Origin of the sequence: Thioclava sp. DLFJ4-1 (genome assembly GCF_002020145.1) — a bacterium.
In the GTDB taxonomy this organism is placed as follows: domain Bacteria; phylum Pseudomonadota; class Alphaproteobacteria; order Rhodobacterales; family Rhodobacteraceae; genus Thioclava; species Thioclava sediminum.
This window is the reverse complement of the sequence record NZ_MPZT01000001.1, coordinates 449,108-504,297: the sequence shown is the minus strand read 5'-3', so window position 1 is coordinate 504,297 and position 55,190 is coordinate 449,108. Positions and strand designations below refer to the sequence as shown.

Here is a 55,190-nt window from a genome sequence, read left to right as displayed (position 1 = left end):
CGCGCGCAGCGGCGCGAGCCAGATATCGAGAAGGCCTTCCAGCAGCGCCGCGTGGATCGCCTCTTTCGAGGGGAAGTAATAGAGAACGTTCGGCTTGCTCAACCCAGCTTCCGCCGCGATCTGGTCGAGCGTCGCGCCGCGGAACCCATGCGCGGAGAACACGTCCAGCGCCGCCTCGAGAATCTTGCCGCGATTGACCTTTTGTATCCGGGTCAGCGGGCGCTTGCCGTCGTCGTCGCTGGTGAAGTCGCGCGGGTCGAGGTCGTCTGCCAAATATTCGTCTCCCAGTTCGTGTTTTATGTTAACCGAAGCGTTGCTGCGGGATCAATCGCTACGGGGCAGCAGAGTGCGCTTTTAGAGCGCATTGAAGGCCGCTTGACTGGTTCCTAAGCTGTGCTAGCGTGAGTCTGACCGTTCGGTCAAACTAGACAATCCGGCCGCGTCTCGACCCGGCCGCCCGACCGGAGTTTTTCCATGGCGCTCGACCGCAAGTCCCCCAACGATCTCAACGCTTTCTGGATGCCTTTCACGGCGAACCGCCAGTTCAAGAAGAACCCGCGCATGTTCGTGGGCGCGAAGGATATGCATTACACCACCTCGGATGGGCGTCAGGTGCTCGACGGCACGGCCGGTCTGTGGTGCTGCAACGCGGGCCATTGCCGCCCGAAGATCACCGAGGCGATCCAGAAACAGGCCGCCGAGCTTGATTACGCGCCCGCCTTCCAGATGGGCCACCCGATCGCGTTCGAGCTGGCCAACCGTATCCTCGACATCGCGCCCGACGAGATGGCACATGTCTTCTACACCAATTCCGGCTCGGAATCGGTCGAGACCGCGCTGAAGCTCGCCATCGGCTATCACCGTGCGCGCGGCGACGGCGCTCGCACCCGTTTGATCGGTCGCGAGCGCGGCTATCATGGCGTGAACTTCGGCGGTATTTCGGTGGGCGGTATCGTCACCAACCGCAAGACCTTCGGTCCGCTCGTGCCGGGCGTCGATCACCTGCCGCACACCCATCTGCCCGAGGAGAACCGCTGGTCGAAAGGCTGCCCCGAGCATGGCGCGCATCTGGCCGACGACCTCGAGCGCATCATCGCGCTGCATGGCGCCGAGACCATCGCCGCCGTCATCGTGGAGCCGGTCGCGGGGTCGACCGGCGTGCTGTTGCCGCCGAAAGGCTACCTGCAGAAGCTGCGCGACATCACCAAGAAGCACGGCATCCTGCTGATCTTCGACGAGGTGATCACCGGTTTCGGGCGCACGGGCGCGGCCTTCGCCGCCGAGAAATACGGTGTCGTGCCGGATATGATGACCACCGCGAAGGGCCTCACCAACGGGGTGATCCCGATGGGCGCAGTGCTGGCGACGGCTGAGGTTCACGACGCCTTCATGAACGGCCCCGAGCACATGATCGAGCTGTTCCACGGCTACACCTATTCGGGCAACCCGATCGCCGCCGCCGCCGGGATCGCGACGATCGAGACCTATCGCGAAGAGGGCCTGTTCGAGCGGGCCGCCGAGCTTGCCCCCTATTGGGAAGAGGCACTGCATTCGCTCAAGGGCGTGCGCAACGTGATCGACATCCGCAACGAGGGTCTGATCGGTGCGGTCGAGCTGGAGCCGATCGCGGGCGAACCCACGAAGCGGGCCTTCTCGGCCTTCCTGAAGGCCTACGACAAAGGCATCCTGATCCGGACCACCGGCGACATCATCGCGATGAGCCCGCCGCTGATCATCTCGAAAGAGCAGATCGACGAGCTGGTCGGTACGCTCAAAGAGGTGCTCGAAGAGGTCGAGTGAACGGGCCTCGGGCTGAGATGACAAGACGGTCGCGCAGGGATTGCGCGGCCGTTTTTTGCTGAGTGGTGCTTGAGGGCGCGGGGCGACCAGCCCCGGGCCGCGCCCGACCTCCCCCCGGGAGGGCGAATTGGCGATGTCGTCGCGGGCATATCTGTCTTGCGGGCTTGCGAGATTAAGTGCCTGGCCACAGGTGACGCGACGCGCCCACCCGAGGTCGGGCGCCGCACTTGCCGCTCCTCCTCAATACGGGTTCTTCGCCCCGCGATCCTCGGACAGCGATTGCTGCGAGCGCTCCACGATCATCTCGATCGCATCGGCCAGATGCTCCTCACCGATCGCCTTGTCGCCGCGCGCGACCCGGATGCGATGCGCTTCGATCATCACCTCGGCATGGGACGATCCGCGCGGCGGCTCGAACTTGTAGGTCGCCAGTTCGATCAGCAGCCCCAGTGGATCCTTGAAATAGATCGAATCCATGAAACCGCGATCCTTCACGCCGGAATGCGCGATCCCGCGCGCATCGAGCCGCGCCACGACCTGCCGATGCGTCGCCATCGAGACGTTGAAGGCGAGGTGATGCACGCAGCCCGGATCCGTGGGCGTGCGGTCATGGACGGGCTTGCGGCTCTCATTCGTGAAAACGGTGATCAGCCGCCCGTCGCCCGGGTCGAAATAGAGATGCCCCTCATCGGCATTGTCCAGATTGGGTTGGTCGAAGATGAACGGCATCCCGAGCAGCCCTTCCCAGAAATCGATCGAGCTCTGCCGGTCCGCCCCGGTCAGCGTGATGTGATGGACGCCCTGCACCTGCATCTTGCGCATGTCTTTCTCCCTATCTCTCTTGCGACCAAGTTAACCCATGCTGGGCGCAGGTCTAGAAACAGGATCTGTGCGGTGCCGCGCGAAACCCCGCCGAGCACCGTTTCGCCAAATTGCGCGACCTTGTGGCGGCGGGGGCGGGGACTATGTTGCGCAGGAATGCCCGGAGACTCGCAATGCTGCGCCTGACCTTTGTCCTTGCCCTGATCTGCCCGCTGCCTGCCATGGCAGAGCTGGTGCCCTGCGAGACCTCCATTCGGGGCAAGACCTATTCCTACGTCTATGACGCGGAGAACGCGGCGCTGAAGGAAAGCCGCTCGCTGCGCGAGAAGCTGTTTGGCGAGAAAGGGGAGGTGACCTGCCCGGCGCTGGTCACCCTGCGCGCCCTGACGCCCGAGATGGACGACGAAAGCCGCGCCCCGTTCTGTCTGCAATGGGACAAGGAGGCCGAGACCTATCTCGGCTACGACCGGGGCGAGCGCGACGCCTACGGGCTCTGCCGCAAACCGTCGAAGAGCATCTGCGAACGTATCAAGGGCACCGCGAAGGCCGCTGGCGATCTACGCGACGAGGCCGAAAGCGCCGTGGGCGATGCGGCGAGCAAGGTTCTGGGCAAGAAAATCGGCGGCATGATCGTTTCCGATCAGGCCGGAAACCTGCAAAAGAAGCTGCGCGATGCGGGGCTTGGCGTGCTGGCGGGGGCCTCGACGCCTGCGCTCGCGGCCACGGCGGTGGTCGTGGGCGGCGCGATTTACGTGTGTTCGGATACCGGCGCGGAGGCGGTAGGTCTGGAGGCCGATCCGGTCGAGCCGACCTCGGACGGTAAGGAGCTTCTGGGCGCGAAACTGCCCGAGACGCATCTGCCCGCGGGCGTGGCCGGGGCACCTATGCGCCCGGTCGAGACCGAGACGCTTCCCGAAGAGTCGGAGGCGTCGGAAGAACCTTCGCAAGCCCCGGCGGCGGATGCAAAATCGGATGTCGCCCCCGTCGGCGCGCCAAATATCACCGCCGACCCGGCGGCGAATTGAGCAATCAGGTCACTCCGATCCCGCGCAGCACGATGCTTTTCACGCAGGTCTTCGCCTCTTCCCACTGGGCGTCACTCAGCGGCGCCCCGCCGTTCAGCGTCTCGATCTGATGCGAGAAATCGGCGTAGTGCTGGGTGGTCGCCCAGAGCATGTAGAGCAGGTGATGCGGGTCGACCTCGGCCATTTTGCCTTCCGCGATCCAGCGCCGGATGATCACAGCGCGGCCCTCGGTCCAGTCGCGCAGTGTCGTCTCTAGGTAATCCTGAATCACCGGCGCGCCATGCATCACCTCTGACGCCCAGACCTTCGAGCCGTTCGGGTGATTGCGCGAAATCTCCATTTTGGCGTCGATATAGGCACCTATGCCCTCGGCCGGTCCGCTGGCCTCGTCGAACACATCCGCCGCTTCCAGCCAGATGTTGAAGATACGCTCCACGACCCGGCGATAGAGCGACTCTTTCGTCTCGAAATAGTAATGGAGATTGGCTTTCGGGAGCCCGGCCACATCCGCGATCAGCTGCATCGTGGCCCCGCCGAATCCGGCCTCGGCGAAGACCCTCTCGGCGGCTTTCAGGATCGATTCCTCGGTGGCGCGCCGCGCCTCGGCACGGCTTCCCCGGCTGGCTTGCCCATTTTTTGTGCGCTTGCCACTCTCATTATCTTTCATTCAAAATACGTCCTGATTTTTGTTGACCGAATGGTCAGACCGTGGCCCACTCAACCTGACCATACGGTCAGAAAAAGATTCGTCGCAAGAGGGGATAACCCCCACGCAGCCGACAGGGAGTTATGAAATGTCAGCACCCGGAGAAAACCTCCGCATCAATCCCGATCGCCTTTGGGACAGTCTCATGGAGATGGCCAAGATCGGTCCCGGCGTCGCCGGGGGCAATAATCGCCAGACCCTCACCGATGCGGATGCCGAAGGCCGCGCGCTGTTCCAGAAATGGTGCGAAGATGCCGGCATGACGATGGGCGTCGACACGATGGGCAACATGTTCGCGACCCGCGCGGGCGAAGACCCCGATGCGCTGCCGGTCTATATGGGCAGCCACCTCGACACGCAGCCCACGGGCGGCAAATACGACGGTGTCCTCGGTGTGCTCGGCGCGCTGGAGGCGGTGCGCTCGATGAACGATCTCGGCATCAAGACCAAGCACCCGATCGTCGTGACCAATTGGACCAACGAAGAGGGCACGCGCTTCGCCCCGGCGATGCTGGCCTCGGGCGTGTTCGCGGGTATCCACACGCAGGACTGGGCCTACGATCGCGAAGATGCGGAAGGCAAGAAATTCGGCGACGAGCTGAAGCGTGTCGGCTGGGTCGGCGACGAAGAGGTCGGTGCGCGCAAGATGCACGCGATGTTCGAGCTGCATATCGAGCAGGGCCCGATCCTCGAAGCCGAAGGCAAGGATATCGGCGTCGTCACCCACGGGCAGGGCCTCAGCTGGACCCAAGTGACGATCACCGGCAAGGATGCGCATACCGGCTCCACCCCGATGCCGATGCGCAAGAATGCGGGCCTCGGCATGGCGCGCGTGCTGGAACTGGTCGACGAGATCGCGTGGTCGCACAAGCCCCATGCGGTGGGCGCGGCTGGCCATATCGACATCTACCCGAATTCGCGTAACGTGATCCCCGGCAAAGCCGTGTTCACCGTCGATTTCCGCTCGCCCGATCTGAGCGTGATCGAGGATATGGAAAAGCGACTGCGCGAGGGAGCGAAAAAGATCTGCGACGAGATGGGGCTTGAGGTGGAATTCGAGAAGACCGGCGGGTTCGACCCAGTCACCTTCGATCCGACCTGCGTGAGCGCCGTGCGCAGCGCCGCCGAGCGTCTGGGCTATTCGCATCGCGACATCATCTCGGGCGCGGGCCACGATGCCTGCTGGATCAACGCGGTCGCCCCGACGGCGATGGTGATGTGCCCCTGCGTTGACGGGCTGAGCCATAACGAGGCCGAGGATATCTCCAAGGACTGGGCAGGCGCGGGCGCCGATGTGCTGTTCCACGCCGTGCTGGAATCCGCGGAAATCGTAAGCTGAGACGGGCGGAAGAGGGGGCGCTGCCCCCTCGGCGCGATGCGCCTCACCCCCGGGATATTTGAACCAAATCGAAGGCGGAAGACCTTCGTGGGAGGTAAACAATGACCAAAGTCATCAAGAACGGAACCATCGTCACCGCCGATCTGACCTACAAGGCGGATGTGCTGATCGACAGCGGCAAGATCATCGAGATCGGCCCGAACCTGAAAGGCGACGAAGAGATTGACGCGACCGGCTGCTACGTGATGCCGGGCGGGATCGATCCGCATACCCATCTCGAGATGCCCTTCATGGGCACCTATTCCAGCGACGATTTCGAATCCGGCACCCGTGCCGCGCTGGCCGGCGGCACTACGATGGTCGTCGATTTCGCGCTGCCCGCGCCGGGCGAGGGCCTGCTGGAAGCGCTCAAGCGCTGGGACAACAAATCGACCCGCGCGCATTGCGACTACTCCTTCCACATGGCGATCACGTGGTGGAGCGAGCAGGTCTTCAACGAGATGAAGCAAGTGACCGAGCGCGGCATCAACACCTTCAAGCACTTCATGGCCTATAAGGGCGCGCTGATGGTGAACGATGACGAGCTCTATTCGAGCTTCAAGCGTTGCGCCGAGCTGGGGGCGGTCCCGCTGGTCCATGCCGAGAATGGCGATGTCGTGGCAGAGCTGTCCGCGAAGCTGCTGGCCGATGGCAATAACGGCCCCGAAGGTCACGCTTATTCGCGCCCGCCGCAGGTCGAGGGCGAGGCCACCAACCGCGCGATTATGATCGCCGATATGGCAGGCGTGCCGCTCTACGTCGTGCACACCTCCTGCGAAGAGAGCCACGAAGCGATCCGCCGCGCCAAGATGCAGGGCAAGCGCGTCTGGGGCGAGCCGCTGATCCAGCACCTGACGCTCGACGAGAGCGAGTATTTCGACAAGGATTGGGATCACGCCGCACGCCGCGTGATGTCGCCGCCCTTCCGCAACAAACAACATCAGGACAGCCTCTGGGCCGGTCTGGCTTCGGGCTCTCTCTCGGTCGTCGCGACCGATCACTGCGCCTTCTCGACCGAGCAGAAGCGCTATGGCGTGGGCGATTTCACCAAGATCCCGAACGGCACCGGCGGTCTGGAAGACCGGATGCCGATGCTCTGGACCTATGGGGTCGAGACCGGCCGGATCACGATGAACGAATTTGTGGCGGTGACCTCGACCAACATCGCAAAGATCCTTAACGTCTATCCGAAGAAGGGCGCGGTTCTGGTCGGCGCGGATGCCGATCTCGTGGTCTGGGATCCGGAAGCGACCAAGACGATCTCGGCCAAGACCCAGCAATCTGCCATCGACTACAATGTCTTCGAGGGCAAAGAGGTCAAGGGTCTGCCGCGCTATACGCTCAGCCGCGGTGTCGTCGCCTGGGCCGATGGCAAGATCCAGACGCCCGAGGGCCACGGCGAATTCGTCGCCCGCGATCCGGGCATGCCGGTGACCAAGGCTCTGTCCACCTGGAAAGAGCTCACCGCGCCGCGTCCGGTCGAACGCAGCGGTATCCCGGCGACCGGGGTATAAGGCGCAATGGCGGCCCCGGTCAGTTCCGGCGTTTTGGAGGCTGCGGTCTATGTCGAGGATCTCGACGCGACCGAAGCCTTCTACGGCGGGCTGCTGGGGCTCGAGCGGCTAACCCGTCGCGACGGGCGGCATGTCTTTTTCCGCTGTGGCGACAGCGTGATCCTGACCTTCATCGCTCAGGCCACGCAGCAGCCACCCGATCCGGAGGCGGCGCTGCCGGTTCCACCGCATGGCGCGGTCGGACCGGGGCATGTATGCCTCGCGGCGGACGCGGAACAACTCAACGAATGGGAACGACATTTGAGGGACAACAACGTGGAGATTGAGGCCGACTTCTATTGGCCGAACGGGGCGCGGTCGATCTACCTGCGCGACCCGGCGGGCAACAGCGTCGAGATTGCGGATAAAACCCTGTGGAGGCGCGGATGACGGCAGCACCGGTAATTCAGGCCCGCGGGCTCGAGCTGACCTTCGAGACCAATGATGGGCCGGTTCATGCGCTGAAAGATATCGACCTCGATATCGAGAAGGGCGAATTCGTGAGCTTCATCGGCCCCTCGGGCTGCGGCAAGACGACCTTCCTGCGCTGCATCGCGGCACTGGAGACGCCCACGGGCGGCTCGCTGACCGTGAACGGCATCTCGCCGGAAGAAGCCCGCAAGGCGCGAAGCTACGGCTATGTGTTTCAGGCGGCAGGTCTTTACCCTTGGCGCACGATTGCGGGAAATGTGAAACTTCCGCTGGAAATCATGGGTTATTCCAAGGCGCAGCAGCAAGAGCGTGTTGAAAAAGTGCTCTCGCTGGTCGACCTCGAAGGCTTCGGGAAGAAGTTCCCCTGGCAGCTTTCGGGCGGTATGCAGCAGCGCGCCTCGATCGCGCGGGCGCTGGCTTTCGACGCCGAGATCCTGCTGATGGACGAACCCTTCGGCGCGCTCGACGAGATCGTGCGCGACAAACTCAACGAAGAGCTTCTCAAGCTCTGGTCGGCCACCAACAAGACGATCGGCTTCGTGACCCACTCGATCCCGGAAGCGGTCTACCTGTCGACCAAGATCGTGGTGATGTCGCCCCGTCCGGGCCGCATCCACGAGGTCATCGAGAGCACGTTGCCGAAAGGGCCGCGTCCGCTCGACATCCGCGACAGCGAGGAATTCCTGCAGATCGCGCACCGGGTGCGCGAGGGGCTTCGGGCGGGGCATGCCTATGATGAATGACGCGATGACCCCTACCGCGAGCGGGGGGCTGTCCGCCCCCCTCTGGCTGCGCCATTCACCCCCCGAGGATATTTCGGCCAAGCCGAAGGGGAGGGCGGTCTCATGAAGATGATCGCACCCGTTCTGACGGTTCTGGCCGCGATCCTGCTGCTTTGGTACGCAGCCACCGTCTGGATGAACTCGCAATGGACCTACGATCAGGCCGCACGCGCCGGTGAAGAGGTCACGTTCTCCGAGCTTGTCACCGACACGCTGACCCAGAAACGCCCCGTTCTGCCCGCCCCGCATCAGGTGGCTGTCGGGCTTTGGGAGGGCGTGGCCGGGCAAAAGATCACCTCCAAGCGCAGCCTCGTCTTCCACGGCTGGATCACGCTGTCGGCGACGCTTGCGGGCTTCGCGCTGGGCACCGGTCTGGGCATTCTGCTGGCGGTGGGGATCACCCATAGCCGGGCGATGGATCTGAGCGTGATGCCCTGGGCGATCGCGAGCCAGACGATCCCGATTCTCGCGATTGCGCCGATGGTGATCGTGGTTCTCGCGAGCCTCGGGATCACCGGGCTGCTGCCCAAGGCGATCATCGCAGCTTACCTGAGCTTCTTCCCCGTGCTCGTCGGCATGGTGAAGGGGCTGCGCGCGCCCGATCACATGCAGCTCGATCTGCTGAAGACCTATAATGCGAGCCAGGGCGCGACCTTCTGGAAGCTGCGGCTGCCGTCGTCGATGCCGTATCTCTTCGCCTCGCTGAAAGTGGGGGTGGCGGCGAGCCTCGTCGGTACCATTGTGGCCGAACTGCCGGCGGGCGCGACCCGCGGGCTTGGCGCGCGGCTTCTGTCGGGCAGCTATTACGGGCAGACGGTGCAGATCTGGTCCGCTCTGTTCGCAGCGGCGGCGCTCGCGGCGATCCTCGTGGTGGTGGTCGGCATCATCGAACAAATCACCCTCAAGCGGATGGGGATGGTGCAATGAGCTGGCTTATTTTCGCAATCGTCTTCTGGCTGGCGGCCTGGGCCCTCAATACCTGGCTCGCGCGCCATCACGGCTCGGAGCGTTGGGCGCGTTTCCTGATCCCGGCCTTGTTCGGCATCACCCTCCTGCTTCTGTGGGAAGGTCTGGTGCGCGGGCTGAATATCAGCCCGGTGATCCTGCCGGCGCCAAGCCAGATCGCGGCGAGCCTGATGGCCTCGACCGATGTGCTGCGCGAGGATTTCGTGCAGACGATCCTGAAAGGCGCGCTGTCGGGCTATATCATCGGCTGTGGCGCGGCGGTGGTGGTGGCGATCCTGATCGACCGCTCGCCCTTCCTGCAACGCGGCCTGCTGCCGATCGGGAATTTCGTCGCGGCCCTTCCGATCGTCGGCATCGCGCCGATCCTCGTGATGTGGTTCGGCTTCGACTGGCAGTCGAAAGCGGCGGTCGTCGTGGTCATGGTCTTCTTCCCCGTCCTCGTGAACATGGTGGCGGGTCTGGCGGCCACGAATGCGCTTCAGCGCGACCTGATGGCGACCTATTCCGCAAGCTATTGGCAGGGGCTTTTCAAGATGCGCCTGCCAGCGGCGATGCCGTTTCTCTTCAATGGGTTGAAGATCGCGACGACACTGGCTTTGATCGGTGCGATCGTTGCCGAATTTTTCGGCAGCCCGACGAAAGGAATGGGCTTTCGCATCTCGACCGCGGTGGGGCAGCTTGATCTGCCGCTCGTGTGGTCGGAAATTACCGTTGCGGCCCTCGCGGGCTCGGGCTTCTATGGGCTTGTCGCCCTGATCGAGAAGCTGGTGACTTTCTGGCACCCGTCGCAACGGGCCCGGACGTAAGGGCAAGGAAGAGCCTGAGAAAAACCTAAAATCCCGGGCGTAAAGATCCGGGGCCAACAGTGGAGTGAAAGATGAAGAAACTGATCGCAGGGGTGGCCGCAAGCCTCACCATGGCGGGGGCCGCTTGGGCCAACGAGGACGTGACGCTGCAGTTGAAATGGGTCACGCAGGCCCAGTTCGCGGGCTATTATGTCGCGCTCGACAAAGGCTTCTACGAGGATGCGGGCCTCGACGTGACCATCAAGCCGGGCGGCCCCGATATCGGCCCCGAGCAGGTGATCGCAGGCGGTGGCGCCGATGTCATCGTCGACTGGATGCCGGCGGCGCTGGCAGCCCGCGAGAAGGGGCTGCCGCTCGTGAACATCGCCCAGCCCTTCAAGAAGTCGGGCATGATGCTGACCTGCCTCAAGGAAAGCGGCATCAAGACCCCCGAGGACTTCCCCGGCCATACGCTGGGCGTGTGGTTCTTCGGCAATGAATACCCGTTCCTGAGCTGGATGAACCATCTCGGCATCTCGACCGAAGGCGGCGACGATGGTGTGACCGTGCTCAAGCAGGGCTTCAACGTCGATCCGCTGCTGCAAAAGCAGGCGGCCTGTATCTCGACCATGACCTATAACGAGTATCTGCAGGTGCTCGAAGCGGGCATTCAGCCCGAGCAGCTGGTGACCTTCAAGTATGAAGACGAAGGCGTCGCGACGCTCGAGGACGGTCTTTACGTGCTCGAAGAGAACCTCAAGGACCCGGCCTTCGTTGACAAGATGGCGAAGTTCGTGAAAGCCTCGATGGAAGGCTGGAAATACGCCGAGGAGCATCCCGACGAGGCCGCACAGATCATTCTCGACAATGACGAGACCGGTGCGCAGACGATGGAGCACCAAGTCGGCATGATGAAAGAAGTCTCCAAGCTGACCGCTGGCTCGAACGGCACGCTCGACCCCGCCGATTACGAGCGCACGGTCGACGTTCTGATGTCGGGCGGTTCGGACCCGGTCATCACCAAGAAGCCGGAAGGCGCCTGGACCCATGATGTGACCGACAAGGCTGGCCTCGAATAAGAGAGACACTCTCGCGAAACACGAAGCCCTCCGGTGCGCCGGGGGGCTTTTTCATATTCGGGGTTTCTTAAGGGGAATCGGCTTTGCTGAGCGGCAGGAGGCACTCGCATGGCCGATCGATCAATGACCGCGCAGCGTGCGCGCGCCCGCGCACGGGCTCGCAGGCGTCAGCAGCGCACGCACCCGGCCCTGACCGCGTTCTACGCGGTCCTCGCGATCGGGGTCGCGGGCGGGTTATTCTTCCTCGCATGGAAAAGCCAGTTCGCGGCTCCCCCGAGCTATCTCTTCGACACCCCCACCCAGCCGATCGAGGCGGCCTATTGTCTCGCGGTCGTGCGCGTGCTCTCGGGCGGCGGAAGCGGGGGATATATCGGGCAGGCGCAGGATTTCTGGCTGAAGCGCCTGCTGACATTCAGCGGCGATGTTGCGGGCAATATCGCGAAGGGCGAAGATGCGCTCGGGCACCATCTGATCGGCAGACCTGTGCCCGATCGCCAATGGCTCGTGGATGCGATGGATAAGTGCTCCAACCGCGCGGTGAATTACGGGGCGCATTTCGGGGCCTTCGATTAGCGGCGAACCGCGGCGGCCTGTTGGAGTGTGCCTGCAACGAGCCCTTAGCGGGAGGGCGCGTCAGTTGACGAAGCTTCGCCAGAGGGTGTGCCGAGGAATGCAGACTCCGCTAGCGACAGATCGGCCCGCGTGCGGGGCAGGGCATGCGGCATCTCGGCCTGAATCCACGCCACCAGCTCCTCGCGAATATGGCAGCGCAGATCGAAGGTGCGCGGACCGTTGCGCGCGGAGGCGAGGATGCGCACCTCCATCACCCGCTCGCGGAAATCGGTCACCTGCAGGGCAAAGACCTTACCGTCCCAGAGCGGATCGGCGCGGGTGATCTCTTCGGCCTTCGCGCGGATCGCGGCGACGTCGGCGGTGTGGTCGAGATAGATCATGACGGTGCCGATCAGATCGGCGCTTTCGCGGGTCCAGTTCTGGAAAGGCTGCTCGATGAAATAGCTCAAGGGCACAACCAGCCGCCGCCAATCCCAGATGCGGATGACAACGTAAGTGGATGTGATCTCTTCGACATTGCCCCATTCGCCCTCGACGATCAGCGCATCGTCGATCCGGATCGGCTGGGTCAGGGCAAGCTGGATGCCTGCGAACAGGTTCTTGAGCACCGGCTGCAGCGCGAGGCCCACGACGATACCCGCGGCCCCGCCTGCGGCCAGAAGCGACACGCCATATTGGCGCACCGCGGGAAAGGTCATCAGGGCGGCTGCGACCGCGATGATCACGATCATCACTTTCGCCACACGCATCAGGATGCGGGTCTGGGTGACGTGCTTGCGCGCCAGCAGATTGTCTTCCGCGTCGAGCTTGAAGCGCCGCAGATGGATCGTCGTCCAGATGTAAAGCGCGGTATAGGCGATCCAGGCGAGGCAGAGGATCAGCGCGACGAGCAGAATGTGGGTGATCGCTGTGGTCGCGGCCGGGCTTGTCGGGGCGAGCCCGTTTGCAAAGCCAAGTGCGGCGATCAGAAGGATCAACCGCATCGGTTGCGCCCCGCGGGCGACCAGCGACCGCCAGAACAGATCGCGATCGGCTACGGCGCGGTTGAGTGCCGTGAACAACACCCGAAACAGCAGCAGCGCGATCAGCGCCGCCATCACATAGGCGATCAGCGCCACCGCCCAGTCTGGCAGGAATTTCTGCGCCGTATCGATGGCGCTGGCCAGTTCGGTCTCGATCGTCTCGGGCTCCATCCGGGTCTCCGCGAATTGCCGCGCGCCATGCTGCGCTGCCGCATTGATGATGGCGCATCGAGCGGAGCTGTCAAATCGGGCCGGGAATTGACGTCGATCATAGAGCGAACAGGCCGGCAATGTAGAATGACATATGGGGAAATCGTCCCATGCCGAGAATTGGAGAGAGCCATGAAAAACCGCTTTTTCGCAACCGCCGCACAGCTTGCCGCGCTCGTCGCGTTGGTCGCGTTTGCAGGCTGTACGCAGCTTGAACGCGATATCGGGGAATGCGAGCCGGGTGTCGGGGGCATATCGGGCATGGCCACGGTCGCGCCCTCTGGAACGGGATCCTGCTGAGGTTCTGTAAACCGCTGTAAAACTATTTTCTTCTTCTGCACTTGTTTGTAAAAACGGGTGCAGGAGGAGTTTACATGGCCCGTTCCCCGCTGACCGGCACCCGCATCCGCGAGCGGCGCAATGCGCTTGGCTTGAAGCAGGCTGAACTGGCGCGGGCCTCCGGGATTTCGGCGGCCTATCTCAACCTGATCGAGCATAATCGCCGCCGGGTCAACGATGCGTTGATCGAGCGGATCGCAGGCGCGATGGGCGTCGATCCGGTCACGCTGGGCGAAGGGGCGGAAGGGGCGTTGTTCGCCGGGCTGCGCGAAGCGGTCGCGTCGCTGGAACTGGCGGAGACAGGCAGCGGCAATGGCGCAGGCGGTACCAGCCAGGCCGCGCCCGATCTCGAGCGGATCGAAGAGTTCGTCGGTCGCTTTCCCGCATGGGCCGCGCTTCTGGTGAACCGTCAGGCGCGGCTGGCCGAGTTGGAGCGCGTGGTCGAAACCTATGCCGAGCGCATGGCGCAGGACCCGTTCCTGCTGACTTCGCTGCATGAGGTGCTCTCGGCGGTGACCTCGCTGCGTTCGACAGCCGCGATCCTTGTCGAGACCGAGGATATCGAGCCGGAATGGCGCGCGCGGTTTCTCAACACGATCCAGGAGGAAAGCCTGCGCCTGTCGGGAACGGCGGAGGCGCTGGTCGGCTATCTCGACGAGATGGAAACCGCCGAGACCGGCCTGTCCTCGCCGCAAGAACAGCTCGAGGCGTGGCTCGAGGCGCGCGGTTGGCATGTCCCGGAACTGGAGGAGGCGGGCAACGATCCGGAAGCACTGATCGCGGGCGCGCCGGAATTGGCGTCCTCGGCGGCCCGGGAACTGGCGCGGAGCCATTTGCAGCGGCAGGCGGAGGATGCGCGCGCCTTGCCGCTGGACCCGGTGCTGGCGGCTCTGGCCGAGCTCGGCCCCGATCCGGGTGCGCTGGCGGCACGCTTTGCCGTGCCGCTCGCGCAGGTGTTGCGGCGGCTCGCGGCGTTGCCAGAGGGCGCGCCGGGCTTGGGGCAGCCGGGATTGGTGATCTGCGACGGCTCGGGCACGCTGACCTTCCGCCGCGCAGCCCCCGGGTTTCTGCTGCCGCGCTTCGCCGCGGCCTGTCCGCTCTGGCCGCTTTATGAGGCGCTTGCACGACCGATGCAGCCGATCCGGGCGTTGGTCGATATGGCGGGGCGGTTGCCGCAACGCTTCCTGACCTATGCCGTCTCCGAGCCGCGCCCGACGGGGTTCGACGGCCCGGTGCTGATGCGCGCCACCATGCTGATCCTGCCAGGGCCCGCGCAGAGCGCTGATGCGCCGGCGCGCCCGATCGGTGCGTCGTGCCGTATCTGTCCGCGTGGCGAGTGTCCGGGGCGGCGCGAGCCCTCGATCGTCGCGGATGCGTCGGCGGGGAGGGCGTGAGGGTTTGACAGGGCGCGACACGGTGGCGATAGTCGGGTGAGGGGGATGGCTATGGCGCAAAGACAGGTGCTGTTGATCGAGGACGAGCCGCATATCGCGGAAGCGATCCGGTTCATTCTGACGCGTGCGGGCTGGACGGTGTCGGTGCTCGAAGACGGCGCGCGCGCAATGGCGCGCATCATCGGCGATCCGCCCGATGCAATCATCCTCGATCTGATGCTGCCGGGGCGCTCCGGTCTCGAAATCCTTGCCGATATGCGCGCGGATGCCGCGCTGCGCGATTTGCCCGTTCTGATGCTCAGCGCACGGGGGCAGGGGCGCGACCGCGATGCGGCGACCCGCGCCGGTGCGACGGCCTTCCTCGCTAAGCCATTTGCCAATGGCGATGTGCTCGACCAGCTCGAAGCGATCACCGGCGGGGGTGCAGCGCGCCGGGAGCCCGCCTGATGCCGCAGACGGGCCAGCCGCTCTTTCTTGCCCGCCGTTCCTATCGCCGCCGCCGCCTGATGGATGCGGCGCGGCTTTTGCCGATTGTCGGGCTGGTGCTGATCATGATGCCGGGTCTGTGGCACCCGGCGCAGACCCCTGTGCCCGACACCGGGCGTGGCGGGCTCTACCTTTTCGCGGTCTGGATCGTGCTGATCGTCGCGGCTTTCGCCATTTCCCGCGGGCTTGGCCCGGTGCTCAACGCAGAGGACGTGCCCGAAGGCAATGGCGAGGCCGAGGGCCCAACCGCCGCCGCAACCGCCAGCCGCGCGTCGGACGCGCCGCCGCCGGAGGGCTGAGATGCCCTTCAATAATCTCGTCGCGGTCTGCCTGACCTATGTGATCGTGCTCTTCTCGGTGGCGTTCGTGGCCGAACGCCGCGCGCAGCGCCGCCGCCTGCGCTTTCTGCGCTCGCCGGTGATCTACACGCTCTCGCTGTCGATCTACTGCACCGCCTGGACCTTTTACGGTGCGGTTGGCTACGCGGCGCGCTCGGGCTTGGAATTCTTGACGATCTACCTTGGCCCGACGCTGATCTTCGTCGGCTGGTGGTGGGTGCTGCGCAAGCTGGTGCGGATCGGGCGCACCCATCGCGTGACCTCGATCGCGGACCTGATTTCCAGCCGCTACGGCAAGTCGAACACGCTGGGCGTCATCGTCACGCTGATGTCGGTCGCCGCCGCCACGCCCTACATCGCGCTGCAACTGCAATCGGTGACGCTGAGCTTCGGCGTCTTCGCGGCTGGCACGCCCGAGGGCTGGGCGCTGCCCGATCAAGGGGCGACGGCGCTGTGGATCGCGGGCGGGCTTGCGATTTTCACCATCCTCTTCGGCACCCGAAACCTCGATGCGAACGAGCGTCACCACGGTGTCGTCACCGCGATTGCGTTGGAGGCGGTGGTGAAACTGGTCGCGCTGGTCGCGGTGGGCGTCTTCGTCGTCTGGGGACTGGGCGGCGGGCCGATCGACATGCTCTCGCGGATCGACGCTTCGAAGATCGCGGAATGGGATCTCCATCCGGGACGCTTCGCGGGGCTGACTTTCGTCTCCGCGGCCGCGATCCTGACCTTGCCGCGGATGTTTCAGGTGCTCGTTGTGGAGAATGTCGACGAGCGGCACCTCGCGACCGCAAGCTGGGCTTTCCCGGCCTACCTGATGCTGATGAGCCTCTTCGTCGTGCCGATCGCGGTGATGGGGCTCGAGCGGATGCCCGAGGGTGCGAACCCCGATCTGTTCGTGCTCACGTTGCCGCTGTCCGAGGGGCAGGGGAAGCTGGCGCTGCTGGCCTTCCTCGGCGGGTTTTCTTCGGCCACGTCTATGGTGATCGTCGCCGCCATTGCGCTGGCGACGATGGTCTCGAACCATATCGTGACGCCCCTGTGGCTTGCGCTGCGTCGGGAGGGGCCGCGCGCCCAGGGCGATGTGCGCGGGCTGGTTCTGGCCTCGCGCCGGGTCTCGATCATCGCGGTGCTGGCGATGGGCTATGCCTATTACCGGATGTCGGGCGGCTCCGAGGCGCTGGCGGCAATCGGGCTGATCGCATTCGTAGGCGCGGCGCAGGTGCTGCCCGCGCTGATCGGCGGCATCTTCTGGCGCGGTGCGACCCATGTGGGGGCGGCGGCGGGGCTGGTGATCGGCTTCGCACTTTGGGCCTATACGCTCTTTCTGCCCTCGGTGGGCGACGCCGGGCTGATACCGCAGATCGTTCTGGATCACGGGCTGTTCGGGTTCGAATGGCTGCGCCCGCATGCGCTGTTCGGGATCGCGGGGCTCGACCCGCTGCTGCACGCCCTGTTCTGGTCGCTGCTGTTCAACACGCTCGCCTTTCTGGTCTTCTCGATGCTGTCCTTCCCCGGCCCGATGGAGCGGCTGCAGGGCGTGGCCTTCGTCAATATCTACGATCAAAGCCCCGCCGCGCGCTCCTGGGTGCAAGGCGGAGCCGAGGCAGAAGACCTGCTGTCGATGTCGCAGCGGATTCTGGGCGCCGAGCCTGCACAACATTTCTTTCAGGCACAGGCGGCGGGGCAGGGCAAGGCCGGGTTCCTGCCCGACACCACACCCGATTTCCTCGCCCGGCTGGAGCGGAAACTGGCGGGCTCGGTCGGGGCGTCGACGGCGCATGCGATGATCGCGCAACTGACCGGGGGCACCTCCGTGTCGATGCAGGACCTGATCGCCGTGGCGGGCGAGACGGCGGAGGCCAAGGAATACACCGCGCGGCTCGAGGCGAAATCCGAGGAGCTCGCGCGGGTGGCGCGGGCGCTGCGCGAGGCCAATGACAAGCTGCAGGATCTGTCAGTGCAGAAGGACAGCTTCCTCAGCCAGATCAGCCACGAGCTGCGCACGCCGATGACTTCGATCCGGGCATTTTCCGAGATTCTGATGGAGCCCGATCTGCCGGATTCGATGCGCGCGCAATACGCCGAGATCATCCATGAGGAAGCGCGCCGCCTGACCCGGCTGCTCGACGATCTGCTCGACCTCTCTGTGCTGGAGAACCGCCGCGCACAGCTCAATGTCTCGGTCGCCAATCTTCACGATCTGATCAATCGCGCGGTGCAATCGGCCTCCTCGACCCAGCCCGAGCGCGCCTTCCGCATCGAGCGCGATTTCCCGACCGAGCACATGCCGATCTTCACCGATGCCGACCGGCTGGTTCAGGTCATGATCAACCTGATCTCGAACGCGCGGAAGTATTGCGATGCCGAGAAGGCGGTGCTGCGGATCGAGGTGAAGCGCCGCGGCAAGCGGGTGCAGATCGACTTCATCGACAATGGCGCGGGCATTCCGAAGAAGAGCCAGAAGCTGATCTTCGAGAAATTCGCCCGCCTGACCGATCAAAGCCGCGCCGGCAGCGCGGGTCTCGGCCTCGCGATCTGCCGCGAGATCATGACCAATCTGGGCGGCACGATCGATTACGTCCCCGGGCAGGGCGGGGCCGCGTTCCGCATCAGTCTGCCGCTGAGGCGCAGCGATCAGCGCGCGCCCTCCGATCAGCCCTCCGAGAGCGCAGCCCTTTCTCGCTAAGCCGCGAAACACTTGTTGTTTTCAACGTTTTGTAAACCTCGATCTGCCAAAGCTGAGCCATGAGACCCCGAAGGCGGGTGGATGGAGGCCATGGTTCACGAGCGCGAGACATCGGTGCTGCGGCGCAAGACCGAGGCGGCGAAGGCGGGTGCGGGCGCGGCCCCGATCACGCCTGCGCGCGCGATCACGCTCGCGCTGTCCAAGGTCGCGCAGGATATGCTCGAACTGCCGCTGCAGGTCGCCTCGATCGAGGAGGCGACACGGTCGCTCGCCGATCTGCCCGAGATGCTCGAAGATCTGTCGCTGCTTGCGGTGATCGAAGGGCCGGGGGAGGCGCTTGGCGTCCTCGCATTGCCGCCTGCCACCCTGGCCACGCTGATCGAGATGCAGACGATGGGGCGGTTCGGCAAGACCATGCCCGCCCCGCGCAAACCCACCCGGATCGATGCCGCTATCGCCGCCGATTTCGTCGATGCGGTGCTGGCCGAGATCGAGGAGGGTTTGATCAGCGACCCGGCGATTTCGTGGGCTGGGGGCTTCCGCTTCGCCTCGCATCTCGACGATCCCCGGCCGCTTGGCCTGCTGCTGGAAGATGTCAGCTACCGCGTCTGGACGGCGCAGCTTGGCTTCGGCACCGGGGGCGAACGCAGCGGCGGATTCCTCTGGGCGGTTCCGCGCGAAGGTCGGGGCGCCGCGATGCGCCGCGTGGCCCCGGCGGCGGGCGAAAATCCGGAGGGCGGTGCGGGGCCCAAGGCGGAAAGCTTCATCCCCGAAGACCCCGCGCGCGACTGGTCCGACACGTTCGAACGCTCCATTCTGGCGGCCTCCGCGCAGCTCGAAGCGGTCCTGCACCGCGTCACGCTGCCGCTGTCTACTGTGCTGACACTGCGCCCCGGCACAGAGATCCCGATCCCGGAAGACGCGTTGGAGAAGATCACGCTCGAGGCGCAGGGACGGCGCAAGCTCTCGCTCGCCCGTCTCGGCCAGAGCCACGGGCTACGTGCGCTGCGCCTGCGCGAGGAAGGCGAGGCGGCGAATGGCGTTGGCCGGGGGGCGGATGCTTTCGATGCCGGGGCGTCGCCCTATGCGCAGGCCCCGACGGTCGACGCGGTGCCGGGCCTGTCCAGCCTCGGCGACCCGCTCGATCCGGCCTATGACCCGGAGGAGGGCGTCGATGTCGTCCACGCGCGCGAGCCGCGCGGGTTGGACGGGCTTGAACCCGATATGGATTTTGGCGAGCCACTCGATCTTGATGCGCTCTCCTCGACGGAAGACGACGACGCGCTGCCACCGCTCAAGATCCAATCGGGCATGTGAACGCGCCCCCGCCCTAGGGGACGCGAATGCGGGCTGCGGCGGCGGCTTATGCGCCGCGCGTCGCCGAGGTCGCGGGCGTCTCTTTGGTCCCGTTCTCGCAGGGCGGCACTTCCAGCGTGCTGCGATCCAACAGGCTCAGCCACGCTTTCGCCCGCGGTGCGAGCGCCATCCCGACCCCCATCGCGATCAGGAACAGCCAGCCCTCCCAGCCATTGAAGGACAGCGAGCCCATCGCGGGGCCGGGGCACAGGCCCGCAAGGCCCCAACCCGCGCCGAACAGGAGCGAGCCGAGCACGAGATTGCGATCCACGAGCCGCGGAAACGGCCCCGGCATCGGCGAGCCCAGCATCGAGGTTTCGCGGCGCTTCGCGAAGATCCAGACGAAGAACATCACGCTCACCGCGCCGCCCATCACGAAGGCCAGCGTCGGGTCCCAATCGCCGAACACGTCGAGCCAGCCCTGCACCTTTTTCGTGTCGACCATGCCCGCCACGAGAAGCCCCGCGCCGAACAGCCCTCCCGAGAGGAATGCGAAGAAATTGCGCATCAGATCACTCCCAGAAAATGCCGGAAGATCACGAGGACCAGCGCACCGCCGAGCAGGTAGAAGGCGGTGGCGACGATCCCGCGCAGCGAAAATCGCGAGATGCCGCAGACGCCGTGGCCCGAGGTGCAGCCATTCGCGATCCGCGTGCCCAGGCCCACCATCAGGCCTGCGGCTACGATCACCCAGACGGAACTGGTCATATGGGTGTCGACTGTTGTGTAAAGCGGCACGAGAAGCGGTGGCACCGCGATCAGCCCGCCGAGGAAGGCCACGCGCTCGGACACAGTCTCGCGGCCCGAGCCGTCGACCAAGCCGCCGATAATGCCGCTTGCGCCCATGATCCGGCCGTTGACCAGCAGAAACAGGCCAGCGCCCGCGCCAATCATCAGGCCTCCGACGAGGCCCCAAATCCAATCTTGATGCATGAGCTCTCCCTGTGCTCAATTGCGGATCGAACGGGCTCTCCCGGACCCGTCAGAGTTGTAATGCTAGACCTCACGCCCGTGACGGTGCAAGCAATTTGATATCTGCATATGTGCGTGAGTGCGACCGGTTGATTTGCGTCAAGGCGGATAAATGCTTGCCTGTTTAGGTGGTTGTATCGATCAAGGAGGACAGGATGAAGTCGATTGAAACGCGCAAGAGCGAACTCGAAACCCGCCGGGCGCAACTCTCGGAACGGATGGCGCAGGTCGAATCCGAGCTTGAGAGCCACGAAGAAAAAGATTGGGACGACGCCGCGATCGAGCATGAGAGCGACGAGGTTCTCGAAGACCTCGGCCAGTCGGCGCAGTCCGAGATCCGCGCGATCGACGCCGCCCTGGCCCGGATCGAGGCGGGCGAATACGGCTATTGCGTCACCTGCGGCGAGCGCATCGACGAGGCACGGCTCGATCTGCTGCCCGCAACACCGTTTTGCCGGGCGCATGCACCGGGCGCGAAGGCGACCCGCCAGTAACCTCTGGCCTACCGTTTCAAAGGGGCAAGGGCAGTCAATTGCCCCTGCGCGCCTCCCCCGGGGATGCGCGATTTCCCTTTTGTTTTGAACCTGCTTCGCTTTAAACTTCGCGCGGCGGTGGATCGCACGGAATGCCCCGCCACAAGTGGGGGACGATGGCGAACCGGGTGAAATTTCGCACACAGGACGGGCTGGCTTGGCTGACGCTCGCAGCGCTTGACGATCAGGGCGCGCGGGCCGGTATCACGGCCCAGATGCGCCGCGCGATCGGCGGCGTGCTCGACCGGGTCGAAGGCGACAAGAGCCTGCGCGGTCTGGTCCTGCAGGGCGGGGCTTCGGGCTGGCCCTGCGCACCCGATCCGCTGGAAGATTTCGACGCGATCACGCCGCGCCCGGCGAAGGGCGAAGAGGTGCCGAGCCTGTCGGAGCTTTGCCGACGACTCGGGGCGCTCGACCTGCCGGTGCTTGCGCGGCTCTCCGGGCGGATCGCGGGCGGCTCGATGGCGCTGGCGCAGGCCGCCGATCTGCGCATCGCCGATCCTGATACCTGTTTTGCGGCACCGGAATTCGCGCTTGGCGGCTTCGTCGGTGCAGGCGGCCTCGTGCGGCTCGCGCGGCGGATCGGCGGTGCGCGGGCGCTTGCGATCGTGGCCGCCGGTGAGGAGGTCGAGGCCGAGCCCGCCCGGGCGCAGGGCCAATGCGATCTTGTGCTGGGCGCGACCGATCGCAGCCAGATTGCCGCCGCTCTCGATATGCTGATCGCCGAGGGTGTACCGCGCACCGATACCGCGCTCGACGATCCCGCAACCTATCTCAACGATCTCGCGCCGCTGCGGGTACAGCTGGGAAAGGGCGCGCTTGCGCCGGTCGGCGCGCGCCTGTTCGAAGTGGTCGAAGGCGCGCTGTTGCTGCCGCTCGACGAGGCGCTCGATGTCGAGGCGGTCGCCTTGCAGGAATTGCTCGAGGCGCCGCTGTCACAGGCGTTGCGCCACGCCGCACGGGCCACGCGCCGCGCCGCGCATCTGCCCGGCGAGGGCACGCCTACCGCGCCCGCGCCGCTGCGCATCGGCCTTTGGGATCAGCCCGCCGCGATGGCCGGAGGCTTGCTTGCCGCCGGGCACGAAGTCGTGTTCGGCGCAAGCGACCCCGCCGCGATCGAGACGGCTTTTGCCGATATCGCGCGCAAGCAGGAGATCGCGGTGCAGTCCGGCGCTCTGTCACCCGACATTCGCGAGGCCGATTGGGCGCGGCTTGGCGCGGCGATGACCCGCGAGGGGCTGTCGGGCTCGGATGCGCTGATCGCCTCGGGCAAAGGAAATTTCCCGCCCGCGCCGCTGAGCGCGCGCAACGCCGATGATCTGGCTGACGGCGCGGAGGACTTCGGGCTGCGCTGCACCGGCGATCTGTGTGAGCTCGTGCCGCCCGAGGGCGCGCTGCCTGCCGATCTCTACGCGATGGCTGGGCTGCTCCGGCAGGGTGGGGCGCAGGTATTGCGCAGTGGCCCGGGCGCGGGCGGCATCGCCGATCATCTGCGCGTCGCCTATATCGCCGCAGCAGAGCGTGCGGTGCTGGCCGGGGCCTCGGTCGCGCAGGTCGATGCGGCGGTACGCGAGGCAGGCGGCACACGCCCGCCGCTGGAACTAGCCGACCGGTTGGGCATCGACGCCGTGCTGGAGGATTTCGTGCGGCTGCATCGCCCGTTCGGCCCGCTTCTGAGCCTGCTCGCGCTCGATGCCGCGGCGACTGGCGCGCGGCGACAGGGCTTTTACGATTGGTCCGAGGGCACGCCGCGCCCGGTGCCCGATCAGGCCGAGGCGCTGGCGGCTTTGCGCGACGAGGCCGGGATCGTGCCGCGCCGTCTTTCCAATGCGCGCATCCGCGCCCGGATTCTGGCCGAGCTTGCCAATTGCGGGGCGGGGCTCTTGCAGCACGCGCAGGCGCATCGGGCGGGCGATATCGACGTCGCGGCGCGCCACGTGCTGGGTTTTGCACCGCAGATGGGCGGCGTGATGTTCGCCGCCGACCGCGCGGGCCTTCTTGGGACGCGCAAGCTGCTGCGCGAGCTGGCCGAAGAGGGCGCGCCCGAGCCGGTCACGCTATGGGATGTGCTGATCCGCAACGGCAAATGCTTCGCCGATCTCGACGACGCGTGAGGGGACGTGCTTGAAGGGGCAGGGCCGCCTCAGCCGAGGAAGATGCCCAGCACCACCATCATCAGCCCGATCACCGACACGAACAGCGCGCCCATATTGATCGCGATGATTTTTTGCAGCCGAGCGCGCAGCTCTTCATCGGGCAGGCCGGCGCGTTTGGCGCTGGCCACTTTGACGATGCAATACAGGATGCCGAACAGCCCGATCACCGAGACGACGGCCCCTGCCCAGATCAGATTTTCCATTGCGGCCTCCGAAAGTTGCGCGCGCCTGCCTAGCCCGTCGCGGGGGGTATGGCAAGAAAAACGCGGGCACCCGCGATCTTGCGGGAAGAAGCGGGAGGGGCGGGCGTCCTCCCATAACCCGCCGATCCGCGCGCGCCGCCTCTTGATGCGCGCAGACGCTCGGGCTAGTCAGAGCGCCGACCCCCGTTCGCAAGCAGGAGAGGCCCATGCCCAACGATGCCGCCTACAATGTCACCGCCGATGAGCTGCGCCAGTTTGTCGAGCAGTTCGAGAGCCTCGAAGCCGAGAAGAAAGACATCGCCGAGCAGCAGAAGGACATCATGTCCGAGGCCAAGGCCCGCGGCTATGACACCAAGGTGTTGAAGAAGATCGTCGCCCTGCGCAAACGCGACAAGGATGACGTGGCCGAGGAAGAAGCGATTCTCGACCTCTACAAATCCGCGCTGGGGATGGGCTGAGCGCTATTGCGCGCCGGACGGTGATCCGGCGCGAACCGCGCCCTTCGCTTAGGGTGCGATGAATTCCACACCGGGCATCCGCGCGATCGCGGCGACGTCGGCATCGTATTGCGCGGTGATCTCGTCGACCAGCTCATCGGTCCAGCCCGGCAGCGGTGCCTCGATCTCGAGCGCCTCGGGCTTGGCGTATTTGTCGAGGAAGGCCGCCACGATCTTGCGCCGGTGCAGCACCGATTTCGGCGGGTTCGCGGCGAAATAGCTGCGCAGCCGTTCGATCCCCTCCTCGGGCATGATCTGACGCAGCACCATCATGTCGCCCTTGAGCGTCTGATCCTCCGGCAATCCGCCGACCGAGCGCAGCACCTCGGGCCAGATCAGCGGCAAATCCTCGTTGCACCAGATCACGAAACGCCGCCCGCCCGCGGCTTCCACCATCTGACGGATCAGCGGTTCCCAGCGCAGCTCGCGCGGGTCGTGCCCTTCCATGATCTGCTCGTAGCTGCGTTTGGGCAGCCGGGCGACCAACTGCGGGATCAGGCTCGCGGGGTTGATCAGTGCGAGATGAAACTCGGTCTCTGCATCGGGAAAGAGGTTCGCGAGCGGCGCGAGCTTGCCCGGTGCCATCGCGTAGAAGCCGCGCTTGGTGATCACCCGCTCGGGGATGCACAGGAAAAACGCGTGGCTGAACACCAGCCGATCCAGCACCGGCGCCTCGGTGCTCGCCTCGATGATCGCGTCCTGCACATCCTGCGGCGCAGGCCCGCCTTTCAGCGAGACCAAAGCATCGCGCAGCACCATCCGATAGCTGCGGGGGGCGGGCACGGCGATGCGGTGAGACTCGAGGAGCCGGTCATTGCTCGACAGCGCGCCCACGATGCGATCTTCATCGGTCGAATGCGCTCCGAGATGGAAAACGACTTTCATTCTGCGCGCCTCAATATCGTCTGCCGGGTCAAGCCCTTATTGTTGCCGCTCACTCTAGCCGCTCCCTTCTGGACAGGCAAATGTGTTTCGGGGTAGGAGGGGCGAGACAATTCCGACAAAACTGATCGGGAAAGCCCGTGCCCAAATCCGCTCAATCCCTCTCGGTCCCTCCTGCGCCGGCCTTGCGCGGGCGCTTGCGTGCGGCGAGTGGGCTGTGGTCGCTCGGGGCCGTGGTGATCGCGGTACTGGTACTGGCGCCGATCCTGGCTGTCGGCTGGATGGCGCTCGATCCGCGCGACAATATCTGGCCGCATCTGATCGCGACGGTGCTGCCGCGCTACCTGATCAATACGGCAGTGCTGACGGGCGGCGTGGGGCTTCTGGCCTCGGCCATCGGGGCGGGGGCTGCGTGGCTCGTGGTGATGTATCGCTTCCCGGGGCATCGCATATTGCAATGGCTACTGCTTCTGCCGCTCGCGATCCCGGCCTATGTCGGCGCCTACGCCCTCACCGATTTCCTCGACTATTCCGGCCCGGTGCAGACCGCGATGCGCGGTGCCTTCGGCTGGGCCTCGGCGCGTGACTACTGGTTCCCCGAGATCCGCTCGCGCGAGGCGGCGGTGGTCGTGCTCTCGGCCGCGCTTTACCCCTATATCTACCTGATCACCCGCGCGGCCCTGCGCGAGCAATCCGGCGCCAGCTACGAGGTCGCCCGCGCCCTCGGCACCGGGCCTTGGGGGATGGTCTGGCGCGTGGGCCTGCCGCTCGCGCGTCCCGCCATCGCCGCGGGCGCCGCGATCGCGATGATGGAGACGGTGGCGGATTTCGGTGTCGTCGATCATTTCGGCGTGCAGACCCTAACCACGGGCATATTCTCGACATGGCTGTCGGGCGGCAATGCGGGCGGGGCGGCGCAGCTCGCGCTGGTGATCCTCGGGATCGTCCTCGCGCTTCTTATGCTCGAGAAGCTTTCGCGCCGCCGCGTCCACTATTACCAAAGCGCGCGTCAAGCCCGCCCAGTGCAGCCACAACGCCTGAAAGGTGTGGCTGGCTGGGTGGCGACGCTGGCCTGCGTGCTCCCGGTGGCTTTGGGCTTCGTGCTGCCGGTCGCGGTGATGGGCGGTCATGCGCTCGCCAATCCCGAGGCGTGGTTCGGCCGGGGCCTCGGGCTCGCGCTGTGGCACACGATACTGACAGGAGGGGCGGCGGCCGCGATCACGGTGACACTGGCGCTGTTCATGGTCTACGGGGTGCGCCTGTCGGGGCAGCGCCTGCCGCGCGCGGTGCTGCCGCTGACGACGCTGGGCTATGCCGCGCCGGGGGCGGTGCTGGCGGTCGGCATCCTGATCCCGCTCGCCGGTCTCGATCACATGCTGGCCGACGCCGTGCTGGCGATCACCGGCCACGACCCCGGGCTGCTGCTGACGGGGTCGGCTTTCGCGATCATCCTCGCCTATGTGGTGCGATTCTTCGCCATCGCCCAAGGCGCGAGCGACGCCGCCTTCGGGCGCGTGCCGCCCTCGCTGCCGATGGCCGCGCGCTCGCTGGGTCGCACGCCGGGCGGCGTTCTGCGCAGTCTCTACCTGCCCCTGATGCGCGGCTCGGTCGGCTCGGCGCTGCTTCTGGTCTTCGTCGATTGCGTGAAGGAGCTGCCCGCGACGCTGCTGCTGCGCCCGTTCAACTTCGAGACATTGGCCACGCGCACGCAGGAAAAGGCGAGCCTCGAGAACCTGGGCGATGCCTCGCCCGCCGCACTTCTGGTCTGCGCGGTGGGGCTGGTCGCTGTCGCGATCCTCGCTCGTGCGGATCAGGCCCGTGCCGATCTTGCCCGTTCCCGCTGAGCGGCGTCTTGCGCGAATTTCCAAGCCGCGCTATTGCGGGCCGGTCACGCCGGCGTAGCTCAGTTGGTAGAGCGTCTGATTTGTAATCAGGGGGTCGGGGGTTCGAGTCCCTCCGCCGGCACCACCTCACCGCGCCTGTGGGCGTGCATTGGAGGGCGCGATGGAAGCTACCGCTCAGATTTCCGGAGCTCTTCCGGGGCGCATGTTCGATGCGCTCGTGCTGGGCGGTCCGGCGATGTGGGCGATTGCGGCGCTGTCCGTGATCTCGCTCGCGGTGATTATCTGGAAAATCTGGGATTTGCTGGCCGCCGGCGCGTGGTCGGGCGGGGCACATAGCCAGGCGGCAATCGCGGCCTGGGCGGCAGGCGATCCCGACGGGGCCGAGGCGGCTCTGGCCGGGCGGCGCTCGTTGCGCGCGCAACTCGCCCGTGCCGCGATGGCGAGCCTGCGTGATCCGCAGCTGGATTGGGCCGGGGCCGAGGCCGAGACCGGCCGCGTCGCGCGCGATCTTCTGGCGCGCGCACGCTCCGGGCTGCGGGCGCTGGAACTGGCCGTGGTGATCGGCCCGCTTCTGGGGCTTCTGGGCACGGTCGCGGGGATGATCGCGGCCTTCCGCGCGTTGCAGGAGGCAGGCGTTCAGGCCGATCCGGCGACGCTTGCAGGCGGCATCTGGGAGGCGCTTTTGACGACGGCGGCGGGCATGGCTGTGGCGATCCCGGCGCAGATCGCGCTGTCGGGTTTCGATGCGGTGGTGGACCGCCTGCGCCACGACATGGAAGACGCTGCGACCCGCATCTTCGCCCGCGCGCCCGCCACGCTCACCGAGCGGCCCCGCGCCGCCGCCGAGTGAGGCGCGCGCGATGTTCGCCTTCGGTCAACCGCGCCCCCGCCGTCGCCCGGCGCTGACGCCGATGATCGACGTGGTCTTCCTGCTTCTGGTGTTCTTCATGCTCGCCTCGCGCTTCGGGGTGGAGCGCACGCTCGACCTGACCTTGGGCGGCGGCACGGCGGGCGCGGACTGGTCCGGGCCGCCGCGTCTGGTCGATGTGGGCGACGGCGGTATGGTCAGTCTGAACGGGCAGACCGTCGCGCTCTCCGATCTGGCAGGCGCGCTGCAGCCGCTGATGGAACAGCCTTCCGATCCGGTCGTGCTGCGTCCGAAAGAGGGCGATCTGAGCGCGCTGACGCAGGTGATTGAGGCGTTGCGCGGCGCGGGGCTGAGCAATCTGGTGCTGGTGCCATGAGGCTTTTCAGCGATCCGCCGCGGCGCAGCTTGCCCGAGCCGCTCTTGCCGATGATCAACGTGGTCTTTCTGCTGCTGATCTTCTTCCTGCTGGCCGCGACGCTGGCCCAGCCGACGCCCTTCGAGGTCACCCCACCCGAGGCTTCGGGCGAGGGCAAGGCCGATCCCGGCGCGCTGGTCCTGTTCGCGAATTCCGAAGGCGAGATCGCCTATGGGAAGGCGCGCGGCGATGCGGCGATTGCGGCGCTGGGAGCGGCTGCGCAGGATGCACGCTCGGACTGCGGCGATTGCGCCGACAGCCTGACCCTGCGCGCGGACGGGCAGCTTCCCGGCGACGCGCTGGCCAAGCTGATGCCGCAGCTGGCGGGTCTCGGTTTCACCGATCTCAAACTCGTGGTGCGGGGCAAATGACGCTGCGCGGGTTGGCCTTCGCGGGTGCGCTTGGGGCGGCGTTGGCGGTCCATGCGGGTGCGCTGATGGTCTGGGAGCCTGCGCCTGAGGGCGGGGCGCAATCGGCGGGCGACGGGGGCGACGCGCTCGTCTCGCTTGCGCCGTCTTCGCCGTCCATGGCCGCGCGCGTGGCCGAGTGGGAGCGCCCGCCCGAGGTCGAGACCGAGATCGCGGCGGCGCAGCCTGAGGCTCCAACCGCGCCCGAAGCGCCTGAAGCCCCGACCGAGCCGACGGAGACCGCGCCGCAGACTGCCGCAGCTCCCACGCTGACCGCGCCACCTGCGCCCGACGCGGCGTTGCCTGAACAGGCCGAGCCCGCGCCGCCCGACATGCCGCGGCCCGAGGCCAAGCCCACGCCGCCTGCGCCGAAACCGGCGAAGCCGAAGCCCAAAGCTCCCGCGAAGAAACAGGCGTCGCAGCCCGCCGCGGCTCAGCCCAAGCAGCAGGCGAAGGGGCAGGGCGAAAAAGGCGCGGCGGGCGACCGGCGCGCGGCCCCGGCGGCGACGCTCTCGGCGGGGCAGATCCGGTCCCTGATGGGATCGTGGGGCGGCGAAATCCGCGCCCGGATCGAGCGGGCCAAGCAAACGCCCTCCGGGGCAGGCGCGGGACGCGTGGTCGTGGCGCTGAATATCGCGCGCGACGGGCGGCTCATCGGCGCGTCGGTGGCGCAAAGCTCGGGCCATGCGGCGCTCGACCGGGCGGCGCTCGATGCCGTGCGCCGGGCGGGTCGATTCCCCGCCGCGCCGCAAGGCTTGAGCAAACCAAGCTACAGCTTCTCCTTGCCGATGGCCTTCCGCTGAGCGCGGCTTGCACCCGAACGCGCAGCGAGGCAGGGTAGCGCCAACCAAGGAGCGAGCATGCCGATCAAGAACCGTTTTGCCGAGATGCACACGGAAGCCACCGCATGGCGGCACGATTTTCACCGCAATCCCGAACTGCTCTACGATCTGCCGCGCACCTCCGGCCGCGTGGCCGAGCTGCTGCGCGAATTCGGCTGCGATGAGGTGGTCGAGGGGATCGGGCGCACGGGCGTTGTCGGCGTGATCGAAGGGCAGGGCACGCGCCAGGGCGGGCTGCGCTGTGTCGGGCTGCGCGCCGATATGGATGCGCTGCCGATCCGGGAGAAAACCGGTGCCGAACATGCCTCCGAAGTCGAGGGCAAGATGCATGCCTGCGGCCATGACGGGCACACGTCGACCCTGCTGGCGGCGGCGAAATACCTTTGCGAGACGCGGGCCTTCGCGGGTCGTGCCGTGGTGATCTTCCAGCCTGCCGAAGAGGGCGGGGCCGGGGCCAAGGCGATGATCGAGGATGGTCTGATGGAGCGTTTCGGCATCGAGGAGGTCTATGCGCTGCATAACATGCCGGGGATGGAACCGGGCAGCTTCGGTATCCGGCCCGATGCGATGATGGCGGCGGCGGATTTCTTCGACATCGTGGTGACCGGCAAGGGCGGCCATGCCGCGAAACCTCAGGAAGTGATCGACCCGGTGCCGATCTCCGCACATCTGATCCTCGCGCTGCAAAGCATCGTGTCCCGCGCGACCGATCCGCTGGAGGAGATCGTTCTGTCGGTCACGACGCTGGAGACGGACTCGAAAGCGCTCAACGTGATCGGCAATTCGGTGAGCCTTGGCGGGACGGTGCGCACGATGAGCGCCGAGACCCGCGATCTGGCCGAGCGCCGCCTGCGCGAGATTGCGCAGGGCGTTGCCGCGACCCATGAGGCGACGGCAGAGGTCGACTACCGGCGCGGCTATCCCGTCACGCGTAACGATGCGGCGGCGGCCGAGGCCGCAGCGCAGGTGGCCGAAGCCGTGGCAGGCACCTGCGATCGCAACGTCGATCCGATGATGGGGGCGGAGGATTTCGCCTATATGCTGGAGGTGCGCCCCGGGGCCTATGGCTTCATCGGCAATGGCCCCAGCGCGCCGCTTCATCACGCGGAATACGATTTCAATGACGCGATCCTGCCTGCGGGCGCAAGCTGGTTCGTCGGCATGATCGAGGCGCGCCTGCCAGCAGGGTGAGCCTCAGCGCATCACCATAACCGCGCATTTCGCATGGCGTACGACACGCCCGGCGGTCGAGCCGATCAGGTAATCGCCAAAGCCCGGACGGTGCGACGCGATCACGATGCAATCGGCCCCAATATGTTCGGCGTAGTTCAGGATTTCATGGCCGGGCTGACCTTCGACAATCGCCCAGGCGCCTGCGTCGAACTCCGCCGCGCGCGTGGCGAGGTCATGCTCCAACGTCTTGCGCAATTCCTCCGCATAGCCCTCGGGCATGTAATTGATCGCATAGGCGGGGACGTCTTCCATCACATGCAGCAAGGTGATGCGCGCCCCGTCGCCTGCCAGCGCCCGCGCGACATTGAGCGCGGCATCGGGGTTGTGATCTTCGTCGAAGGCGACGGGCACGAGAATGTTGGAATACATTGGTTTGGCTCCCTTTCTTTGTCGGGAGCCTGCCAGACGGTCTGGCGCTGCGCATTGATTTGAGTCACCCCGGAGGTGGGCCGCGCCACCAAATTCCCGTGAGTTGCCCGAGACCTGCGCCGCGCGCGTAGCGGACGCAGGTCCGGTGAGGCTCATCCGCCGGTATGGCTCATGTGGCGCGACATCTGACCCGAGACGGTCTGGCGCGAATAGTCGAAATCATGGCCTTTGGGCTTGCGCGAGATCGCCTCGCGGATCGCGGCTTCCAGCGCTGCATCGTCCTCGCTGGCCCGCAGGGGTGCGCGCAGATCGGCGTTGTCCTCCTGGCCCAGACACATGAACAGCTCGCCCGTGCAGGTCACCCGCACGCGGTTGCAGTTCTCGCAGAAATTATGCGTGAGCGGCGTGATGAAGCCGATCTTCTGACCGCTTTCCTCAAGGCGCACGTAGCGCGCAGGCCCGCCGGTTGATTCCGCCAGATCGGTCAGGGTGAAGCGCTCGGCCATCGCCTTGCGCACATCCGAGAGCGGCCAGTATTGATCGAGCCGCAGATCGTCGCCCATCTCGCCCATCGGCATCACTTCGATGAAGGTCAGATCGAAGCCCTCCGCCGCGCACCAGTCGATCAGGGTGAACAGCTCGTCCTCGTTGAAGCCCTTCAGCGCGACGGTGTTGATCTTGACCTTGAGGCCCGCGCGTTTTGCGGCCTCCAGACCTTTGAGTACCTGTTCGAGCCGCCCCCAGCGCGTGATCTTCGCGAATTTGTCGGCGTCGAGCGTATCGAGCGAGACGTTGATCCGCTTCATGCCCAGTGCCGCGAGATCATCGGCGAATTTCGCAAGCTGCGAGCCATTGGTGGTCAGCGTCAGCTCGCGCAGATCGCCGGTCTCCAGATGCCGCGAGATGGAGCGGAAGAAGGTCATGATATCACGCCGCACCAGCGGCTCGCCCCCGGTGATGCGCAGCTTCTTCACGCCGAGGCGGATGAAGGTCGAACAGAGCCGGTCCAGTTCTTCAAGCGTCAGCAGTTCCTTTTTCGGCAGGAACTGCATGTGTTCGGCCATGCAATAGGTGCAGCGAAAATCGCAGCGGTCGGTGACCGACACCCGCAAGTAGTCGATCGGGCGGGCGAAGGGGTCGATGAGGGGCGTGTTATCCATGGTGCGGAAAGTAAGGTGCGGGGGGCGGGGCGGCAAGGGTCGTCGCGTGGATCACGTGCGGGCAGCGCGCAGAGCGGGGGGTGGCAGTCGCCTCGGACTGCGCATAGGCTCGACGAAATTTTAAGGAGATTTCGAATGCGCAAACCCCTCTCCCGCCCGATCTTGGCGCTCACGCTGATGATGCCGATGGCGGGCTGCGCCACGCTGGGACTCAACGGCCCAAACGCCTCGGGTCCGGCGACCACGGCAGCCCCCTACGCCGCCGCTCCGGTCGCGGCCCCGATCCCGAAACCGAGTGCGAAAACCGCCGATTCCCTTGATACCACCACCGCGGAGCAGCGCGCAGAGGCGGCGAAGAAGCCCGTGGGCGGCGAGACCAAGCTTGGCACCACTATCGCGAGCTTGGGCGATCCGGCCGATCCGGGCTTCTGGGTGAAGACCGGGCTGGTCAGAAGCGAAACCCCCGGCCGGATCGAAGACCCGAAAACCGGCAAATCCGCGAAGGTCACGCTGATCCCGTCGGGCAAGGCGGCTGGCTCGGGCTCGGAAGTGTCGCTGCCCGCGCTGCGCCTGCTCGAGGTGCCGCTGACCGATCTGCCTGAACTCACCGTCTACAAACTGTAAGCGGCGCGATGAACCCTCTGCGCGAAATCGACATTCCGCCGCTCTGGCTGGTGCTGTTCGCGGCGCTGGTCTGGGCGCTGGGGCAGGACGTGCCGATGCCGTTTCGCTATGATCGTGCGCTCGGGATGATCGCGATCGCGCTTGGGCTTGCACTCATGCTGGCCGCGGTGGGGCAGATGCTGCTTCACCGCACCACCTTCATTCCGCGCCGTGACCCGTCGGACCTCGTGACCTCCGGGGTCTTCGCGCTGTCGCGCAACCCGATCTATCTCGGCGATGCGCTGGTGCTGGCGGGGCTGGCGCTGATCTGGCACGCGCCTTTGGGGCTGCTGCTGGTGCCGGTCTTTATGTGGTTCATCACGCGGCGCTACATTCTCGGCGAGGAAGCCCGGATCGCCGCGCATTTCGGCGACGTGTACACCGCCTACCGCGCCCGGACCCGCCGCTGGCTCTGATCGGGCCGCGGCAAAGTGCTGCGCCCGTCAAAAAAGCTGGTGGCGGTGCAATCGGGTCGCAGCGCAAAATGGACGACCTAACGCTCGGATATTAAACCATAAATCACCCAAAAGTTCGGTATTCAATGGTATACACGAACCGGTGAGGCGCGCCGTGACCGATTAACAAGGTTTTACGGCCCATCGGTGCTTGTGAAACATTATTGCGCGATGCTAAGGAGTACGACGCAAGATTCCGGGTGCGCAGGCCATCGGCTAAACGCACCGCTATCCAAGGGGGAGTTAGAGTGAAAATCGGAGCTCCAAAGGAGATTTTCGAGGGCGAGGCGCGGGTCGCCATGACGCCCGACTCGGCTTTGCAGCTGCAAAAGCTGGGTCATGAGTGCTTCATCGAGACCGGGGCAGGCGTCCGGGCCGGCTTCACAGACGAGGCCTATGAGGCCGCGAATGTGACCGTCATCAAGACCGCCGCCGCGCTGTTCAAAGAGGTGGATTTCGTCATCAAGGTTCGGCCGCCGAGCGATACAGAGGTCAAACGCCTCAAGCCCGGCCAGACCCTGATCTCGTTCTTCTACCCGGCCCAGAACGAAGAGCTTCTGAAAGCCGCCGAGAAGACCGGCGCGAACGTGATCGCGATGGACATGGTCCCGCGGATTTCGCGCGCGCAGAAGATGGATGCGCTGTCGTCGATGGCCAATATCGCGGGCTACCGTGCGGTGCTCGAGGCAGGCAACAATTTCGGCCGCTTCTTCACCGGTCAGGTGACGGCGGCGGGTAAGGTTCCGCCGGCGAAAGTGCTGGTTGTCGGCGCAGGCGTCGCGGGTCTTGCCGCGATCGGTGCTTCGACCTCGCTGGGTGCGATCACCTACGCGTTCGACGTGCGTCCCGAAGTGGCCGAGCAGATCGAGTCGATGGGCGCCGAGTTCGTCTATCTCGACTTTGAGGAGGCCGCGAAAGACGGCGCCGAGACGGGTGGCTATGCCGCGCCGTCCTCGCCGGAGTTCCGTGAAGCCCAGCTTGCCAAATTCCGTGAACTGGCGCCCGATATCGACATCGTCATCACCACCGCGCTGATCCCGGGCCGCGACGCCCCGGTGCTCTGGACCAAGGACATGGTCGAGGCGATGAAGCCCGGTTCCGTGATCGTGGACCTCGCCGCCGAGCGTGGCGGCAACTGCGAACTGACCGTGCCGGACCAGAAGATCGTGAGCGACAATGGCGTGACCATCGTCGGCTATACCGATTTCCCCAGCCGCATGGCGACGCAGAGCTCCACGCTCTACTCGACCAATATCCGTCACATGATGACGGACCTGACGCCCGAGAAGGACGGTGTCGTCGTCCATGACATGGAAGACGATGTGATCCGCGGTGCGACCGTGGCCTATCAGGGCGAGATCACCTTCCCGCCGCCGAAACCCAAGGTGGCCGCGATCGCGGCGCAGAAGCCGAAGGAAAAGGCCAAGGAGCTGACGCCGGAAGAGAAGCGCGCCGCCGAGGTGGCCGAGTTCAAGAAGCAGACCCGCAATCAGGTGACGCTGCTCGCCGTGGGCGCGATCGTGCTTCTGGGCGTGGGCCTCGTGGCGCCGGCCAGCTTCATGCAGCACTTCATCGTTTTCGTGCTCAGCTGTTTCGTGGGCTTCCAGGTGATCTGGAACGTCTCGCACTCGCTGCACACGCCGCTGATGGCTGTGACCAACGCGATCTCGTCGATCATCATCCTCGGCGCGCTGTTGCAGATCGGATCGGGCTCGTGGCTCGTGATCGTGCTCGCTGCGCTGTCGGTGTTCATGGCCGGGATCAACATCTTCGGTGGCTTCATGGTCACCCGGCGCATGCTCGCCATGTTCCAGAAGTCGTAAGAGGGGGAGAGCGTAATGGAAAACGGATTCTCGACCGCCGCCTATGTCGTCGCGGCAGTTCTCTTCATCCTCTCGCTGGGCGGCCTTTCGGGGCAGGAAAGCGCGAAACGGGCCGTCTGGTATGGCATCGTCGGCATGGGCCTCGCGGTTCTGGCGACGCTGATCGGCCCCGGCTCGGGCCTCTGGCTTCTCTCGGTCATTTTGATCGCGGCCGGTGGCATCATCGGCTGGTTCGTCGCGAACCGGGTGCAGATGACCGAAATGCCGCAGCTTGTGGCCGCGATGCACTCGCTGGTCGGCCTCGCCGCCGTCTTCGTGGGCTACAACGCCTATATCGAGATGGCGCGCGTCGGCGCGATGGGCGTGGAAGAGCAGCATGCGCTGAAGGGCTTCGCCGCTCTGATCGCGCATAAGACGCCGGTCGAGCTGTCGATCCTGCGCGTCGAGCTGTTCCTTGGCGTGTTCATCGGGGCCGTGACCTTCACCGGGTCGGTCGTGGCCTTCGGCAAGCTCGCGGGCAAGGTGACCTCGAAGGCCACCAAGCTGCCGGGCGGGCATATCCTCAATGCAACGGCCGCGATCCTCTCGGTGATCCTGCTGATCATGTTCATCAACGGGGCAGGGGCTTGGGCGCTGATCGCGATGACGCTTCTGGCCTTCTTCATCGGCTATCACCTGATCATGGGTATCGGCGGCGCCGATATGCCGGTCGTAGTGTCGATGCTGAACTCCTATTCGGGCTGGGCCGCGGCGGCGATCGGCTTCTCGCTGGGCAACGATCTTCTGATCGTGGTCGGCGCGCTGGTCGGCTCCTCGGGTGCGATCCTGTCCTACATCATGTGCAAGGCGATGAACCGCTCGTTCATCAGCGTTATCCTCGGCGGCTTCGGCGGCACCTCCGGTCCCGCGATGGAAGTCGAGGGCGAGCAGATCGCGATCGACGCCGACGGCGTGGCCTCTGCGCTGCGTGACGCCGATAGCGTGATCATCGTGCCGGGCTACGGCATGGCGGTGGCGCAGGCTCAGCAGGCGGTGTCGGAACTGACCCGCAAGCTGCGCAGCCAAGGCAAGGAAGTCCGTTTCGCGATCCACCCGGTCGCGGGCCGTCTGCCGGGCCACATGAACGTGCTGCTGGCCGAGGCGAAAGTGCCTTACGATATCGTTCTGGAAATGGACGAGATCAACGAGGACTTCCCCGACACCGACGTGGTGATCGTCATCGGCTCGAACGACATCGTGAACCCCGCCGCACAGGAAGATCCGAACTCGCCGATCGCCGGCATGCCGGTTCTGGAAGTGTGGAGGGCCAAGCAGGTCTTCGTCTCGAAGCGCGGTCAGGGCACCGGTTATTCGGGCATCGAGAACCCGCTATTCTACAAAGAGAACACCCGGATGTTCTATGGCGACGCCAAGGACTCGGTGAACCAACTGCTGCCGCTGATCGACTGATCGGCAGGGCAGGAAAATTGGAAACGGCCGGTCGATGGACCGGCCGTTTTCGTTTGGGATGACTGGCTCGGGGCGACCAGCCCCGGGCCGCGCCCGACCCTCCCCCCGGGAGGGCGCATTGGCGATGTCGGCGCGGGCATGGAAGTTGTTCGGGCTTGCGAGATAAACCGCCCAGCCACATGCGTTGCAACGCGCCCACCCGAGGCTCGGGCGCGTCCCTCTGTCGCTAAGTGGAAAATCTAGGGCCTTACGCCCCCACGGCCTCACCGGCCAGCTTGCGAATCCGCTCCACCATCGCGCGCAACCCGTTCGAGCGCTGCGCCGAGAGGTGGTCGTTCAGGCCCAGACGGCCCAGCTCGGCGGGCGCGTCGACCTTCAGAACGTCCTCGGCCGTCAGGCCGGAGTAAAGCGCATGCAGGATCGCGATCAGGCCCTGAACGATCATCGCGTCGCTCTCGCCCTGAAAATCGAAGGTCGCCTGCGGGCCGGTCCCCTCGATCCGGGGCAGCAGCCAGACCTGGCTCGCACAGCCCTCCACCTTGGTCGCGGGCACCTTCACCGCATCGTCCAGGGGCGGTAATTCGCGGCCCAGCTCGATCACGTGACGGTAGCGGTCCTCCCAATCGTCGAGAAATTCGAAGGTCTCGGCAATCTCTTCAAAGGCTTCGCGCGCCATGGTTACTCGCTCCTACGGACAGGGAATTGCCTATTGGGTAACGGGTTCGCGCCCGAGGGTCCAGACGCGGCTTTTCAAAAGCGCTACAATGGGCTACCACAAATCCGGGTCCAGACCCGGGACAGTATCGGAGCCATCATGAACAAAGCCCTGATCGCGGCACTTGCCCTGACGCTCACCACCGCAGGCTGCGGCACAATCCGTGACAGCAAGCTCAACCCGTTCAACTGGTTCGGGCGCGACACGGCTGCACCGGTGGAAACACTCGCGCCGCGCGGCGGCTACCCCGTGAAGGTCGGCAAGCCGAACCAGCAGCAGGTGTCGCAGGTTTCCTCGCTCTCGGTCGAGAAGATCCCCTCGGGTGCGATCATCACCGCGATGGGCCTGCCGCCGACGCAGGGCTATTGGGATACCGATCTGGTCCCGCTGAATGGCGGTGCGCCGGATGAGAACGGCACGGTGACCTATGTCTTCATGGTCTCGCCGCCGCCCGCTGAAAGCCCCGATGCGCGCCGTGTGATGACCCCGCAGTCGCGCGAGGTCTCGGCGGCTGCGTTCCTGAGCACTTACAAGCTGCAGGGCGTGCGCAAGATCGTGGTGCAGGGCGTTTCCAACGCGCGGTCCGTCGCGCGCTGATCGTCACTTCAGTTGATTGAGATGAGGCTCGGGAGACCCCGGGCCTTTTTCTTGTCGCCTTGCCCGGATCAGCCGCGACAGCGGCCCGGGCAGCGCCCGACCGCCCCCTCGGGCGGGCGCTTGTGGGGTGTCAGCGCGCGCACTGAACGCGTCCGAAACTTTCAGGGATAAAGCGAAGACCACCAAAGAAGGAGGCGCCCACCCGGCGGTCAGGCGCAGCCCTCCGGTGACCTCACACGTCGATCAGCTTCACCGCGCCGCTATCGGCGGTCAGCGCCACTTCGCCCTTGGCCAGACGCAGGGCGTCACTGCCGAAGACTTCCGCACGCCAGCCCTGCAGGGCGGCGACGTCGCGCTTGCCAGCGGCGATGCGATCCAGATCGGAGGACGTCGCGATCAGCTTCGCGGCGACGCCTGCCTGCTGCGATTTCGCTTTCAGCAGCACCCGCAGCAGATCGCCGAGCGCGGTGTCGACCTGCAATTGCTGGGCCTGATTGTCGGGGCGGGGCAGCTTCTCGTTGGGCATCTCCAGCCCTTCGCGGACCGCCGTCAGGATACCCTCGGCGATCTCGCCCTTGCGGGCTTCGCGCAGCAGCAGTCGCGACTTGCCCAGCTCTTCGATCGAAGAGGGCTTGGTCGAGGCCAGCTCCAGCAGCGCGTCATCTTTGAAGATACGGCTCCGCGGGATGTTGCGGTTTTGGGCATAGCCTTCGCGGAACTGCGCCAGCTCGCGCACGATGGCGAGGAAACGGCCCGAATTGGTCCGCGTCTTCACGCGCTTCCACGCCTCTTCGGGGCGGTTGATATAGGTCTCGGGGTTCAGCAGAACCGCCTCTTCCTCTTCGACCCAGGCATCGCGGCCGGTTTTCTTCAGCTGTTCGTCGAGGAATTCGTAGATCACGCGCAGATGGGTCACATCGGCGATCGCGTATTTCTTCTGCGCCTCGGTCAGCGGACGGCGCGACCAGTCGGTGAAGCGCGAGGACTTGTCGAGCGACTGCTTGGCGATCTTGCGCACCAGCGTCTCGTAGCCCACCTGCTCGCCGAACCCGCAGACCATCGCGGCGATCTGCGTATCGAACAGCGGATCGGGGAAGACCTGCGCGTCGGTATAGAAAATCTCCAGATCCTGCCGCGCGGCATGGAAGACCTTCACGGTCTCCTTGTGGCGGTAAAGATCGTAGAGCGGCTCGAGCGAGAGATCGTCGGACAGCGGGTCGACCAGAACGGCCTCGCCTTCGGTCTCGCCATGATTGGGGAGCGCCATCTGCACGAGGCACAGCTTGGACCAGTAGGTCCGCTCGCGCAGGAATTCGGTGTCGACGGTGACGTAGGGCTCTTGCTTGGCCTTTTCGCAGAAGGCCGCGAGGGCCTCGGTCGTGGTGATGGTCTGCATATCGCGCTTTCAATTCGGTGCGGGCTCATCCCGCGCAGGTGCAAATTCCCTAGACCTTCATCGGGCAAAAGGGAAGGGCGGCGCGTGTTACGGCCCGGTTTGCGTGGCAGAAGCGCCAGTTTCAGTGCTGAAGGAGGAACGCGGCCCAGGTCAGCCCATAGAGGATGGGCTGGTGGATCAGGTAGATCGGGAGGGTGTGACGCCCCGCAAACAGCGCGACTTTCATCACCCCGCGCGTCTGATCGGGCTGGTAGCGCGCGGCGCGTTTCCAATAACCCAGCCGGTCGAGCAGTTTCGCCGCGCCCATGCCGATCAGGAACGGCCCGATCCACGGGAAGACCGGCTCGAAATCCATCGAGGGGCGCCACTTCGTCGACAGCCCCAGCCACCACAGCCACGGGTGATTGAACAGCTCGAAGGCGTAGTTCAGATGCACCCAGACCGCGATTACGCCAAGCGCCGCCAGCAAGATCCACGGCAGGAACAGCAACGCCGCGCCGATCAGCGAGCTGACCGCGATGGAATGCAGGATGCCGTAATAGATGAAGTATTCCGGCATCATCACATAGGTCGCCGCACTCACCAGCGCCGCCGCGACCACCACCTTGCCGATCCGCTTCCAGAACGGGGCGGCACGGAAGCCATGGCGATGGGCGAGCACGAGGCTGGCGCCGGCCATGAAGATGAAGGTGCTCGCAACCACGCGGGCGAAATCGAGGAAGGCGGGGTGAAACACCGTGCCACGCGGCAGGAAGCCGAAATTCTCGAGATCGTAGGTCAGGTGGAAGATTGCCATGCCGATCAGCGCCACGGCCCGGATCAGGTCGGGGGCGATCATGCGCCCGCGCGGGGCCGTATCCGGGGTCGTGTCCATGCGTCAGTCATGCGCGAAGCGACGGCCGCTCGCAAGCGGGGGCAGCGCATTTCGGCGTGAGCGTGCTTACAAATGGGCGCTTACAGAAAGACCGGCGTGCGGTCGCCCTCGGCGAACCGGCGCAGCACCGCCGGATAGAGGCGATGTTCCTGCACCAGCACGCGAGCGGCCAGATCGTCGGGCGTGTCGCCCGGCTCGATCGGAACGCGCGCCTGACCGAGGATCGGCCCGTCATCGAGCACCGGCGTCACCTCATGCACGGTGCAGCCCGCCACCGCATCGCCCGCCTCGATCGCGCGCTTATGGGTGTGCAGGCCGGGATATTTCGGCAGGAGCGAGGGGTGGATATTGAGCATCCGGCCCTCGAACTGCGCGACGAATTCCGGCGTCAGCACCCGCATGAATCCCGCGAGGCAGAGGATATCGGGCTTCGCGGCGAGGATCGGTTTCAGCAGTTCGGCCTCGAACGCGGCGCGATCCTTGCCATAGGGGCGGTGGTCGATGGCGGCGGTCGGTACGCCCATCCGCGCGGCCTTCTCCAGCCCCGACGCCCGCGCGTCGTTCGATGCGACCAGCACCGGGCGGGCAGGGTGGTCCTCTGCCATGCTCTCGACCAGTCGGACCATGTTCGAGCCGCCGCCCGAGATCAGGATCGCGACACGGATCACAGCAGCGCGCCCTCGTAGGCGATGCCCTCATTGGCGGTGACCGTGCCGATGCGGGTGACGCTCTCGCCTTCGCCTGCGAGCAGGGTGGCGATCTCGTCGGCCTTGTCCGCCGCTACGACGACGATCATGCCGATGCCGCAATTGAAGGTCTTCAGCAATTCGCGCTCTTCCATCGAGGCAGTTTCGGCCAGCCAGCGGAATACGCCGGGCAGTTCCCACGCGTCGAGGTCAATCGTGGCGCCCATGCCCTCGGGCAGAACGCGCGGCAGGTTCTCGGTCAGGCCGCCGCCGGTGATATGGGCCAGCGCATGAACGCCGCCCGTGCGCACCGCCGCGAGGCATTGTTTGACGTAAAGCCGGGTGGGCGCCAGCAGTGCCTCGCCAAGCGCGCCCTCACCGAAGGGGCAGTCCGCGTCCCAGCCAAGGCCGGACATCTCGACCACCTTGCGCACGAAGGAATAGCCGTTGGAATGCACCCCGTTCGAGCCGAGGCCCAGAAGCACGTCACCCTCGGCCACGCCTGCGGGCAAGTCGGTGCCCCGCTCCATCGCGCCGACCGCGAAGCCCGCGAGGTCGAAATCGTCCTTGGAATACATGCCCGGCATCTCTGCCGTCTCGCCGCCGATCAGCGCGCAGCCCGATTGCGCACAGCCTTCCGCGATGCCCTCGATGATGCGCGCGGCCTGATCGAGCTCGAGCTTGCCGGTCGCGAAATAATCAAGGAAAAACAGAGGCTCCGCACCTTGGCAGACCAGATCGTTGACGCACATCGCCACGAGGTCGATGCCGATCGTGTCGACATTGCCAGTATCGATTGCGATGCGCAGCTTGGTGCCCACGCCATCGGTCGCGCCGACGAGGATCGGATCGTTGTAACCGGCCGCCTTCAGATCGAACAGCGCGCCGAAGCCGCCGAGACCCGACATCGTGCCCGAGCGCTGCGTGCGCTTGGCTGCGGGTTTGATCCGGTCCACCAACGCATTGCCCGCGTCGATATCGACGCCTGCATCGGCATAGGTGAGGCCCTGTTTTTTCTCGGTCATCGCGGCGCACTCCGGCAAGTAAACTCTTGGCCGAAGCCCTAGCGTAACCGCACGCGCCCCGCAACGTCGAAGGGGATAGGTGCGCGCGCTTTCTTGACGCCCGCGTGCGGCCTGACTAGAGGAATACCCAATGGTGGGCCTGTAGCTCAATTGGTTAGAGCAGGGCGCTCATAACGCCTTGGTTGCGGGTTCAAGTCCTGCCGGGCCTACCAGTTTTCCGCCGAAATTTCCGCGGCTTCGTGGCCGTGTTGCCACGACTCTCCCTATGCGTGTCGCCTCGCCCGGAAAGCCCCCATTTCGCCCAATTTGCGCCGTGAGACGATCACGAACCCGCGCCAAATGAGGGCCTTGTTAGAGTATCAGTAACTATAAAAATCGAGCAGCCACGTCATAGGCCCCGATATTTTTGCACAGTCTTCGAAAGTCGGAGACCGGTCCCTCGCGGGCCTGTCCGACAGTAACAAGGTAAAGCAGCGGCGACATGGCCACGACGTTCAACTGGATATATCTCGGCGTCGCCGAGGACGCGAACGGCAATATCTACTACTTGGATTCCCAAGAGGGAAATTCGAGCATGGAGAATTACAACCTTCTCCAGAACGCCTCCGCCGGGTCCTCCACCGATCCGCTGTTCAGCCACATCACCGAAGCAACGCTGATCGACAATGGCGGCTCGAGTGGCGTTCTCGACACCAATAACAACACGTCCAACGACACGATCCGGACCGATATCGGTGACGGTCAAGGCGTTCGCGATTTCACCTATGACGGTCTGGTGGTCTACAACACGACGATCACCTACACCGACGGCACCACGGCGAATGTGCAATCGGTCCTCGTGCAGACCACGACGGGCGAAGTGTTCCTCGCGCCGGAACTGTCGAATAATGCAACCACGGCGGCCTATGAGGCCAAACCGATCCAGTCGATGATCATCGGCTCAGCGGTGAGCTATCAAAACACCAATCTCGCGCAGGATCGCTACGTCACCGGCTTCGACGACGGCTACGTCGACGGCACCGATAGCGCGGACCGGATCGACGTGAACTACGTCGAGCCGATCGCGAATGGCTCCGACCGCGTGGACAATAACGATGCGGGGCTCGCGGGCAGCAGCGGCAATGACGACTACATCCGCGCCTATGGCGGCAACGATACCGTGCTGGCCGGGCTCGGCAACGACACGGTCGATGGCGGCACGGGCGACGATTCGATCGATGGCGGGTCGGGCAATGACTCGCTGATCGGCGGCACTGGCAATGACACGCTCCTCGGTGGCAGCGGAAACGACACGCTCACCGGCAACGACGGCAACGATTCCCTCGATGGCGGCGCGGATAATGACTGGCTCGACGGTGGCATCGGTAACGACACGCTGATCGGCGGTCTCGGGAATGACCGGCTGATCGGCGGCGCGGGCAACGACTCGCTCGACGGCGGGGCGGGGACCGATACGCTCGACGGCGGCACGGGCAACGACACGCTGCATGGCGGCGCGGGCGGCGATATCCTGTCGGGCGGAACCGGCATGGACTATGTCGACTATTCCGATTCCGCGAGCGCGGTGAACATCAACCTCGGCGCGGGAACGGCCACGGGCGGCGATGCGACGGGCGATACGCTCAGCGGCGTCGACGGGATTTACGGCTCGGCAGGCAACGACACGCTGATCGGCTTCGACGGCGCCTCCTCGGACCCGACGGATGGCTACACCAACGTCTTCTACGGCAATGGCGGCGACGACTATATCGACGGCGCGGGCGCGGATGACATCCTCTACGGCGGCACCGGCAACGACACCGTGCTGGGCGGATCGGGAAACGACTCGCTTTACGGCGACGAAGGCAATGACAGCCTCGTTGGCGGCACCGGCGATGATACGCTCTTCGGTGGCGACGGGAACGACGTCCTGCAGGGCGGGGCCGGGAGCGACCAACTCGACGGCGGCGCGGGCAATGATACGCTCTCGGGCGGCGGCGGCGACACTCTCGTCGGCGGCGCGGATGCCGACAGGTTCATCGACCTCGTCCCCGGCGACACGATCGACGGCTCGGAGACGGGCGACGATTTCGACATCATCGACCTCAGCGACTGGGGCTGGGACAATGTCGCCGTGCATCGTGACGCGGCGAACCCGGAAAACGGCACGATCGATTTCTATGACGGCAATGGCGCGGTCGTCGGCACGGTCAACTTCTCGAATATCGAAAAGGTCATCCCCTGCTTCACGCCGGGCACCTTGATCGCGACGCATAGCGGCGCCCGCGCGGTCGAAAGCCTGCAGGTCGGCGATCGCATTCTGACTCGCGACAGCGGCTTTCAGGTCATCCGCTGGATTGGCACCCGTGCGCTCAGCGCGGCGGAACTGCTGGCGAAGCCGGAATTCCGCTCCATCAAGATCGCACCGGGCGCGCTGGGCGCGAACCAGCCCGAGCGCGAGATGCGCGTCTCGCCGCAGCACCGAATCCTGCTGACCGGGCCGCGCGCGCAGCTGATCGCGGGCGAGCCGGAGGTGTTGGCCGCCGCGCGCCATCTTGTCGGGTTGCCGGGGATCGAGATCGACGAAGAGGCCGAGGCGGTCACCTATATCCACGTGATGTTCGATAATCACGAGATCGTTTTCTCCGACGGGCTCTGGACCGAAAGCTTCCAGCCGGGGCAGGCGACGATGAACGATATGGATCAGGCGCAACGGGCCGAATTGCTTGCGCTCTTCCCGGAACTGGACGGCGAAGTCGAAAGCTATCTCGCCGCGCGGCCGAGCCTGAAACGCCATGAGGCCCGGATCATCGCGGCCGCCTGACCCGGCGCGAGCCACTTCCGCGTGACCTGCTTGCCCTTGCGTTCCCCCGCTCCGGATCGCTACAGGGGTTATTGACCCGTGGATCAATAAAAGGAGCGCGCTGCAATGCCTGACCTCGAAACCGCCGCCAAGGACGACAGCAAGCCGCGCCCGAACATCCTGATCCTGATGGTCGACCAGCTCAACGGGACGCTCTTTCCCGATGGTCCGGCGGAGTGGCTGCACACGCCCAATCTGCGCAAGCTGGCCGAGCGTTCCGTGCGGTTCGAGAACGCCTATACCGGCTCGCCCTTGTGTGCGCCGGGACGGGCGGCCTTCATGTCGGGCCAGCTTCCCTCGACCACGGGCGTCTATGACAACGCGGCCGAGTTCCGCTCGGACATTCCGACCTATGCCCACCACTTGCGCCGCGCGGGCTACCAGACCTGCCTCTCGGGCAAGATGCATTTCGTGGGCCCCGATCAGCTTCACGGGTTCGAAGAGCGACTGACCACCGATATCTACCCCGCAGATTTCGGCTGGACCCCGGATTACCGCAAGCCCGGCGAGCGGATCGACTGGTGGTATCACAATATGGGCTCGGTGACCGGGGCAGGAGTGGCCGAGATTTCCAACCAGATGGAATATGACGACAATGTCGCCCATGAGGCGAAGATGAAGCTCTACGATCTGGCGCGGGGCAATGATGCGCGCCCGTGGATGCTGACCGTCAGCTTTACCCATCCGCACGACCCCTACGTCGCGCGCAAGAAATACTGGGATCTCTACGAGGATTGCGACCATCTCGAACCCGAGGTCGGCACGATCCCCTACGAGGAGCAGGACAACCACTCGAAGCGGATTTTCGACGCGAACGATTGGCGCGAGTTCAACATCACGACCGAGGATATCCGCCGCTCGCGCCGCGCCTATTTCGCGAACCTCTCCTATCTCGACGACAAGATCGGCGAGCTGCTGCAGGTGCTCGAAGACACCCGGCAGGAGGCTACGATCCTCTTCGTCTCCGATCACGGCGACATGCTGGGCGCGCGGGGGCTGTGGTTCAAGATGAGCTTCTACGAGGGCTCGGCGCGCGTGCCGCTGATGATCTCGGCACCGGGGCTGGAGCCGGGTCTGGTCTCCGATCCGGTCTCGACGATCGACGTCACGCCGACGCTGTGCGATCTGGCGGGTATCTCGCTGGACGAGATCGCGCCATGGCTCGACGGGCATTCGCTGCTGCCGCAAGCCAAGCGCGAGCCCCGTAAAGAGGCGGTGGCGATGGAATATGCCGCCGAGGCGTCTTACGCGCCGCTCGTGAGCCTGCGCAAAGGGCGCTACAAGCTGAACCTGTGCAATCTCGATCCCGATCAGCTCTTCGACGTTGAGGCGGACCCGCATGAGTTGACCAACCTCGCAGGCGATCCCGCCCATGCCGAGGCCTATGCCGCGCTGAAGGCCGAAGCCGCCGCGCGCTGGGATCTGGATCGTTTCGACGCGGAGGTCCGGGCCAGTCAGGCGCGCCGCTGGGTCGTCTACGAGGCGCTCAGCCAGGGCGGCCAGTATCCGTGGGATTACCAGCCGCTCAAGAAAGCTTCCGAGGCCTATATGCGCAATCACATGGACCTTAACGTGCTGGAAGAAAACAAACGTTTCCCGCGCGGGGAGTAAGGGCGCACGGCCCGGGGCGTGCCAGCCCCGGGCCAATCCCTGGCGCCTTTCACTACCCCGTGAGCGCCTTTCCGGAACGCCGCGCCGCCCTAAGCTGTTGTCCAACCCAACAGGCAGACAGGAGATCGACCATGAGCGTTCCGACCCTCACCCTCAATGACGGCATCAAAATCCCGCAGCTGGGCCTCGGCGTCTGGAAGATGGACGATGCCGATGCGCCCGCCATCATCCAAAACGCTCTCGACGCGGGCTATCGCCATATCGACACCGCCGCCGCTTACGGCAACGAGGCGGGTGTGGGCCGCGGCATCGCGCAAAGCGGCGTGGCGCGCGAAGACATCTTCGTGACCTCGAAGCTCTGGAACGACCGGCAGGGCTATGACGAAACCAAGCGCGCCTTCGACGAGACGATGGGCAAGCTGGGCTTCGACTATCTCGACCTCTACCTGATCCACTGGCCGATGCCCGCCAAAGACAAATATGTCGAGACGTGGAAAGCGCTGATCGAGCTGCGCGACGCAGGCCGCATCCGCGCGATCGGCGTGTCGAACTTCCTGCCCGACCACCTCGAGCGGCTGATCGAAGAGACCGGCGAAGCGCCCGCGATCAACCAGATCGAACTGCATCCGCGCTTCCAGCAGGCCGCGCAGCGCGAGGTGCATGACAAGCTCGGCATCACCACCGAATGCTGGTCGCCCCTGGGGCAGGGCGAGGCGCTCTCGAACCCGATCCTGACCGAAATCGCGGCGCGCTACGGCAAATCGGCGGCGCAGGTCACGCTGCGCTGGCAGATCCAGCTGGGCTGCGTGACGATCCCGAAATCCGCTAATCACGAGCGGATGCGCGAGAATATCGACGTGTTCGATTTCGAGTTGACCGAGGATGAGATGGCGCAGATCAAGGATATCGACGCTGCGGAAGGCCGCATCGGGCCGGACCCCGCCACCGCCGATTTCTGAGAGGGCCGATGGGTCATGCCACCCCGGCGACACAGGCGCTGACCCGCGCCAAGCTCGCCTTCGAACTGCACGAATATGCCTATGAGGCCGGTCAGGAGAAGATCGGCCTCCATGCCGCCAGTGCGCTCGGAGTGGAGCCAGCGCGGGTTCTCAAGACCCTGATGGTCGAGGTGGATGGCAAGCCCGCCTGCGCGGTGATCCCGTCTGACGCGACGCTGTCGATGAAGAAGGTGGCTGCGGCCTTCAGGGGTAAATCCGCGAAGATGATGGAGCCCGCCAAGGCCGAGAAGCTGACCGGGTTCCACACCGGCGGCATCAGCCCCTTCGGGCAGAAACGCGCAAGCCCCGTCGCGTTTGAGCAGAGCGCGCTTGGCTATGACAGGATCATACTGAACGGCGGCAAGCGCGGGCTGATGATCGAACTTCGCCCCGATGAGGCGCTGTCAGCCGCGCGGGCCGAGGCAAAGCCCCTCATCGCCGATCAGTGACCGCCCATCCCCTTGCGGATGCGTCGGATCATCAGCCAGACCGCGAGGATCACGATCGGCGTCAGCCCCGCCATCATCAGCTCTTTGCTCAGCCCGATCTTTTTCGAGAGCGGATAGGCGAGATAGCCCGCGACCGAGATCGCGTAATAGCTGATCGCGACCACCGACAGCCCCTCGACCGTGTGCTGCAGGCGTAGTTGAAGGTCCGACCGGCGATCCATGCTCTCCAGCACTTTCTGGTTCTGCGCCGAGCGTTCCACATCGACCCGCGTGCGTAGCAGTTCGCCCGCGCGCGCCGCCCGCGTCACCATCTGCTGCAGCCGCGTTTCGGCCGATTTGACCGTGCGTACCGCCGGATCGTAGCGCCGCGCCATGAATTCGCTGAGCTTCTGTCGCCCCTCGAAGCGGCTTTCGCGCAGGGCGTCCACCCGCTCCCGCACGATCGCCTCATAGGCACCGGTCGCAGAGAAGCGGAAGGAATGTTGCACCGCGAGGCTCTCCAGCTCGGCGGAGATTTCCAGCAGGTCGTGCAGTGTCTCTTCGGCGGAATTGGCGTCATCGCCCATCCCGTCCACGATCTCGGTCAGGCGCGGGTCGAGCGCATTGAGGCGCTTCGACAGGTCGCGCGCCCGCGCCAGACCCAGCATCGACATCGCGCGATAGGTCTCCAGCTCGCAAAGCCGCTGCACCGTGCGCCCAATCCGCCCCGGCCCGGTGCCGGGGCGCGCGAAGACGGCAAAGCGCATCTGCCCGTTCGGGTCGATCCGGAAATCCCCCGCGACCACCGCCGCCCCGTCGAGCACCCAGGTGCAGACGAGGCTTTCGGTGACGAACCATTGCTCCAGCAGCGGTGAGATGTCGTCGGGGTTCTCGGGCAGCTCCTCGATGCGGATCTGCACCGCGGCGATCCGCCCGCCCGGCGCGGCATCGATCCAGCTATCGGGGTAGATCTCGGTCTCCGCCGGGTCGAAAGCGCGCGACGACACGCCCTTGCCGAACGCGAGATAGGTGGTGAATTCGGTATGGCTCTCCCATTTCACCTCATGGCGGCCGATCTTGCCGCCGTAATGAGTGATCCCCGCCTTCGGCTGCGCCGCGCCATGGCGCGTCAGGAGATCGACGAGGTGATCGTGATCCTTGCTGCGGTCGCGATTGGCGGCATCGCGCGGCTCCTTGAAGGCGACATAGACCGCATGCCCCGGCACGCCCAGTTTCGGATAGGGGCGGGCGTGCAATTCGTTCACGAGCGCATAGCGCTGGGGATGGTCGGGCAGGTGGGGCTTTGGATCGGCGGTCATCTCTCAAGTCTCGCTCACGCGGGTGTTACCCTCTAGCTGCGGCGAAATTCCCTGCCGATCAAGCGTTTGACGGCATGCATCGGAATACCGGGCAAATCTGCCACAGAGCCGCGCGGACCAAGAGAGGGCAAGGGGCTCTGCCCCCTCCTCGGCCTGACGGCCTCACCCCCGGGATATTTGCGCCAAGGCGAAGGGCGAAGGTTAAAACGGCACGTCGTCGGCATCGGCGGCGGGCACGACGAAGCTCGACAGCAGGCGCTTCTCGCCCGCCTTGTCGAATTCCACGACGAGCTTGTCGCCCTCCGAGCCCATCACCTCGCCATAGCCGAATTTCTTGTGGAAGACCCGGTCGCCGATCTCGTAATCGCTCTCGCCCTTGGCGTCGATCACCATATGGCGCGCCTCGCGGGGCTGGCTGGTCCCGCGCGATTGCGCGTTTTGCAGCCGCCGCCATCCCGGCGAGTTGTAGACATCGGCGCGCGAGACGCGGTCTTCCATCGCGCTGGACCCGCCGAAGCCGCCCCCGTTCATGCCACCACCGTAGAGCCCCGGAGGCGTCAGGACGTCGATATGGGCAGGTGGCAATTCGTCGATGAAGCGCGAGGGCATCTGGCTTTGCCACTGGCCATAGACGCGGCGGTTACCCGCAAAGGAAATCGTGCAAAGCTCCTCGGCGCGGGTGATGCCGACATAGGCCAGACGCCGCTCTTCCTCGAGCCCCTTCAGGCCGCTCTCATCCATCGAGCGCTGCGACGGGAACAACCCGTCCTCCCAGCCCGGCAGGAAGACCACGGGGAATTCCAAGCCCTTGGCCGCGTGCAGCGTCATGATCGAGACCTTCTCCTCGGTCTCGGCCTTGTCGTTGTCCATGATCAGCGCGACGTGTTCGAGGAAGCCCTGCAGATTGTCGAACTGCTCCAGCGCCTTGACGAGTTCCTTGAGGTTCTCGAGCCGCCCGGGCGCTTCCGGCGTCTTGTCGTTCTGCCACATCTCGACATAGCCGGATTCCTCGAGGATCCGTTCGGCCAGACGAACATGGCTGAGATCATTCGCGGGCGCCACACCATCCTCGGCGGGCTCGATCAGCAGGTCGTCATCCTCGGCCCGGGTCACGGCGGTCGCGGGCGAGGCCTGCACGACCTCCTCATGCCAGCGCGCGACATTCTCGACGAAGAGCCGCAGCTGCCCGCCCGCCTTGCCCGACAGCGCCCCTTCGGCCACCAAGAGCCGCGCGCCGTCCAGCAGGCTCAACCCGTTCTCGCGGGCGGCTACCTGAATGCGTTGCTGCGCCTTGTCGCCAAGGCCGCGCTTGGGGGTGTTGATGATCCGCTCGAACGCCAGATCGTCATCGGGCGAGGTCACGAGGCGGAAATAGGCCATCGCGTCGCGAATCTCGAGCCGCTCGTAGAAGCGCGGGCCGCCGATGACGCGATAGGGCAGACCGATCGTCAGGAACCGGTCCTCGAAAGCGCGCATCTGATGCGAGGCGCGCACGAGAATGGCCTGCGAATTCAGGCTGATCGGCGGATTGCCACGAGTCCCGCGCTGGATCGCCTCGACCTCCTCGCCGATCCAGCGGGCCTCTTCCTCGCCGTCCCAATGGCCGATCAGGCGCACCTTTTCGCCACCCTCGGCCTCGGTCCAGAGCTCCTTGCCCAGACGGCCCTCATTGGCCGTGATCAGCCCTGAGGCGGCAGAGAGGATATGCGCGGTCGAGCGGTAATTCTGCTCCAGCCGGATCACCGCGGCGCCGGGAAAATCCTTCTCGAATTTCAGGATGTTGCCGACCTCGGCGCCTCGCCAGCCATAGATCGACTGGTCGTCATCGCCGACACAGCAGATGTTCTTGTGGCCCTGCGCCAGAAGCCGCAGCCACAGATATTGCGCGACGTTGGTATCCTGATACTCGTCGACGAGGATGTATTTGAACCAGCGCTGATATTGCGCAAGCACATCCCCGTGGGTCTGGAAGATCGTGACCATGTGCAGCAGCAGATCGCCGAAATCGACCGCGTTGAGCGTCTTCAGCCGCGCCTGATAGGCGGCGTAGAGCTCGGAGCCGCGATTGTCGAACGCAGCGGTTTCACGACCCGAGACCTTCTCGGGCGTCAGCGCCTTGTTCTTCCAGCCGTCGATGAGGCCCGCCAGTTGCCGCGCGGGCCAGCGCTTCTCGTCCATATTCGCGGCCACGATCAGCTGTTTGAGCAGCCGGATCTGGTCGTCGGTGTCGAGAATGGTGAAATTCGATTTCAGCCCCACCAGCTCGGCATGACGGCGCAGGAGCTTCACGCAGACCGAGTGGAAGGTGCCGAGCCACGGCATCCCCTCGATCGCACCGCCCAAGTGGCGCCCCACGCGCTCTTTCATCTCGCGCGCGGCCTTGTTGGTGAAGGTCACCGCCAGCACCTCGTTCGGGCGCGCGCGGCCGGTGTGGATCAGATGCGCGATCCGTGCGGTCAGCGCCGAGGTCTTGCCCGTGCCCGCGCCTGCCAGCATCAAGACCGGCCCGTCGAGCGTCTCGACCGCCTGGCGCTGCTGGGGGTTCAGTTTCTCGAGATACGGCGCGCTCCGCGCTTGCATGGCGCCCGCCATGGCACGTTGCGACAGGCTCGCAGCCCCTTCGTACGGATCGTCGTCATCAGCCCAATTCATGGGAGGCAATCTAGCGGTTCGGCCTTCAGAGGGAAAGGGGCATGTTCAGCATCTGTTCGCCTGACGTGAGCTTCCGCACCCGTCTTCGCTCTTGTGAAAATATCCCGGGGGGCCCGGAGGGCGGGGCAGAGCCCCCTGCACCAATTGTGATGCGCGCAGACGCGCGCGGGGGCAGCACCCCCTCACCGCCTGCAACGCGCATCAGCGCGCGCGGAGAAGTCCCCACCCGTTCTCAGCCCTGATGGATCAGCGTGGCGAACAGCTTCGGATCGACGCTGGCGGAGGCGAAGGTCTCGCCTTCGGTCAGCATGGCCACGGCGTCATGGCTGTGCAGGCTTTCCTGATGGCTGGCCACGATGCGGAAATCGCCGATACGGGCATCCGCCAGAAGGCGCTCGGCGAAGGCGCGCACGGCATCTTCGACGAAGATCGGGTTGGCGGCGTTCAGTTCGGCGAAGGCCTGTTCGTCCTCGCGCTTGACCATGACCTGCGTCTCGGTCGGCACGGCGGCGCGGGCGAGATCAATCATATCCTCGAACCACAGCACCTCGCCGGGTTCAACCACCGCCGAGATCCGCGCGACGGAGCGCTGCGAATGGGGCGTCGCCAGTTGCCCGCGGCTGGCGCGGGCATGCTCCGAGAGTTCCAGCGAGCACGGGCAGGTCGAGGAATAGACGTAATCGAGATGGATTACCTTGGTGCGCACCCCGGCGGTCTCGATCAGTTCCAGTGCGATGTCGTAATACTGCCAGCCTTCCAGCCCGGAGCGCAGCGAGGGCCGCTTCACCGGGAAAGAGACGCGCATCATCAGACGGGCGTCGAAGCTCTCGAGATCATCCATATAATCGTCGAGCGCGGCTTCCATCACCTCGAAGGAGAAAGTCTTCTCCGCATGGACGTAGAAGCTGCGCATCACGCGGGACATGTTGATGCCCTTTTTCTCCGCTTCGAGGCTGACCGTACCGGTGACCGACGCCTCCAGCGTCAGATCGCCATTGTCGCGGGTATGGAAGCGCACCGGCAGGCGGAAATTCGAGATGCCGACATGTTCGATCCGGGTATGGGCGCCCACGATCAGCGAGGACGGGCCGTTCTGCAGGTCGGGCATCGTCGCCTTGTAGGTCTCGTCCGCCTCGAAATCCGCGTCATAGTCGCGGCTCAGATCGGGGTAGTTCGAGACCTCGTGGCCCGGCAGCAGCCGCGCGATCGCCGGATCGAGCTGTGCGACCTCGACCGGGTCGGCCTTTGACGCCCATGCGCGCAGCACGTCGAGCGCGGCGCGCGCGTCGTCATTGTCGGGGGTCTCGATCCTGCCTTGCACGTTCATATCCTGTCCTCCGGAGCGCCCGGTCCCGCCAGATATGGGGTTTTTGAGGGCGATGTCCAAGACAATACGCCGGTTCGCGGCAATCGGTTCACCCCGTTCAGGCCGCGTCGAGCGCCCCCTTGATGTCGGCGATCAGGTCGCCCCCGTCCTCGATCCCCATCGAAATGCGGATCAGACCGGGGGTAATCGCGATCGCCTCCCGCTCCTCTTCCGACAGATTCTTGTGGGTCGTCGTCGCCGGATGGGTCGCGATGGATTTCGCATCGCCGAGGTTATTCGAGATCGACACGATCTGCAGCGCGTTGAGGAAGCGGAACGCAGCTTCCTTGCCGCCCTTCAGGTCGAGCGCGAGCATCGTGCCGCCCGAGCCCATCTGCTCCATCGCCAGCGCATGTTGGGGATGATCCATCAGGCCGGGATAGACGGTGCGGGCGAGTTTCTCATGACCTGCCACGGCGCTGGCCACGGCAGCCGCGTTGGCCGCCTGCGCGCGCACCCGCAGATCGAGCGTCTGTAACCCGCTCAGCAGAACCCAGGCATGGAACGGGCTCATCGCGCCGCCGGTGTGCTTCACGTAAGTTTCCAGCGGACCGCGGATATACTCTTTCGAACCCAGCACGACACCGCCGAGCACGCGCCCGCCGCCATCGATATGCTTGGTCGCGGAATAGACGATCACATCTGCGCCAAGTTCCACCGCGCGCGAGAAAATCGGCGAGGCGAAGACGTTGTCGACTACCACCGTCGCGCCGCCCTCATGGGCGATTTTCACGATGCCCGCGACATCCATCACTTCGAGGCCGGGGTTCGAGACGCTCTCGAAGAAGCAGACCTTCGTCTCGGGGCGCATCGCGGCGCGCCACGCGTCGAGATCGGTGCCGTCGACCAGCGTCACGTCGACGCCGAAGCCCTGCAGAACCTTCAGCACATGCAGGCAGGAGCCGAACATCTGGCGCGCGGCCACGATGTGATCGCCCGCCTTCACGAGGCAGGTCAGCGCGCCATTGATCGCGGCCATGCCGGAGGCGCAGGCGAAGGCGTCTTCGGTGCCTTCGATCGAGGCCATCCGGTCTTCGAACATGCGCGTGGTGGGGTTGCCGTAGCGCGCATAGATGAACTCATCATCGGAGGCGTTGAGGAACCGCGCCTCGGCGGCTTCGGCCGAGGGGTACGCAAAGCCCTGCGTCAGGAACATCGCCTCGGCCAGTTCGCCATATTGGCTGCGGCGAATGCCGTCATGGACGAGTTTGGTGCGGGTCTTGCGCTCGGTCATCGGTGCCTCCTGCGGCGGTCTGTCGCGGCTTGGGGCTGCGATAGCGCGCAGGCGGCGCTGGGTCAACGCATAGCGGCGATGTCACGATCGCACAAAACGAATGCGTGCCGTCGCTGCAGGCTCACGCAAGGGGGGGGAACTTTCCGACGAAAAGCCGCGTTCGGATTAGAACAACAACCCGCGCCTGCGCTCCTCCCCCGAGGCCCAAATGCCGCTTCTCAAGGTCCATGCCAGCTCCGAGCTGCCCGCCGATGTCATCGCTCAGGCGCGCGCGCTGCCGGAGGGTGCCCCGGTCGTCTTGATGATCCACGGCTACGGCTATGCGGCGGGCGTCGAGGGGCGCGACCCGTATCAGCATATCTTCGCGATGGAGCCGAGCTTCAATCTGCACACCGCGATCAGCTGGCCGCGCGCGCTCGGCTTCGACGGCAGCAATCCGGGCGAAGGGCTGGGCATCGCGTTTAGCTGGCAATCGACGGGGCGGCTGACCCGGATCTACGACATGGCCGAGATCGCCGCACAGCGCCTTGCCCGCCTGATCGGCGCGCTTCATGCCGCGACCGGGCGTCCGGTGGGCATCATCGGCCATTCAATGGGCGCGCGGGTCGCCCTGCGGGCCCTGCGCCATGCCCATGCGGGGCAAGTCGCGCGGATGGTGCTGCTGGCCGCCGCGGAATTCCAGAGCCGCGCCGAAGAGGCGATGGCGAGCCCTGCGGGCGGCAGCTGCGAGGTACTCAACGTCACCAGCCGCGACAACGACCTGTTCGATTTCCTGTTCGAGTGGGGCGTCGCGGGCGGGCGCGAGCGGTCTTTGGGAAATGGCCTGTCGCAGCCGATGCGCAACTGGCTTGACCTGCAGATCGACGCGCCCGAAGTGATCGAGGTGCTCGAAGATCTCGGCTATCCCGTCGCCCCGCCCGCGAAACGCGTGTGCCATTTCG

Annotated in this window: 54 protein-coding genes and 2 tRNA genes (2 of these 56 running past the window's edge); 37 read left to right on the top strand and 19 right to left on the bottom strand. The window is 65.4% G+C overall.

What is annotated here, in order from left to right; translation table 11 throughout:
* On the bottom strand, positions 1-273 hold the beginning of the coding sequence (locus BMI85_RS02405; protein ID WP_176535974.1) for a TetR family transcriptional regulator C-terminal domain-containing protein. 378 nt of this gene lie to the left of the window's left edge; the window shows 273 of its 651 coding nt (coding positions 1-273); the start codon lies at positions 271-273; its stop codon lies off the left edge, out of view.
* A 201-nt stretch (positions 274-474) separates the two neighbouring features.
* Between BMI85_RS02405 and BMI85_RS02400 the strand changes: the two genes are divergently transcribed.
* Entirely contained in the window at positions 475-1,800 is a 1,326-nt protein-coding gene (locus tag BMI85_RS02400; protein WP_078599381.1) for an aspartate aminotransferase family protein, read from the top strand.
* 240 nt (positions 1,801-2,040) lie between these two features.
* Here the strand turns inward: BMI85_RS02400 and BMI85_RS02395 are convergent, their stop codons facing one another.
* On the bottom strand, positions 2,041-2,622 hold the full coding sequence (locus tag BMI85_RS02395) for a VOC family protein (protein ID WP_078519532.1): 582 nt from the start codon (positions 2,620-2,622) through the stop codon (positions 2,041-2,043).
* A gap of 173 nt (positions 2,623-2,795) precedes the next feature.
* On the opposite strand from BMI85_RS02395, the gene BMI85_RS02390 reads away from it, so the two are divergent.
* Positions 2,796-3,647, top strand: a complete 852-nt coding sequence (locus tag BMI85_RS02390; protein ID WP_078599380.1) for a hypothetical protein — start codon at positions 2,796-2,798, stop codon at positions 3,645-3,647.
* Between the two features lie 4 nt (positions 3,648-3,651).
* Here BMI85_RS02390 and BMI85_RS02385 read toward each other — a convergent pair whose 3' ends face one another.
* Positions 3,652-4,314, bottom strand: coding sequence for a TetR/AcrR family transcriptional regulator (locus tag BMI85_RS02385; RefSeq protein ID WP_078599379.1), 663 nt, complete (start codon positions 4,312-4,314; stop codon positions 3,652-3,654).
* A 127-nt stretch (positions 4,315-4,441) separates the two neighbouring features.
* Here BMI85_RS02385 and BMI85_RS02380 point away from each other — a divergent pair, with 127 nt between their 5' ends.
* The 8 genes from BMI85_RS02380 to BMI85_RS02345 all read left to right on the top strand — a co-directional run bounded on the left by BMI85_RS02380 (position 4,442) and on the right by BMI85_RS02345 (position 11,901).
* Positions 4,442-5,692, top strand: coding sequence for a Zn-dependent hydrolase (locus BMI85_RS02380; protein WP_078519529.1), 1,251 nt, complete (start codon positions 4,442-4,444; stop codon positions 5,690-5,692).
* A gap of 101 nt (positions 5,693-5,793) precedes the next feature.
* A complete protein-coding gene (gene hydA, locus BMI85_RS02375; RefSeq protein WP_078599378.1) occupies positions 5,794-7,245 on the top strand; it encodes a dihydropyrimidinase in 1,452 nt (483 codons plus the stop codon).
* A 6-nt stretch (positions 7,246-7,251) separates the two neighbouring features.
* A complete protein-coding gene (locus tag BMI85_RS02370) occupies positions 7,252-7,674 on the top strand; it encodes a VOC family protein (RefSeq protein ID WP_078599377.1) in 423 nt (140 codons plus the stop codon).
* Positions 7,671-8,459 (top strand): ABC transporter ATP-binding protein, encoded by a 789-nt coding sequence (locus BMI85_RS02365; RefSeq protein ID WP_078539615.1) that lies wholly within the window; start codon positions 7,671-7,673, stop codon positions 8,457-8,459. Before BMI85_RS02370 ends, BMI85_RS02365 begins: the two co-directional genes overlap by 4 nt.
* A gap of 102 nt (positions 8,460-8,561) precedes the next feature.
* On the top strand, positions 8,562-9,425 hold the full coding sequence (locus BMI85_RS02360) for an ABC transporter permease (protein WP_078519525.1): 864 nt from the start codon (positions 8,562-8,564) through the stop codon (positions 9,423-9,425).
* A complete protein-coding gene (locus BMI85_RS02355) occupies positions 9,422-10,270 on the top strand; it encodes an ABC transporter permease (protein WP_078519524.1) in 849 nt (282 codons plus the stop codon). The genes BMI85_RS02360 and BMI85_RS02355 overlap by 4 nt, the downstream gene beginning before the upstream one ends.
* Positions 10,271-10,341: 71 nt before the next feature.
* Entirely contained in the window at positions 10,342-11,328 is a 987-nt protein-coding gene (locus BMI85_RS02350) for an ABC transporter substrate-binding protein (RefSeq protein WP_078599376.1), read from the top strand.
* Between the two features lie 108 nt (positions 11,329-11,436).
* Positions 11,437-11,901, top strand: coding sequence for a hypothetical protein (locus tag BMI85_RS02345; RefSeq protein ID WP_143594961.1), 465 nt, complete (start codon positions 11,437-11,439; stop codon positions 11,899-11,901).
* A gap of 44 nt (positions 11,902-11,945) precedes the next feature.
* On the opposite strand, the gene BMI85_RS02340 is transcribed toward BMI85_RS02345, so the two are convergent.
* Entirely contained in the window at positions 11,946-13,094 is a 1,149-nt protein-coding gene (locus BMI85_RS02340) for a mechanosensitive ion channel family protein (RefSeq protein WP_078599374.1), read from the bottom strand.
* A 171-nt stretch (positions 13,095-13,265) separates the two neighbouring features.
* Between BMI85_RS02340 and BMI85_RS21310 the strand changes: the two genes are divergently transcribed.
* The 6 genes from BMI85_RS21310 (at position 13,266) to BMI85_RS02315 (ending at position 19,696) form a co-directional block, all read left to right on the top strand.
* The gene (locus BMI85_RS21310; protein WP_165756911.1) at positions 13,266-13,433 is read left to right on the top strand and encodes a hypothetical protein; all 168 of its coding nucleotides are present in this window, start codon (positions 13,266-13,268) and stop codon (positions 13,431-13,433) included.
* 74 nt (positions 13,434-13,507) lie between these two features.
* Positions 13,508-14,866 (top strand): helix-turn-helix transcriptional regulator, encoded by a 1,359-nt coding sequence (locus BMI85_RS02335; RefSeq protein WP_078599373.1) that lies wholly within the window; start codon positions 13,508-13,510, stop codon positions 14,864-14,866.
* A 51-nt stretch (positions 14,867-14,917) separates the two neighbouring features.
* Positions 14,918-15,313, top strand: coding sequence for a response regulator (locus BMI85_RS02330; RefSeq protein WP_078539609.1), 396 nt, complete (start codon positions 14,918-14,920; stop codon positions 15,311-15,313).
* Positions 15,313-15,651: a hypothetical protein gene (locus tag BMI85_RS02325; protein WP_246831612.1), complete on the top strand. Its 339-nt coding sequence runs from the start codon at positions 15,313-15,315 to the stop codon at positions 15,649-15,651. Before BMI85_RS02330 ends, BMI85_RS02325 begins: the two co-directional genes overlap by 1 nt.
* A 1-nt stretch (position 15,652) precedes the next feature.
* Complete coding sequence (locus tag BMI85_RS02320) at positions 15,653-18,379, top strand: ATP-binding protein (RefSeq protein ID WP_078599372.1); 2,727 nt, start codon at positions 15,653-15,655, stop codon at positions 18,377-18,379.
* A gap of 81 nt (positions 18,380-18,460) precedes the next feature.
* Positions 18,461-19,696 carry a FliM/FliN family flagellar motor C-terminal domain-containing protein gene (locus tag BMI85_RS02315; RefSeq protein WP_078599371.1) on the top strand — a complete coding sequence of 412 codons (1,236 nt, stop codon included), beginning with the start codon at positions 18,461-18,463 and terminating at the stop codon, positions 19,694-19,696.
* Positions 19,697-19,742: 46 nt separating this feature from the next.
* Here BMI85_RS02315 and BMI85_RS02310 read toward each other — a convergent pair whose 3' ends face one another.
* Both BMI85_RS02310 and BMI85_RS02305 read right to left on the bottom strand, forming a co-directional pair.
* The gene (locus BMI85_RS02310; protein ID WP_078539606.1) at positions 19,743-20,243 is read right to left on the bottom strand and encodes a DUF6691 family protein; all 501 of its coding nucleotides are present in this window, start codon (positions 20,241-20,243) and stop codon (positions 19,743-19,745) included.
* The gene (locus BMI85_RS02305; RefSeq protein ID WP_078519514.1) at positions 20,243-20,668 is read right to left on the bottom strand and encodes a YeeE/YedE thiosulfate transporter family protein; all 426 of its coding nucleotides are present in this window, start codon (positions 20,666-20,668) and stop codon (positions 20,243-20,245) included. Before BMI85_RS02305 ends, BMI85_RS02310 begins: the two co-directional genes overlap by 1 nt.
* Positions 20,669-20,862: 194 nt before the next feature.
* Here BMI85_RS02305 and BMI85_RS02300 point away from each other — a divergent pair, with 194 nt between their 5' ends.
* Together BMI85_RS02300 and BMI85_RS02295 are read left to right on the top strand one after the other, a co-directional pair.
* Entirely contained in the window at positions 20,863-21,201 is a 339-nt protein-coding gene (locus BMI85_RS02300; protein ID WP_078539605.1) for a TraR/DksA family transcriptional regulator, read from the top strand.
* Positions 21,202-21,332: 131 nt separating this feature from the next.
* Complete coding sequence (locus BMI85_RS02295) at positions 21,333-23,354, top strand: enoyl-CoA hydratase-related protein (protein WP_078599370.1); 2,022 nt, start codon at positions 21,333-21,335, stop codon at positions 23,352-23,354.
* A gap of 29 nt (positions 23,355-23,383) precedes the next feature.
* On the opposite strand, the gene BMI85_RS02290 is transcribed toward BMI85_RS02295, so the two are convergent.
* A complete protein-coding gene (locus BMI85_RS02290) occupies positions 23,384-23,599 on the bottom strand; it encodes a hypothetical protein (protein WP_075774390.1) in 216 nt (71 codons plus the stop codon).
* A gap of 206 nt (positions 23,600-23,805) precedes the next feature.
* Here BMI85_RS02290 and BMI85_RS02285 point away from each other — a divergent pair, with 206 nt between their 5' ends.
* The gene (locus BMI85_RS02285) at positions 23,806-24,057 is read left to right on the top strand and encodes a DUF2312 domain-containing protein (RefSeq protein ID WP_078539603.1); all 252 of its coding nucleotides are present in this window, start codon (positions 23,806-23,808) and stop codon (positions 24,055-24,057) included.
* 48 nt (positions 24,058-24,105) lie between these two features.
* Here the strand turns inward: BMI85_RS02285 and BMI85_RS02280 are convergent, their stop codons facing one another.
* Complete coding sequence (locus tag BMI85_RS02280; protein WP_078599369.1) at positions 24,106-24,981, bottom strand: hypothetical protein; 876 nt, start codon at positions 24,979-24,981, stop codon at positions 24,106-24,108.
* Between the two features lie 278 nt (positions 24,982-25,259).
* Here BMI85_RS02280 and BMI85_RS02275 point away from each other — a divergent pair, with 278 nt between their 5' ends.
* From BMI85_RS02275 to BMI85_RS02245, 7 genes are all read left to right on the top strand, one after another.
* Positions 25,260-26,822 carry an iron ABC transporter permease gene (locus tag BMI85_RS02275; protein ID WP_078599872.1) on the top strand — a complete coding sequence of 521 codons (1,563 nt, stop codon included), beginning with the start codon at positions 25,260-25,262 and terminating at the stop codon, positions 26,820-26,822.
* Positions 26,823-26,870: 48 nt separating this feature from the next.
* Positions 26,871-26,946: transfer RNA gene (locus BMI85_RS02270), tRNA-Thr, on the top strand.
* 36 nt (positions 26,947-26,982) lie between these two features.
* On the top strand, positions 26,983-27,672 hold the full coding sequence (locus BMI85_RS02265; protein WP_078599368.1) for a MotA/TolQ/ExbB proton channel family protein: 690 nt from the start codon (positions 26,983-26,985) through the stop codon (positions 27,670-27,672).
* Between the two features lie 10 nt (positions 27,673-27,682).
* Complete coding sequence (locus tag BMI85_RS02260; RefSeq protein ID WP_078599367.1) at positions 27,683-28,066, top strand: biopolymer transporter ExbD; 384 nt, start codon at positions 27,683-27,685, stop codon at positions 28,064-28,066.
* Positions 28,063-28,476 carry a biopolymer transporter ExbD gene (locus BMI85_RS02255; protein WP_078599366.1) on the top strand — a complete coding sequence of 138 codons (414 nt, stop codon included), beginning with the start codon at positions 28,063-28,065 and terminating at the stop codon, positions 28,474-28,476. The genes BMI85_RS02260 and BMI85_RS02255 overlap by 4 nt, the downstream gene beginning before the upstream one ends.
* Positions 28,473-29,315 carry a TonB family protein gene (locus BMI85_RS21305; RefSeq protein ID WP_078599365.1) on the top strand — a complete coding sequence of 281 codons (843 nt, stop codon included), beginning with the start codon at positions 28,473-28,475 and terminating at the stop codon, positions 29,313-29,315. Before BMI85_RS02255 ends, BMI85_RS21305 begins: the two co-directional genes overlap by 4 nt.
* A gap of 57 nt (positions 29,316-29,372) precedes the next feature.
* Positions 29,373-30,545, top strand: a complete 1,173-nt coding sequence (locus BMI85_RS02245) for a M20 aminoacylase family protein (RefSeq protein ID WP_078599364.1) — start codon at positions 29,373-29,375, stop codon at positions 30,543-30,545.
* Between the two features lie 3 nt (positions 30,546-30,548).
* Here BMI85_RS02245 and BMI85_RS02240 read toward each other — a convergent pair whose 3' ends face one another.
* Together BMI85_RS02240 and moaA are read right to left on the bottom strand one after the other, a co-directional pair.
* Positions 30,549-30,956, bottom strand: coding sequence for a universal stress protein (locus BMI85_RS02240; RefSeq protein WP_078599363.1), 408 nt, complete (start codon positions 30,954-30,956; stop codon positions 30,549-30,551).
* Between the two features lie 152 nt (positions 30,957-31,108).
* Positions 31,109-32,116, bottom strand: a complete 1,008-nt coding sequence (gene moaA / locus BMI85_RS02235; RefSeq protein WP_078599362.1) for a GTP 3',8-cyclase MoaA — start codon at positions 32,114-32,116, stop codon at positions 31,109-31,111.
* Positions 32,117-32,251: 135 nt separating this feature from the next.
* Between moaA and BMI85_RS02230 the strand changes: the two genes are divergently transcribed.
* The 4 genes from BMI85_RS02230 (at position 32,252) to BMI85_RS02215 (ending at position 36,506) form a co-directional block, all read left to right on the top strand.
* A complete protein-coding gene (locus BMI85_RS02230; protein WP_078599361.1) occupies positions 32,252-32,740 on the top strand; it encodes a hypothetical protein in 489 nt (162 codons plus the stop codon).
* A gap of 8 nt (positions 32,741-32,748) precedes the next feature.
* Positions 32,749-33,195, top strand: a complete 447-nt coding sequence (locus BMI85_RS02225) for an isoprenylcysteine carboxylmethyltransferase family protein (protein WP_246832467.1) — start codon at positions 32,749-32,751, stop codon at positions 33,193-33,195.
* 287 nt (positions 33,196-33,482) lie between these two features.
* A complete protein-coding gene (locus BMI85_RS02220; RefSeq protein ID WP_078599360.1) occupies positions 33,483-35,057 on the top strand; it encodes a Re/Si-specific NAD(P)(+) transhydrogenase subunit alpha in 1,575 nt (524 codons plus the stop codon).
* 15 nt (positions 35,058-35,072) lie between these two features.
* Entirely contained in the window at positions 35,073-36,506 is a 1,434-nt protein-coding gene (locus BMI85_RS02215) for an NAD(P)(+) transhydrogenase (Re/Si-specific) subunit beta (protein ID WP_078599359.1), read from the top strand.
* Positions 36,507-36,753: 247 nt separating this feature from the next.
* Here BMI85_RS02215 and BMI85_RS02210 read toward each other — a convergent pair whose 3' ends face one another.
* The gene (locus BMI85_RS02210; RefSeq protein WP_078599358.1) at positions 36,754-37,182 is read right to left on the bottom strand and encodes a SufE family protein; all 429 of its coding nucleotides are present in this window, start codon (positions 37,180-37,182) and stop codon (positions 36,754-36,756) included.
* Between the two features lie 138 nt (positions 37,183-37,320).
* Between BMI85_RS02210 and BMI85_RS02205 the strand changes: the two genes are divergently transcribed.
* Positions 37,321-37,818, top strand: a complete 498-nt coding sequence (locus BMI85_RS02205) for a hypothetical protein (RefSeq protein ID WP_078599357.1) — start codon at positions 37,321-37,323, stop codon at positions 37,816-37,818.
* A 232-nt stretch (positions 37,819-38,050) separates the two neighbouring features.
* Here the strand turns inward: BMI85_RS02205 and rnd are convergent, their stop codons facing one another.
* The 4 genes from rnd to purM all read right to left on the bottom strand — a co-directional run bounded on the left by rnd (position 38,051) and on the right by purM (position 41,799).
* Entirely contained in the window at positions 38,051-39,214 is a 1,164-nt protein-coding gene (gene rnd, locus BMI85_RS02200) for a ribonuclease D (RefSeq protein WP_078599356.1), read from the bottom strand.
* A gap of 121 nt (positions 39,215-39,335) precedes the next feature.
* On the bottom strand, positions 39,336-40,088 hold the full coding sequence (locus tag BMI85_RS02195; protein WP_078599355.1) for a heparan-alpha-glucosaminide N-acetyltransferase: 753 nt from the start codon (positions 40,086-40,088) through the stop codon (positions 39,336-39,338).
* A gap of 80 nt (positions 40,089-40,168) precedes the next feature.
* Entirely contained in the window at positions 40,169-40,756 is a 588-nt protein-coding gene (purN, locus tag BMI85_RS02190) for a phosphoribosylglycinamide formyltransferase (RefSeq protein ID WP_078546504.1), read from the bottom strand.
* A complete protein-coding gene (purM, locus tag BMI85_RS02185; RefSeq protein WP_078599354.1) occupies positions 40,753-41,799 on the bottom strand; it encodes a phosphoribosylformylglycinamidine cyclo-ligase in 1,047 nt (348 codons plus the stop codon). The genes purN and purM overlap by 4 nt, the downstream gene beginning before the upstream one ends.
* Before the next feature lie 135 nt (positions 41,800-41,934).
* Here purM and BMI85_RS02180 point away from each other — a divergent pair.
* The 5 genes from BMI85_RS02180 (at position 41,935) to ybaK (ending at position 47,699) form a co-directional block, all read left to right on the top strand.
* Positions 41,935-42,011 (top strand) — tRNA-Ile (locus BMI85_RS02180).
* 269 nt (positions 42,012-42,280) lie between these two features.
* Positions 42,281-44,602, top strand: a complete 2,322-nt coding sequence (locus BMI85_RS21760; RefSeq protein WP_143594960.1) for a Hint domain-containing protein — start codon at positions 42,281-42,283, stop codon at positions 44,600-44,602.
* Between the two features lie 105 nt (positions 44,603-44,707).
* A complete protein-coding gene (gene betC / locus BMI85_RS02170) occupies positions 44,708-46,252 on the top strand; it encodes a choline-sulfatase (protein ID WP_078599353.1) in 1,545 nt (514 codons plus the stop codon).
* A 131-nt stretch (positions 46,253-46,383) separates the two neighbouring features.
* Positions 46,384-47,211: an aldo/keto reductase gene (locus tag BMI85_RS02165; RefSeq protein ID WP_078599352.1), complete on the top strand. Its 828-nt coding sequence runs from the start codon at positions 46,384-46,386 to the stop codon at positions 47,209-47,211.
* 8 nt (positions 47,212-47,219) lie between these two features.
* A complete protein-coding gene (ybaK, locus tag BMI85_RS02160) occupies positions 47,220-47,699 on the top strand; it encodes a Cys-tRNA(Pro) deacylase (RefSeq protein WP_078599351.1) in 480 nt (159 codons plus the stop codon).
* On the opposite strand, the gene BMI85_RS02155 is transcribed toward ybaK, so the two are convergent.
* From BMI85_RS02155 to BMI85_RS02140, 4 genes are all read right to left on the bottom strand, one after another.
* Entirely contained in the window at positions 47,693-48,997 is a 1,305-nt protein-coding gene (locus BMI85_RS02155; RefSeq protein ID WP_078599350.1) for a DUF3422 domain-containing protein, read from the bottom strand. The two genes, ybaK and BMI85_RS02155, sit on opposite strands and share 7 nt — an antisense overlap.
* A gap of 201 nt (positions 48,998-49,198) precedes the next feature.
* Entirely contained in the window at positions 49,199-51,649 is a 2,451-nt protein-coding gene (locus BMI85_RS02150) for a UvrD-helicase domain-containing protein (RefSeq protein WP_078599349.1), read from the bottom strand.
* Positions 51,650-51,881: 232 nt separating this feature from the next.
* The gene (gene folE2, locus BMI85_RS02145; protein ID WP_078599348.1) at positions 51,882-52,976 is read right to left on the bottom strand and encodes a GTP cyclohydrolase FolE2; all 1,095 of its coding nucleotides are present in this window, start codon (positions 52,974-52,976) and stop codon (positions 51,882-51,884) included.
* Between the two features lie 97 nt (positions 52,977-53,073).
* On the bottom strand, positions 53,074-54,249 hold the full coding sequence (locus tag BMI85_RS02140) for an aminotransferase class I/II-fold pyridoxal phosphate-dependent enzyme (RefSeq protein WP_078546520.1): 1,176 nt from the start codon (positions 54,247-54,249) through the stop codon (positions 53,074-53,076).
* A 208-nt stretch (positions 54,250-54,457) separates the two neighbouring features.
* On the opposite strand from BMI85_RS02140, the gene BMI85_RS02135 reads away from it, so the two are divergent.
* On the top strand, positions 54,458-55,190 hold the 5' portion of the coding sequence (locus BMI85_RS02135; RefSeq protein WP_078599347.1) for an alpha/beta fold hydrolase. Its footprint extends 185 nt past the window's final position; 733 of the gene's 918 nt are visible here — the first part of the coding sequence; it begins with the start codon at positions 54,458-54,460; its stop codon lies off the right edge, out of view.

What these genes read in the sequence shown, in the direction of transcription:
- BMI85_RS02390 (WP_078599380.1), top strand. Translation starts at nt 2,796, where the DNA reads ATGCTGCGCCTGACCTTTGTCCTTGCCCTGATCTGCCCGCTGCCTGCC.
- BMI85_RS21310 (WP_165756911.1), top strand. Translation starts at nt 13,266, where the DNA reads ATGAAAAACCGCTTTTTCGCAACCGCCGCACAGCTTGCCGCGCTCGTC.
- BMI85_RS02365 (WP_078539615.1), top strand. Translation starts at nt 7,671, where the DNA reads ATGACGGCAGCACCGGTAATTCAGGCCCGCGGGCTCGAGCTGACCTTC.
- BMI85_RS02225 (WP_246832467.1), top strand. Translation starts at nt 32,749, where the DNA reads ATGAACCCTCTGCGCGAAATCGACATTCCGCCGCTCTGGCTGGTGCTG.
- BMI85_RS02290 (WP_075774390.1), bottom strand. Translation starts at nt 23,599, where the DNA reads ATGGAAAATCTGATCTGGGCAGGGGCCGTCGTCTCGGTGATCGGGCTG.
- BMI85_RS02150 (WP_078599349.1), bottom strand. Translation starts at nt 51,649, where the DNA reads ATGAATTGGGCTGATGACGACGATCCGTACGAAGGGGCTGCGAGCCTG.
- BMI85_RS02295 (WP_078599370.1), top strand. Translation starts at nt 21,333, where the DNA reads ATGCCCCGCCACAAGTGGGGGACGATGGCGAACCGGGTGAAATTTCGC.
- folE2 (WP_078599348.1), bottom strand. Translation starts at nt 52,976, where the DNA reads ATGAACGTGCAAGGCAGGATCGAGACCCCCGACAATGACGACGCGCGC.
- BMI85_RS02395 (WP_078519532.1), bottom strand. Translation starts at nt 2,622, where the DNA reads ATGCGCAAGATGCAGGTGCAGGGCGTCCATCACATCACGCTGACCGGG.
- BMI85_RS02305 (WP_078519514.1), bottom strand. Translation starts at nt 20,668, where the DNA reads ATGCATCAAGATTGGATTTGGGGCCTCGTCGGAGGCCTGATGATTGGC.
- BMI85_RS02230 (WP_078599361.1), top strand. Translation starts at nt 32,252, where the DNA reads ATGCGCAAACCCCTCTCCCGCCCGATCTTGGCGCTCACGCTGATGATG.
- BMI85_RS02285 (WP_078539603.1), top strand. Translation starts at nt 23,806, where the DNA reads ATGCCCAACGATGCCGCCTACAATGTCACCGCCGATGAGCTGCGCCAG.
- BMI85_RS02370 (WP_078599377.1), top strand. Translation starts at nt 7,252, where the DNA reads ATGGCGGCCCCGGTCAGTTCCGGCGTTTTGGAGGCTGCGGTCTATGTC.
- BMI85_RS21305 (WP_078599365.1), top strand. Translation starts at nt 28,473, where the DNA reads ATGACGCTGCGCGGGTTGGCCTTCGCGGGTGCGCTTGGGGCGGCGTTG.
- hydA (WP_078599378.1), top strand. Translation starts at nt 5,794, where the DNA reads ATGACCAAAGTCATCAAGAACGGAACCATCGTCACCGCCGATCTGACC.
- BMI85_RS21760 (WP_143594960.1), top strand. Translation starts at nt 42,281, where the DNA reads ATGGCCACGACGTTCAACTGGATATATCTCGGCGTCGCCGAGGACGCG.
- BMI85_RS02310 (WP_078539606.1), bottom strand. Translation starts at nt 20,243, where the DNA reads ATGCGCAATTTCTTCGCATTCCTCTCGGGAGGGCTGTTCGGCGCGGGG.
- BMI85_RS02210 (WP_078599358.1), bottom strand. Translation starts at nt 37,182, where the DNA reads ATGGCGCGCGAAGCCTTTGAAGAGATTGCCGAGACCTTCGAATTTCTC.
- BMI85_RS02340 (WP_078599374.1), bottom strand. Translation starts at nt 13,094, where the DNA reads ATGGAGCCCGAGACGATCGAGACCGAACTGGCCAGCGCCATCGATACG.
- BMI85_RS02330 (WP_078539609.1), top strand. Translation starts at nt 14,918, where the DNA reads ATGGCGCAAAGACAGGTGCTGTTGATCGAGGACGAGCCGCATATCGCG.
- BMI85_RS02255 (WP_078599366.1), top strand. Translation starts at nt 28,063, where the DNA reads ATGAGGCTTTTCAGCGATCCGCCGCGGCGCAGCTTGCCCGAGCCGCTC.
- BMI85_RS02300 (WP_078539605.1), top strand. Translation starts at nt 20,863, where the DNA reads ATGAAGTCGATTGAAACGCGCAAGAGCGAACTCGAAACCCGCCGGGCG.
- BMI85_RS02350 (WP_078599376.1), top strand. Translation starts at nt 10,342, where the DNA reads ATGAAGAAACTGATCGCAGGGGTGGCCGCAAGCCTCACCATGGCGGGG.
- BMI85_RS02275 (WP_078599872.1), top strand. Translation starts at nt 25,260, where the DNA reads ATGGCGCTCGATCCGCGCGACAATATCTGGCCGCATCTGATCGCGACG.
- BMI85_RS02155 (WP_078599350.1), bottom strand. Translation starts at nt 48,997, where the DNA reads ATGACCGCCGATCCAAAGCCCCACCTGCCCGACCATCCCCAGCGCTAT.
- BMI85_RS02380 (WP_078519529.1), top strand. Translation starts at nt 4,442, where the DNA reads ATGTCAGCACCCGGAGAAAACCTCCGCATCAATCCCGATCGCCTTTGG.
- BMI85_RS02265 (WP_078599368.1), top strand. Translation starts at nt 26,983, where the DNA reads ATGGAAGCTACCGCTCAGATTTCCGGAGCTCTTCCGGGGCGCATGTTC.
- BMI85_RS02385 (WP_078599379.1), bottom strand. Translation starts at nt 4,314, where the DNA reads ATGAAAGATAATGAGAGTGGCAAGCGCACAAAAAATGGGCAAGCCAGC.
- BMI85_RS02215 (WP_078599359.1), top strand. Translation starts at nt 35,073, where the DNA reads ATGGAAAACGGATTCTCGACCGCCGCCTATGTCGTCGCGGCAGTTCTC.
- BMI85_RS02165 (WP_078599352.1), top strand. Translation starts at nt 46,384, where the DNA reads ATGAGCGTTCCGACCCTCACCCTCAATGACGGCATCAAAATCCCGCAG.
- BMI85_RS02280 (WP_078599369.1), bottom strand. Translation starts at nt 24,981, where the DNA reads ATGAAAGTCGTTTTCCATCTCGGAGCGCATTCGACCGATGAAGATCGC.
- ybaK (WP_078599351.1), top strand. Translation starts at nt 47,220, where the DNA reads ATGGGTCATGCCACCCCGGCGACACAGGCGCTGACCCGCGCCAAGCTC.
- BMI85_RS02260 (WP_078599367.1), top strand. Translation starts at nt 27,683, where the DNA reads ATGTTCGCCTTCGGTCAACCGCGCCCCCGCCGTCGCCCGGCGCTGACG.
- BMI85_RS02315 (WP_078599371.1), top strand. Translation starts at nt 18,461, where the DNA reads ATGGAGGCCATGGTTCACGAGCGCGAGACATCGGTGCTGCGGCGCAAG.
- BMI85_RS02240 (WP_078599363.1), bottom strand. Translation starts at nt 30,956, where the DNA reads ATGTATTCCAACATTCTCGTGCCCGTCGCCTTCGACGAAGATCACAAC.
- BMI85_RS02335 (WP_078599373.1), top strand. Translation starts at nt 13,508, where the DNA reads ATGGCCCGTTCCCCGCTGACCGGCACCCGCATCCGCGAGCGGCGCAAT.
- BMI85_RS02355 (WP_078519524.1), top strand. Translation starts at nt 9,422, where the DNA reads ATGAGCTGGCTTATTTTCGCAATCGTCTTCTGGCTGGCGGCCTGGGCC.
- BMI85_RS02345 (WP_143594961.1), top strand. Translation starts at nt 11,437, where the DNA reads ATGGCCGATCGATCAATGACCGCGCAGCGTGCGCGCGCCCGCGCACGG.
- BMI85_RS02140 (WP_078546520.1), bottom strand. Translation starts at nt 54,249, where the DNA reads ATGACCGAGCGCAAGACCCGCACCAAACTCGTCCATGACGGCATTCGC.
- BMI85_RS02320 (WP_078599372.1), top strand. Translation starts at nt 15,653, where the DNA reads ATGCCCTTCAATAATCTCGTCGCGGTCTGCCTGACCTATGTGATCGTG.
- BMI85_RS02245 (WP_078599364.1), top strand. Translation starts at nt 29,373, where the DNA reads ATGCCGATCAAGAACCGTTTTGCCGAGATGCACACGGAAGCCACCGCA.
- rnd (WP_078599356.1), bottom strand. Translation starts at nt 39,214, where the DNA reads ATGCAGACCATCACCACGACCGAGGCCCTCGCGGCCTTCTGCGAAAAG.
- BMI85_RS02400 (WP_078599381.1), top strand. Translation starts at nt 475, where the DNA reads ATGGCGCTCGACCGCAAGTCCCCCAACGATCTCAACGCTTTCTGGATG.
- BMI85_RS02195 (WP_078599355.1), bottom strand. Translation starts at nt 40,088, where the DNA reads ATGGACACGACCCCGGATACGGCCCCGCGCGGGCGCATGATCGCCCCC.
- BMI85_RS02360 (WP_078519525.1), top strand. Translation starts at nt 8,562, where the DNA reads ATGAAGATGATCGCACCCGTTCTGACGGTTCTGGCCGCGATCCTGCTG.
- BMI85_RS02325 (WP_246831612.1), top strand. Translation starts at nt 15,313, where the DNA reads ATGCCGCAGACGGGCCAGCCGCTCTTTCTTGCCCGCCGTTCCTATCGC.
- moaA (WP_078599362.1), bottom strand. Translation starts at nt 32,116, where the DNA reads ATGGATAACACGCCCCTCATCGACCCCTTCGCCCGCCCGATCGACTAC.
- purM (WP_078599354.1), bottom strand. Translation starts at nt 41,799, where the DNA reads ATGACCGAGAAAAAACAGGGCCTCACCTATGCCGATGCAGGCGTCGAT.
- BMI85_RS02205 (WP_078599357.1), top strand. Translation starts at nt 37,321, where the DNA reads ATGAACAAAGCCCTGATCGCGGCACTTGCCCTGACGCTCACCACCGCA.
- betC (WP_078599353.1), top strand. Translation starts at nt 44,708, where the DNA reads ATGCCTGACCTCGAAACCGCCGCCAAGGACGACAGCAAGCCGCGCCCG.